Here is a 57381-nt window from a genome sequence, read left to right on the forward strand (position 1 = left end):
TTCTGGAAGGCACGCTGCCAACCGAGACCAATCGATCTGTACTGCGATCGATATTGCGGGTTCCCTGGCAACTGCTCCTGCGTTGCCAGGATTCCCGCCATCCATGGCGGTTACGCGATGCCCGGGCGGCTGGAGTAATTTCTAGGAAAGTGCCATTGCATCGCTAGACCCACCCTCCACTGCGATCGATATGATGGGTCCACGATGCCCGGGCCGCGAGGCCAGCGATGCAACCCGTGCCATGACATCGCTTGACCCATCCTACATGCCGATTGTTTGCCACAGGCTGTTTTGCTATCCTGTAGCCCCATCTCGAGTTCGATTTTTCCCGCTCCATTTCAACTTCGACCTACAGGTTCTGCATGACGCGTTACATCTTCGTCACCGGCGGTGTTGTGTCCTCTTTGGGCAAAGGCATCGCCTCCGCTTCCCTGGCTGCAATTCTTGAGGCCCGCGGGCTTAAAGTCACGATGCTCAAGCTGGACCCGTACATCAACGTGGACCCGGGCACCATGAGCCCATTCCAGCATGGTGAGGTCTTCGTGACCGAAGATGGCGCCGAAACCGACCTCGACCTGGGTCATTACGAGCGCTTCATCCGCACCACCATGACGCGCCGCAACAACTTCACCACCGGCCGTGTCTACCAGCACGTGCTGCGCAAGGAGCGCCGCGGCGACTACCTCGGCGGCACTGTGCAGGTGATTCCGCACATCACCGACGAGATCAAGCGTCGCGTGATCGAGGGTGCCGGCGACGCCGATGTGGCGCTGGTGGAAATCGGCGGTACCGTCGGCGACATCGAGTCGCTGCCGTTCCTCGAGGCGGTGCGTCAGCTGAAGGCGGAGCTGGGCTTCTCGCGCGCGATGTTCATGCACCTGACACTGGTGCCCTACATCGCCACCGCCGGCGAGACCAAGACCAAGCCGTCGCAGCACTCGGTCAAGGAGTTGCGTTCCATCGGTATCCAGCCCGATATACTGGTGTGCCGTTCCGAGCAGCCGCTGCCGGCGTCGTCGCGGCGCAAGCTGTCGATGTTCACCAACGTCGAGGAACGCGCGGTCATCTCGCTGCCGGACGCCGACACCATCTACAACATCCCGCGCATGCTCGAGGAGCAGGACTTGGACGATATCGTCGTCGAGCGCTTCCACCTCGACTGCCCGCCGGCGGACCTGACCGAGTGGGACCAGGTGGCCGATGCGCATCAGCACCCGGAAGGCGAAGTCACCATCGCCATGGTCGGCAAGTACATGGAGCTGCTCGACGCCTACAAGTCGCTGATCGAATCCATCACCCATGCCGGCATCAAGCTGCGCAAGAAGGTCAGGATCCGCTACATCGACTCCGAAACCGTCGAGACCGAGGGCGTCGGCGTGCTCGAGGGTGTCAGCGGCATTCTGGTGCCTGGCGGCTTCGGCGAGCGTGGTGTCGAAGGCAAGATCAAGGCGGTGCAGTACGCCCGCGAGAACAAGGTCCCCTACCTCGGCATCTGCCTCGGCATGCAGGTGGCGGTGATCGAGTTCGCCCGTAACGTGGCCGGCCTCGAAGGCGCCAACTCCACCGAGTTCGACAGCCGCAGCGCCCATCCGGTGGTGGGGCTGATCACAGAATGGACCACCGCCGAAGGCGAGGTCGAAACCCGTGACGAGAGCACCGACCTTGGCGGCACCATGCGCCTTGGCGCCCAGGAGTGCCAGCTGGCCGAAGGCTCGACCGTCGCCGCCTGCTACGGTTCCACCAGTATCGTCGAGCGCCACCGTCACCGTTACGAAGTCAACAACAACTACGTGGCCCGCCTGGAAGAGGCCGGTCTTCGCATCGCCGGGCGCTCCGCCGACGGCGAGCTGGTCGAAGTGGTGGAAGCGCCGGACCATCCCTGGTTCGTGGCCTGCCAGTTCCACCCGGAATTCACATCGACCCCGCGTGACGGTCACGGCCTGTTTACCGGATTTATAAAAGCGGCCCTGGACAAACAGGGCTGATCCCGAGGAGAGCTGGACGCTCGGAGTTCTCTTCGGGCGATAGAACCCTTTTGATCTGAAAAATTTTGGAGTTTTATCCGCATGGCACAGATTGCAGATATCAAGGCGCGCGAGGTTCTGGATTCGCGTGGCAACCCGACCGTCGAAGCCGACGTCATCCTGGCTTCCGGCGTGGTTGGCAGCGCCTGCGCCCCGTCCGGCGCATCGACCGGCTCGCGCGAAGCCCTCGAGCTGCGTGATGGCGACAAGTCCCGCTACCTCGGCAAGGGCGTGCTGAAGGCGGTCGCCGCCGTCAACGGCCCGATCCGCGATGCCCTGGTGGGCATGGACGCCGCCGACCAGCGCGCACTCGACAACAAGATGCTCGAACTCGACGGCACCGAGAACAAGTCCAGCTTCGGCGCCAACGCCATTCTGGCGGTATCGCTGGCCGCCGCCAAGGCTGCCGCCACCGAGAAGGGTATCCCGCTGTACGCGCACATCGCCGAGCTGAACGGCACCCCGGGTGCGTACTCGATGCCGGTGCCGATGATGAACATCCTCAACGGCGGCGAGCACGCCGACAACAACGTCGACATCCAGGAATTCATGGTGCAGCCGGTCGGTTCACCGTCCTTCGCCGAAGCCCTGCGCTGCGGCGCCGAGATCTTCCACGCGCTGAAAGCCGTGCTCCAGGCCAAGGGTCTGAACACCGCGGTTGGCGACGAAGGCGGCTTCGCACCGAACCTGGGTTCCAATGAAGAAGCCCTGGTCGTCATCCGTGAAGCGGTCGAGAAGGCCGGTTACGCCCTCGGTAAAGACGTCACCCTGGCGCTCGACTGCGCGGCGTCCGAGTTCTACAAGGACGGCAAGTACGACCTGGCGGGCGAAGGCAAGGTCTTCGACGCCGAAGGCTTCAGCGACTTCCTGGCACAGCTCACCGAAACCTACCCGATCGTGTCCATCGAAGACGGTCTGGACGAGTCCGACTGGGCTGGCTGGGCCTACCTGACCGGCAAGATCGGCAACAAGGTACAGCTGGTCGGCGATGACCTCTTCGTCACCAACACCAAGATCCTGAGCGAAGGTATCGAGAAGGGCATCGGCAACTCCATCCTGATCAAGTTCAACCAGATCGGCTCGCTGTCCGAGACCCTGGATGCGATCAAGATGGCCAAGGATGCCGGCTACACCGCGGTGATCTCGCACCGCTCCGGCGAGACCGAAGACACCACCATCGCGGACCTGGCCGTCGGCACCGCGGCGGGCCAGATCAAGACCGGTTCCCTGTGCCGTTCCGACCGTGTCGCCAAGTACAACCGCCTGCTGCGCATCGAGCAGGAGCTGGGCGCCAAGGCCGTTTACAACGGTCTGAAAGAGATCAAGGGCCAGTAAAAAGTCCTGAGCTGCAGGCTGTACGTAGGTTGGGTGGAGGTCCGCAGGACCGAAACCCAACAACGGCAAGCGGCACTTGCCGAACTTGCGGCTCGTGGCTTTTGCTGCTGGCAGCTCCGTAGGGTGCACAGAGCGCAGCGAACTGCACCATGAAGATGGCACCTTTCGTTGGCATTTGCTCCTGCAATACCAAACTTCCCGCCATCCATGGCGGTTGCTGCGCTCAAGGCATCCTACGCATTCGGATAGCCCTCCGGGTTTGACGAATCAATCTTGGCTGGAGTCCCTCTTGTATCGCTGGATTGTTGTTTTGCTGATGCTGGCATTGATCGGACTGCAGTACCGTCTTTGGTTCGGTGAAGCCAACGTGCGAGAGATCATCGCGCTGAAAGCGTCGATCAGTGAGCAGCGGCAAGCCAACGAGAAACTGCTGGAACGCAACCGCCGGCTCGAAGCCGAGGTGCAGGATCTGAAGCAGGGGCTGGCTGCGCTCGAAGAGCGTGCCCGCAGCGAGATGGGGATGATCCGCAAGGACGAAACCTTCATCCAGCTAATCGAACCCCGGCAATGACAGACCAATCCCCCGAATTTTCCCGCCGCTTCGCCTGGCTCAACGGCGAACCCCAGATCAGCGCCACCTTCCGCAATGAGAACGCCGACTTCCAGGTTGTCGAGCAGCTCGGTTTCGAGCCCGAAGGCGAGGGCGAGCATGTCTTCCTCTACATTCGCAAGGACGGCGAGAACACCGACTGGGTGGCGCGGCAGCTGGCGGGCTTCTGCCAGGTATCGCCCCGCGAGGTGGGTTACGCCGGCAAGAAGGACCGCCACGCGATCACCGAACAGTGGTTCAGCGTGCGTCTTGGCGTGCACCGCAATCTCAACTGGCAGCTGTTCGGCGGTGACAGCATTCAGGTGCTGAAGGCCGTGCGCCATCCGCGCAAGCTTCGTCTTGGCGTGCTGCGCGGCAATCGCTTCCGCTTACGCCTGTGCGACGTCACCGACATGGACGCGCTGGAAGCGCGATTCCTGCGTCTTGGCAGCGGTGTGCCGAACTATTTCGGTGAGCAGCGTTTCGGCTTCGATTTCGGCAACCTCGACAAGGGGCTTGCCTTGATTCGCGGCGAGCTGAAGGAGCGTCAGCGCCACAAGAAGGGGCTTTACATCTCTGCGGTGCGCTCCTGGCTGTTCAACCGTCTGCTATCGGAGCGCATCGATCAGGGGCTGTGGGAACGCATACTGCCCGGCGACGTGCTGATGCTGGATGGCAGCAACAGCTGCTTCACGGCGGACGACGACCTGCACGCCTTGCAGGCGCGTCTGGCCGGCGGTGACCTTGATTTGACCGGGCCGCTGCCGGGAACTCCGGGGCGGCTGCTTGCGGGCGAGGCCCTGGAGTGGGAGAGCCGCACACTGGCGCCCTGGCAGTCGGTATCGGACGACCTCGAGAAGCTGGGACTGCGCTCCGAACGGCGTGCGTTGCGGTTGCGGCCTCGGGGACTTGCGATGGAGCGCGAATCTGATCGACAATGCTGGATTGAGTTCGAGCTTCCAGCCGGTGCTTTTGCCACCAGCGTGCTTCGGGAGTTGTGTCATCTATCTTTATCCCGCTCCGCAGGGGGCCTGAGCACTGATGATTAAAGTACTGATATCCAACGACGACGGCGTCTACGCACCGGGTCTCGCCGCACTGGCCGAGGCCATCTCGAAGGTCGCCGAAATCCAGGTCATAGCACCGGACCGCAACCGCAGCGGCGCCAGCAACTCCCTGACGCTGGATCGCCCGCTCGAAGCCCATACCCACCACAACGGCTTTATCAGCCTTAACGGCACGCCCACCGACTGCGTGCACATGGGGGTTTCGGGTATTTTCGGCATGGTGCCGGATCTGGTGGTTTCGGGTATCAATGCCGGCGCCAACCTCGGCGACGACGTCATCTACTCCGGCACCGTGGCCGCGGCGATGGAGGGGCGCTCGATGTCGTTGCCGCCGATCGCGGTATCGCTGGCCAGTTACCATCCGGAACACTATCGCACTGCGGCGCAGGTCGCGGCGATGCTGGTGCGCGATATCCAGCGCATCAACATGGCGCCGCGTACCGTGCTCAATGTCAACGTGCCGGATGTGCCGATGGACGATATTCAGGGCATTCATGTGACCCGGCTCGGCCATCGCGAGATGGCAAGCGGCCCGGTCGCGGCGGTCGATCCGCGTGGCTGCACACGTTACTGGGTGGCCGGTGCCGGCAAGGTGGCGGATCGCGATCCGGGTACCGATTTCCATGCCATCGAGCAGAAGTACGTTTCGATCACCCCGATCCAGATCGACATGACCCAGTATTCCGGCATGGACAATCTGGCAGGCTGGCTTGAGGAGCTGCAGTGAGCGACGTCAATCTGCAGGGTATCGGCATGACCTCCAGGCGCACACGCGAGCGCCTGACAGCCCGGTTGCGGGAGCAGGGCATCGGCAACGAGGCGGTCCTCGAGGCCATTCGCGACACGCCGCGGCACATTTTTATCGACGAGGCGCTGTCACACCGGGCGTATGAAGACACCTCCCTGCCGATCGGTTTCAATCAGACCATTTCCCAGCCCTTTATCGTTGCACGCATGACCGAGCTGCTGCTCGAGGACGGGCCCTGCGAGCGGGTGCTGGAAGTGGGCACCGGGTCAGGATACCAGACTGCCATTCTGGCGGCGCTGACGGGGCATGTGTACAGCCTCGAGCGTATCCGGCCGCTGCAGGAAAAGGCGCGCAAGCGCATGAGCCTGCTGAAGTTTCACAATGTGCAGATGCGTCACAGCGATGGTTTCCTGGGCTGGCCGGCGCAGGCGCCGTTCGACGGTATCCTGGTGGCTGCGGCACCGGAGTCGGTGCCGGACGATCTGCTGCAGCAGCTGGCTATCGGTGGACGGCTGGTGATTCCCGTTGGCGGCAGCCATGGTCAGGAGCTCAAGCGTATCCGCCGCCTGGGAGACGATGAGTTCGAAACCGAGGTGCTTCAAACCGTCAAATTCGTGCCGCTGGTCGGGGGCGTCGTCCGCTGAGCGTGCCGGGAACCGGAAGCCGTTTTTCTGATCTCAACAGTGCCGCCGCTCCGGGATGGGGTGGCGATGATCAAGGGAGTTCCATGAAGCAGTCGCGTAATGGGTTGCAATACCTGTTGCTGGCCGCCCGTGGCATGCTCATGGGGGCCGCCGACGCGGTCCCTGGCGTGTCCGGCGGTACTATCGCCTTTATCACCGGCATTTACGAAGAGCTGATCCATTCGCTGCGCCAGTTCGATCTCGACGCGCTCAGGCTGCTGTTGCGCAGGGGGCCGGTCGCCGCCTGGCGCCACGTCAACGGGACCTTCCTGCTGGTGCTGCTGAGCGGCATTCTGCTGAGCCTTTTGAGCCTCTCGCGCCTGGTGCTGTTTCTGCTCGACGCCTACCCCGAGCTGCTGTGGGCGTTCTTCTTCGGCCTGATCGTCGCCTCAACCTGGAGCCTGTGCCGTTCGATCCCTACCTGGCGCAGCCACGTGCTGGTTTCATTCGCGACCGGCGCGGTGCTTGCCTTCGCGGTCACCCGACTGGCGCCGTCCCCGCTGGAGGCCTCGCCGCCGGCATTTTTCTTTTCCGGCATGATTGCCATCTGCGCCATGATCCTGCCCGGGATTTCCGGCAGTTTCATTCTCCTGCTGCTGGGTATGTATGCCCCGGTGATGCTGGCCATTCAGCACCTGGAACTGGGTGTGCTGGGGCTGTTCGCCGCCGGGGCGGTCATCGGTCTGCTGGGGTTCGCCCGGGTGCTGGACTGGGCTTTCAGCCATCATCGCACCACCACCCTGGCGCTGCTGGGCGGCGTGCTGCTCGGTTCGCTGAACAAGGTCTGGCCGTGGAAATACACCACCGCCTACACCATCGGCAAGCATGGCGGCGAGATTCCTCTGGCGCAGGAAAATGTGCTGCCCGGCAGCTATCAGGGGCTGACGGGACAGGAGCCCTATGTGCTGGCGGCGTTTGGCCTGATGCTGCTGGGGGCATTCCTGGTGCTGGCGCTGGACCATTTCGGTCGCACGGGACGGGCATGAACGGGAGCGGTTGATGCGTAGCATCAGGGGATTGCTGTTGCTGGTCGCGCTGTCAGGGCTGGTAGCCTGCAGCGGCGGCTATGCGCCCGTGTCCGAACGTTCCATCAACAGCCAGCCGTTACCGGCCTCCGGTTACTACAGCGTGCGCTCCGGCGACACCCTCTACTCGATCGCCTGGCGTTACAATCTCGATTACCGGGAGCTGGCCCGTCTTAACGGCATCGATTCCCGCTACCTCATCTATCCCGGGCAGCGTTTGCGGCTGCAAAGCGCATCGGCCGCTGTCACCAAACCATCATCGACATCGGCTACTGTCGCGAAAAAAGCCCCGGCAGCGCAGCCCGTCAAAGTCACCAAACCGGAGCCGCCCAGGCCCAGGCTTGCCGACAGCGCCGGAACCCGAGGCGGGGATACGTCCTCAAAGACAGTAACGAAGCCCGTTGCACTGGAGTGGCGCTGGCCGTCCAGTGGCACGGTACTGACCCGTTTTTCGGGTAAGGGCATCGATATCGCGGGCAAGGCAGGCGATCCGGTGCTGGCGGCAGGGCCCGGGCGGGTGGTGTACGCCGGTGACGGCTTGCGTGGTTATGGAAATTTGGTGATCATCAACCATAATCAAGAGTTCCTCAGCGCATACGCGCATAACAGTCGCGTATTCGTAAAAGAAAATGATATGGTTAAAAGCGGCGAAAAAATCGCCGAAATTGGAAGCAGCGGTGCAGCCAGGGAGATGCTCCATTTCGAGATCAGGCGAGACGGGCAGCCGGTAGATCCGTTGCAATACTTACCAAAGCGCTAACAACAAAAATAACGAAAGTGCCAGAATGGCAGTGGGGTTGGGAGTATGGAAAACGTTGATAATAAGGATTATGAGGTATCAGAAGACGTCTTCGAGCGCGATTTCGACGACGATGACTCCGCAGACGATGCCGATGAAAGCACCGAAACCCGGAGCGCGTCCGACAATGACAGTGACGACGATGACGAGGAACCGGAGTTCCTGAACAGCGGGCGGGGGCGTGGCAGCCTGGCCCACAAGGATCTGATGAATGCCAAGTCGCTGGATGCGACGCAACTGTATCTGAACGAGATCGGTTTTTCGCCGTTGCTGACGGCCGAAGAAGAGGTCTACTATTCCCGCCTGGCACTCAAGGGTTGTGAAGCGTCGCGCAAGCGCATGATCGAAAGCAACCTGCGGCTGGTGGTCAAGATTGCTCGCCGTTATCTCAATCGCGGTCTGTCGCTGCTCGACCTGATCGAAGAGGGCAATCTCGGTCTGATTCGTGCGGTCGAAAAGTTCGATCCCGAGCGTGGATTCCGCTTTTCTACCTACGCGACCTGGTGGATCCGTCAGACCATCGAGCGCGCCATCATGAACCAGACGCGCACCATTCGCCTGCCGATTCACGTGGTCAAGGAACTCAACGTCTACCTGCGCGTGGCGCGGGAGCTGGCGCAGAAACTGGATCACGAACCCTCGGCCGAGGAAATCGCCGCCAAGGTCGACAAACCGGTCGAGACCGTGGAGCGGATGCTGGGTCTGAACGAGCGCATCAGCTCGGTCGACATCCCGGTCGGCAAGGACTACGACAAATCTCTGCTCGATACGATTCCCGACCAGGAAACCTCGGATCCGGCCAGCCTGCTGCAAAGCACCAACATCAGCGGCAACCTCGAGAAATGGCTGAATGCGCTGCCGGACAAGCATGCCGAGGTGCTGTCGCGCCGTTTCGGACTGCGCGGTTACGAAATGAGCACCCTGGAGGAGGTCGGCAGCGAAATCGGCCTGACCCGTGAGCGGGTGCGTCAGATTCAGGTCGAGGCGCTGCGCAAGCTGCGCGAGATCGTCGAGAAGAACGGTCTGACCGGCGAGGATCTGCTTAAATAGCTTTTCGTAGGTTGGGTGGAGTGACGGAGGAACGAAACCCAACAAAGGATGTTTCGGGAGGGTGCCTTGCCACCCGAAGCCAATCGATCTGCACTGCGATCGATATGGCGGGTTAGGTGTAGGTTGGGTCTAGCGGCGAAGCCGCGTAACCCAACAGTGTAGGTTTCGGGGCGGCACAATGCCGGCCGATATCAATCGACCTGAAACGCGATCGATATGATGGGGCCGCGATGCCCGAACGACGAAGCAGCGGTGCGCCTGTACCGATGCATCGCTTGTCCCATCCTACCTGCGATCGATATGGCGGGTCACGGCGCGGTCGACATCGGCTCGAAGCGGAAAGCCGGCGGGTTCGCGCCTTCACCCACCCTCCGGTTCGTGCCTTCGATATTCCCCGTAGCTACGTTTGACCGTCATCGCTCCAGATACTTCAGCTTATCCTCCTTGCCGTTCCAGTCCTCGGCATCGTCCAGCGGTGCTTTGCGCTCGGTGATGTTGGGCCAGACCTCGGCCAGCTCCGCATTGAGCTCTACATAGGGCTGCTGGGCATCGCTGAGGTCGTCCTCGTGCAGGATCGCATCCGCCGGGCATTCAGGCTCGCAGAGTCCGCAGTCGATGCACTCGTCCGGGTGTATCACCAGAAAGTTCGGTCCCTCGTAGAAGCAGTCGACCGGGCAGACCTCGACACAATCCGTGTATTTGCAACGAATGCAGTTCTCTGTAACGACATATGTCATGGCGCGCGGCTCCCGTGGCTGGCGGACTTTGGCTGCAGTATAGACGCAGGCGCCGGGTAGCCAAACTTGCAGGCATTTCCACGCGAGGAATCGGACTGGCATCCTGTTGGATTGATTCGCGGCGGGGCGCCGTTCCCACGGGAACCGGTTATTAGGCACCATCCGTAGGAGGCGCGCCCTCGCGGCGAAGCTTTTGATGTTGCTCCGGCTGTTCGCGGCGGAGCGCCGTTCCTGCCTGTGCACGAGCCTTTGCTGAGTTGCCTGGGGCGTACCGAGCGAAGCGACCGCCATGGACGGTGGATGTAGGAGCGAATGCCGTCGAACTGCGCCTTGAAGCGGCACGTTTCGCTATCGCTCAAGGCGCCCTACACCTTGCTGAGCTGTTTCAGCTCGTACAGCAGTTCCAGCGCCTGGCGCGGCGTCAGGTCGTCGGGGTCAACGTCGCCGAGACGGACCAGTGCCGGGTCCGGTTCCGCCGGCTGGGCGAACAGGTCGCTTTGCACCGGTGCCGACTGACCCTTGAGCATCTGGCTCGATTCCTGCTCGAGACCGATCAGCTTGGTCCGCGCCTGCTGGATCACGGGTTTGGGAATGCCGGCCAGCTGCGCGACCTGCAGGCCGTAACTCTGACTCGCCGGGCCTTCGCGCACTTCGTGCATGAAGACGATATGGTCGTTGTGCTCGACTGCGGTCAGGTGCACGTTGAACACGCCCGGCGACTGCTCCGGCAGGCTGGTAAGCTCGAAGTAGTGCGTCGCGAACAGTGTCAGGGCACCGACTTCGTCGGCCAGGTGGCGGGCGCAGGACCACGCCAGCGAGAGACCGTCGAAGGTGCTGGTGCCGCGTCCGACCTCGTCCATCAGCACCAGACTCCGGTGGCTGGCGTTGTGCAGGATGTTGGCCGTTTCGGTCATCTCGACCATGAAGGTCGAGCGGCCGCCCGCCAGGTCGTCGGAGGAACCCATGCGGGTGAAGATGCGGTCGACGATGCCGATGGTCGCCTCGCTGGCGGGCACGAAGCTGCCGATATGGGCCAATAGCGTGATCAGCGCGGCCTGGCGCATATAGGTGGACTTACCGCCCATGTTCGGGCCGGTGATGATCAGCATGCGGCGCTCGGGATCGAGCTGCAGGTCATTGGCGACGAAAGGCTCCTCCATCACCGCCTCGACCACCGGGTGGCGGCCACCGCTGATCTGCAGGCCCGGCTCCTCGGTCAGCGCCGGTGCGGTGAAGTTGAGACTCAGCGCGCGTTCGGCGAGGTTGTTCAGCACATCGAGCTCGGCGATGGCGGCGGCGCTGTCCTGCAGTGGCGCCAGTTGCGCGGCCACTGTCTCGACCAGCTCCTCGTACAGCGCCTTTTCCCTTGCCAGCGCGCGGCTTTTGGCGCTCAGGGCCTTGTCTTCGAACTCCTTCAGCTCCGGCGTGATGAAGCGTTCGGCGTTTTTCAGTGTCTGGCGGCGGATATAGTCCGCGGGCACGTCCTTGGCCTGGGCCTTGGAAACCTCGATGTAGTATCCGTGTACCCGGTTGTAGCCGACCTTGAGCGTGCTCATGCCGGTTTCCTCACGCTCGCGGGTCTCGATCTGCACCAGGTAGTCACCGGCGTTCTCGCTGATCGAGCGCAGCTCGTCGAGCTCTCCGTCGAAGCCCTCGGCGATAACGCCGCCGTCACGGATCACCACCGGCGGGTTGTCGATCACCGCGCGGGCGAGCAGGTCGGCCAGTTGCGGGAATTCGGCGATCTGGGTCGCGAGTTCCGCGACATGGGGGCAGTCGCTTTCGGCGGTCAGTCGCTGCAACTCCGGCAGCACCCTGAGGGCGTTTTTCAGCCGCTCCAGATCCCGGGGCCGCGCCGAGCGCAGCGCCACGCGTGAGAGGATGCGCTCGACATCGCCGATCTGCTTGAGCAGGGGCGCGATATCCTCGAAGCGGTAGTCCAGCTGCAACCAGTGAATCGACTGCTGTCGCGCCAGCAGCGTATTGCGGCAACGCAGCGGGCGGTTGAGCCAGCGCCGCAGCAGCCGACTGCCCATCGCGGTGCGGGCCCTGTCGAGGACCGCGGCCAGGGTATTCTCCCGACCGCCCGCCAGGTTCAGATCGATTTCCAGATTGCGCCGGGTTGAGGCGTCGAGCAACACGCTGTCGTTCTGCTGCTCGACCTGGATGCGGCGGATATGCGGCAGCGCGCTGCGCTGGGTGTCGCGGGCGTACTGCAACAGGCAGCCGGCCGCCGCCAGCGCCACCGGCAGGTGGTCGCAGCCGAAACCGGACAGATCGTGGGTGTTGAACTGCTGACACAGCAGCCGCTCGGCGGTATCGAACTCGAAATGCCAGGGCGCCTGCGGGCGCTGGCCCTTGCGACCGTCGAGCAGAGGCGCCATCGGGCTGTCCTCGTTGTACAGAATCTCGGCGGGCTTCAGGCGCTCGAGTTCGGCCCGCAAGCCTTCGCCGCCTTCGACCTGCATCAGGCTGAAGCGGCCGGCGCTGAGGTCGAGAATCGCGATGCCGATGGCGTCTCCGTGCTGATCCAGCGCCACCAGAAGGTTGTCGCGATGCTCGTCGAGCAGGGATTCGTCGGTCAGGGTGCCCGGCGTGACGATCCGCATCACCTTGCGCTCCACCGGGCCCTTGCTGGTCGCCGGATCGCCGATCTGCTCGCAGATCGCCACCGACTCACCGGCGCGCACGATCTTGGCGATATAGCCGTCGGCGGAATGGTAAGGGATCCCCGCCATCGGAATCGGGTTGCCACCGGACTTGCCGCGGGCTGTCAGCGAGATATCGAGCAGCTCCGCGGCCTTTTTGGCGTCATCGTAGAACAGCTCGTAGAAATCGCCCATGCGATAGAACAGCAACTGATCCGGATGCTGCGATTTGAGACGCAGGTACTGCTGCATCATGGGGGTGTGTTGCTCGAAATTGCTGGGCAGGCTGCTCATCGGGATCTTTAGGTCTTGGACGGACGCCGCGACGCGGCGACCGGGTTTGGGAAATGAAACGAGGTCGGCATTTTACGTGATTCGGGATTCGAATCGAAGAGTGGTGGTTCGGCCGATGCCGATGCCGATGCGATGCCACGCCACGCGTCCGCTTTCCCGGCTACCCGGAACAGACGGGCTTCCAGCGCCTCGCGGATAGCGGCGAGAAAGCCGTCGGGCAGCATGGCAGCCGGAGCCGCCCGGGTTCAGAGATGTATGAACATCCTTTCCCTTGGCCAGCGCACCTTTGTCATGCCGGCCTGGCGGTCGGATCCGGTGTCGCGGTATCCCAGCGCGAGCAGGACCACCGAGCGCAGCCCCTGTTCGCGAAGGCTCAGCAGGTCGTCGAGGCCTGCGGCGTCGAAGCCCTCCATCGGCGAGGCGTCGACCTGTTCGGTTGCGGCGGCGGTGAGGGCCGTTCCCAGTGAAATGTAGGCCTGCCTGGCGGCCCAGTGGAGTTGCTCGTCGCTGCTGGCAAAGCCGTTCACGGTGCCGTTGATCGCCTGCCGGTAGCCTTCCAGCTCGGTCAGCTTCAGCCCGCGTGCAGCGGCGGTCATCCTGATAAAGTCGTCGACATGGGTTTCGTTGATGTTTTCCCAGGCGGCGAAGACCAGCAGATGCGAGGATTCGGTGATCTGGGGCTGGTCATAGGCCAGCACACGTATCTTTTCGCGCAGCGCGGGATCCTCTATCACCAGGATCGAATAGGTCTGCAGACCGTAGGAGGATGGCGCCAGGCGTGCGGCTTCGAGAATACGCTCGACCTTCTCGTGCGGTACCTTGCGTCCGTTCATGCGCTTGGCGGCGTAACGCCAGTTGAGTGCTTCGACGATGTTCATGACTGATGTCTCCTTTATTGAAGTGGCGGCAGTCCGGCCTCAGTCGGAGGCTGTTCTGCTGTCGCCGTGGGCGGTGGCGGCACCGCGTTGGAAGAAAAAAGTGCCCAGAGCGACCAGGGTGACGACCAGCCCGAGGTGGGGAGGAGGCGCTTCACCCAGCAGCAGTACGGCAACGAGGGTGCCGACCACCGCCGCGACGGTACCGATCTGACTCAGGTAGACCGGTCCCGCGAGCTTCTGCAGCACGAAGTAAAAGATGTACAGCACCGCAAAGACGGCGGTTTCGGCCAGCAGCCACCCGAGCATCCGGCCGTCGGCGGTATCAGGCATAGCCTCGAGGGTCAGCGCGAACGGGGAAAGGGCAAGGGCCCCGCCGAGCATCATCAGTGCGGCCAGCAGCACCGCTGAGGTCCCTGCGGGCCAGCGCAGGGTGCGGTAGATGTTCCCGGCCGCGACGACCAGCGGAATAAGCGCAATCAGGGCGACCCAGTAGCCGTCTTCACTCATGCCGGCGGCCTTGGCGACGGCCAGCACCAGACCGCCCGACAGGCCCAGCAGGACGCCGGTAAGTCGCGACAGCCTCAGTGTTTCCATCCTCAGCAGCAACGCCAGCACCCAGGTGACGAGCACCGGAAAGGCGAAGGCGATGGCGACGAAGCCCGTGCCGACATGACGGATGGCCAGGAAGCCGAGGGCATTCGGGAGAGCGAAGAGCACTCCCGACAGCAGGGCATACTCGAGACGGCGACGGGTCAACCTGACGTCGTGACCCTGGAGCCGGTTGAGGATCAGTAACAGAAACCCGGCACCGGCGATCGAGAGCGTCAGAAAGCCGAGCCGGGGGGCTCCGGCCTCGTCGGCGAATTTTGCAATGATCAGCGAAAGGGCCAGCAGGCTGCCGACGATCAGCAGGCAGACGAAGGCCTGCAGTGCGGTCCGGTCTGGCGAGATTGACTGCTGCCGCTTGCGCGGGGCTGAGGCGTTGGCCATTATCGTTCTCCTGCTCCGGTATTGGTGTCTCGGTCTAAAGTATCTTAGTGTCGAGATAAAATTATCTTACTATCAAGACAGTTTGGTGACAATGACTAAAGTAGAACTGGCTATCGACCAGTGGCGTCGAGAGATGCCGGATCTGGATTTGCTGCCGATGGAGGTGATCGGTCGCCTGGGCAAGGCCACGCGCCTGATTTCCCGCGGCCACCTGGATCCGTTCTTTCAGCAGCAGGGACTGCATCAGGGGGAGTTCGACGTACTGGCGACGCTGCGCCGGGCCGGTGCGCCCTACGCGCTGGCACCGACTCAGCTGTTCGAGGCCTTGCTGATTTCCTCTGGAGGCATGACCAATCGTCTGGACCGGTTGGAGAAGGCGGGTCTGATCTCGCGTGCACCGAATCCCGAGGACAGACGCGGCACTCTGGTAAGTCTGACCGACGAGGGGCGGGCGCTGACCGACCGGGTGGTACCCTTGCATGTCGAGAACGAGGCGCGGGTACTGTCGCCGCTGAGCAGGAAGGAGCAGGAAAACCTGAGCGCGCTGCTCGGCAAGCTGCTCGAGGGCCTCGACGAAAGCCTGTCGTGAGGCGGCATTCCAAGGTTCAACAATCGCTGGAGGTAACGATGCAGCAGCTGGTAGAACAGATAGCGGAGACAATGCAGGCGCGGGGCTGGATGCTGGCGACGGCGGAGTCCTGTACCGGTGGTTGGGTGGCGCGGGAGCTTACCGCGCTGGCGGGCAGTTCCAACTGGTTCGACTGCGGCTTCGTGACCTATTCCAATGCCGCCAAGACACGCATGTTGGGCGTGCCGGCAGCGCTGATCGAGTGCGAGGGCGCGGTCAGCGAAGCGGTGGTCATCGCGATGGCCGAGGGCGCGGTGCGCAACAGCGATGCCCGGGTAGCGGTGTCGATCAGCGGTGTGGCGGGCCCGGGCGGCGGCAGCGCGGACAAGCCGGTCGGCACGGTCTGGTTCGGCTGGGCCTGCGAGGGTATGGCGACCCGGGCCGAGCGCCATCTGCTGGACGGGGATCGGGAAGCGGTCAGACGCCAGGCGGTGGAGGTTGCACTGCGCGGCGTGCTCGCCTGTCTCGATGAGGCCGTATAAAAATCATTCAAAGAGGTTGCATTCCGGAAGCGATCTGGAATAATACTGTCCAAACATACAGTATTTGATCCGGCGGAAGGGTTGAAAATGGACGCTAACAGAAAAAAGGCGCTGGACGCAGCGCTCGGTCAGATTGAACGCCAGTTCGGCAAAGGCGCCGTGATGCGCATGGGCGATCAGCCGCGCGAGGCGATTCCCTCCGTTTCCACCGGTTCCCTGGGTCTGGACATCGCGCTTGGCATCGGCGGTCTGCCGTACAAGCCCAGCGTCAGGGCAAGACCTGCGCCTTCGTCGACGCCGAGCATGCGCTGGATCCTATCTACGCCGAGAAGCTCGGTGTCGACGTCGACGCCCTGCTGGTGTCGCAGCCGGATACCGGTGAGCAGGCGCTGGAAATCGCCGACATGCTGGTGCGTTCCGGCGCCGTCGACGTCATCGTGGTCGACTCCGTCGCGGCGCTGACGCCGAAGGCCGAGATCGAAGGCGAAATGGGCGACTCCCACGTGGGCCTGCAGGCGCGCCTGATGTCGCAGGCGCTGCGCAAGCTGACCGGTAACGTCAAGCAGACCAACTGCCTGAGGTTCGCCTGGACATTCGCCGCATCGGTGCGGTGAAGCAGGGCGACGAGGTCATCGGCAACGAAACCCGCGTCAAGGTCGTCAAGAACAAGGTATCGCCGCCGTTCCGGCAGGCGGAGTTCCAGATCCTCTACGGTCAGGGCATCTACCGCATGGGCGAGGTCATCGACCTCGGCGTGCAGCAGGGGCTGGTGGACAAGGCCGGTGCCTGGTATGCCTACAACGGCGACAAGATCGGCCAGGGCAAGGCCAACGCCGCCCGCTATCTGGAAGAGCACCCGGAGATCGCCAGCGAGATAGAAAACGCGATTCGCGACAAGCTGCTGCAGAAACCCGCTCCCAAGGCTGCCGCCGAGGACAAGGCCAGCAGCGAGAACGAAGAGCTGCAGTTCTAAACCACAGCTGATCCCTCAGGTCGCAAGCGGGAGGTTGCTCTGGCTTGCCGCTTGAAACTGAACGCTTAATGCTTTCTTTTTACCCTTCCCTCCAAAGGGGCTCTGGCCCCTTGAAAGCCCCGTGTTACGGGGCTTTCGTTTGTCTAGCCATCATCTTATTCGAAGCTGCGCGGACGTAGTGCATCGGGTTTCAGGAACGGCTTGGTGCCGGTATTGTCATGCTGCCCCAGTACCTGACCGTTGAACTCGGTGCCGTACATCGTGAACTTGTGGAAGTTGTTGAACTTCTCGCGTGTTTCCCTCGCATCACCGGTGTAGCGCGGGTCCTGCGGCCGCTCGTGGCTGTTGATAAAGAGCGCGACATCCCAGGCCTGCTGGTCGCTCAGAGAGCCGGGCTTGCCGAGCGGCATGTTGTTCTTGATGAAGGATGCGGCCGTGAAGACGCGGGTCATGCCGGCGCCCCAGTTGTAGGAGCCGTCCCCCCATAGCGGCGGAAAGACGGTCTGCTCGCTCAGTCGAACGCCCTGGCCATCCGTGCCGTGGCAACGGGCGCAATGCTCCCGGTAGACCTGCTCGCCGCCTTCATAGCTGGTCTCGGCGGGCATTTCGCGGCCGAGGTGGCTGAAGCCGCGACCACCGATGTTGGTCTCGTAGACCGGCGCCTTTTTCGCAAGCCACTGGTGATAAGCCGCCAGCGCGAGCATGTCGTCGCTGCCGTATTCCGGCGGCTTGCCGTTCATCGAGAACGAGAAGCAACCGGCTATGCGCTCTTCCAGCGAGTTGACGTGCTGATTCTTGCCGCGAAAGTCCGGCAGGGTCGTTGCCGCAGGCCACACAGGTCCGGACCAGTTCAGGCGGCCTTCGCCCATATGGCAGTTTTTGCAGTTCAGGTCGTTGAACACATACTCGTCGCGGAACTGCTGGGTGTTAATGAACATATCGCGGCCGCGCAGAATAACCTTGCGAAGCTCCGGGTTGATACTTTCATCCTGCATCAGGTCGTCGACGGTCGGCGCCTCGTGCACATACTGGCCTTCCTTGAACGCAGGCAGCTGCACAGGGACGTCCGTTTGTGCCTGAGCAATACCGGACCCAAGCAGAGTTGTCACCAGGACGGGAGTCAGTCGGCGAGGCATGTCAGAGATCTCCCTGCATCGGTTGGCGGGCGAGGTAGGTGGCTACGGCTTCGATCTGTTCGTCCGAAAGGCGGGCGGCGATGGCCAGCATCAACTGGTCCGGGTCATTGCTTCGCGCGCCGCTCTTCCAGGCCTGGAGTTGCTGTTTGATATAGCCGGCGTGCTGGCCGGCAAGGCGCGGAAAGGCCGAGCCGACACCTTCGCTGCCGGGCCCGTGGCAGGTTTCGCAGGGCACGACGTAGCTGTCCCAGTCGCCGCGAGTCGCCAGTCTCTCTCCGTGGGCCATCAGCTCCGAGTCGGCATCCGGCAGCGGGGGAACGGCGGCTGTCTGGCTGGCATACCAGGCCGCCACATCCGCGATCTGCTGGTCATCGAGGTTATCGACATTCGGCGCCATGATGGCGCTCTGGCGCGTGCCGGTGCGGTAGTCCTGCATCTGCTTTTCAAGGTATCCGGCATCGAGCCCGGCCAGGCGCGGGAAGCCGGCGGCATCGTTGCCGGCGCCGTCCAGACCGTGGCAGGCCAGGCAGGGGGCGCCGCTGCCATCGCCCTGCATTACGATGGTCTGGCCACGCTGTGCGTCGCCAGCAGCGTGCGCCATGCCGCAGAAAACGAGCGCGCCGGCCAGTAAGCAACCGAGCTTTGCATTCATCATTGGACCCCGGTGGATTGTGGTTTGTATTTATTTAGATATTTCTAAATTAGATAAGCTTATAACAAAAATGGATTTCGTTGCGCAATAGGACATTGGATAGATCTGCCGTTATCTTAGAATACGACCGTGCGACAGGGAGGCGGCCGGGCTTTCGGTGCTAGACTGCACATTCGTTTCGTTCATACCGCAGGCCAAGGAGGTGCCAGTGCTATCCATCACCCCGCCAGGGTACCTACAGCCCGGAGTTGCGAGACTCGAAACGCAGCCTCTTCCTGCGCCCCCGTTGTACCAACAGAAACCGTTCCGAGCCTGCTGAGGATCCGCCATGCCCGTCGTTCTGTATGTGCTCTTTTTCGTCTCCATTCTTCCGGTGCTGCTGGCCGGTGTCGGCAATTTCTTCCGTGCCCGGCAGTTCGGCGCCTTCGACAACCATCATCCCCGTTTGCAGCAGGCCCAGCTCGAGGGTACCGGTGCCCGCGTGCAGGCAGCCCAGGCCAATGCCTGGGAAGCGTTGATGGTGTTCGGCAGCAGCTGTTTCATTGCTTACGCCAGCGGCGTTCCTCTTGAGTCCTTGAGCCTGGTGGCCCTGGTGTTCCTGCTGTGTCGAATCCTGCACGCCATTTTCTATATCGCCGACCTCGCCATGCTGCGGTCGCTGATATTCGGCGTCGCCACGCTCTGCTGTTTCTATATCGTCTACCTCGCCGCAACCCTGTCCTGACGCAGAGATACCCTGGATGGCCGGTGCCGGGCATCAGCTGCCGGGGGATGCCTGAGCAGTCGCGGCCCTTTAGCTTATCGAGGACAAGGCATGAAGATCGGAATACTCGCCGCCGGGATCAGTCCCGAAGAACTGCGGTCCCGGCACGGTTCCTACGCCGAGATGTTCATCGCGCTGCTGGGTGCGTCCGAGCCGTCCTTCGGCTTTCGTACTTACGAAGTGCGCAACGACGACTTCCCGGATGCCGCGACCGACTGCGACGGCTGGATCATCACCGGATCCGCCTGTGGCGTTTACGACAACCTGCCCTGGATGGTACGCCTCAAGCAGCTGGTGCTCGCCATTTACCAAAGCGGCCGTCCGCTGGTCGGAATCTGCTTCGGTCATCAGATCGTCGCGTCGGCGTTTGGCGCCCGCGTCGAAAAGTTCGACGGCGGCTGGGGCGTTGGGCGTCAGTACTACCGTATCGAGGGCAGGCATGCCTTCGTCGAGCCCGATACCCGGGGCTTCACGATAAACGCCATGCACCAGGATCAGGTGCTGGAGCAGCCCGCCGGGGCAAAGATTTTTGCCACCTCCGACTTCTGTCGCTTTGCCGGTCTCGTATACGACGACCGCATCTTCACGCTCCAGGCCCACCCGGAGTTCAGCCTCGAGTTCGAGGCCGCGCTGCTGAAGCTGCGCAGCGGGGCCGTGATACCGCAAGCGGTGGCAGAAGGCGCACTGGCCACCCTGGCACCGGATGCAAGCCTGGACTCGGCGCTTGTCGCGCGGTGGATGGTCAGGTTTCTCACCGGGCTTGAGGGCCCATTAGATGGGGCGGAAGCCGCCGGTCCGAAAACAGAACGCTAAACGCAGGGCTCTCCTTTTCGGGTAGGGGTAAGGCATCGCCAAAGCGACTTGAAAGGACGGGCATTCCCCGCAGCCGCAGGGATGAGCTGGTCGAGAGGTTCGCGGCGAGGCGCCGCTCCTACGAATTTCCCGCTGATAGTCTCCGTCGGCGCCGGTGGTCCGTATTGGCTCCTGTCATACCGATCTTCCTGTCATCCTTCGCGGTCGTTGGGGCCAGGGCGCTTTGCGCTGCGGTCTCTTTCGGGCCGATACGACACCCGCTGTCGGTTTGCGACAGTTCCTGCCGGCGGGGGCGCCCGCCATTGCGCTGTCTCTGGCGCCCGCTGCTGCCCGCAGGGGACGCGAACATGCGTCTGAGCGACAGCGACGCCGACGCGTGTCGTAAATGAATATCATCAGGACGCCAGCGAACATTTCGTGACCGGGGTAGGGGGCTACTATCGGCTCCATGGGAATCAGAGCCGTTCTGTGGGGGAGCCGCCTGTCCTGAAGATGACCGTCCGGTTGTCAGCGGCCTTATTTCGGGCCGATGCCGGGGTGCGCCTGCGCATCCCCCCAGAAAATCAAAGCGAAACCCAACAAAAACTTTCCGGCTGAAAGTCTTGGCGAGGAGATCATAGATGTTTAGCAAGAACGACAACATTCAGAGTTTCGACGAGGCCCTGTGGGCGGCGATGCAGGCTGAGGCGCAGCGTCAGGAAGAGCATATCGAGCTGATTGCGTCCGAGAACTACACCAGCCCGCGCGTGATGGAAGCTCAGGGGTCGGTGCTGACCAACAAATACGCCGAGGGCTATCCCGAGAAGCGTTACTACGGTGGTTGCGAGCACGTCGACGTTGTCGAGCAGCTGGCCATCGATCGCGCCAAGGAACTATTCGGCGCCGATTGCGCCAACGTCCAGCCGCACTCCGGTTCCCAGGCCAGCGCTGCCGTTTACATGGCGCTGTGCCAGCCGGGTGACACCGTACTGGGCATGAGCCTGGCGCACGGCGGTCACCTGACCCACGGTGCGCACGTCAACTTCTCCGGCAAGATCTACAACGCCGTTCAGTACGGCCTGAACGACAAGGGCGAGATCGACTACGACCAGGTCGAAGCGCTGGCCCGCGAGCACAAGCCGAAGATGATCGTTGCCGGCTTCTCCGCCTACTCCCAGATCGTCGACTGGGCCCGTTTCCGTGAGATCGCCGATGAAGTGGGTGCCTACCTGTTCGTCGACATGGCGCACGTTGCCGGTCTTATCGCCGCTGGCCTGTACCCGAACCCGATGCCTTACGCCGACGTCGTTACCACCACCACCCACAAGACCCTGCGCGGTCCGCGCGGTGGCCTGATCCTGGCGCGCTCCAACCCGGATCTGGAAAAGAAACTGAACTCCGCCGTGTTCCCGGGCGGTCAGGGCGGCCCGCTGATGCACGTCATCGCTGCCAAGGCCGTTGCCTTCAAGGAAGCGCTGTCTCCGGAATTCAAGGATTACCAGGCGCAGGTGCTGAAAAACGCCCAGGCCATGGCCAAGGTGTTCATCGAACGCGGTTACGACGTCGTGTCCGGCGGCACCCAGAACCACCTGTTCCTGCTGAGCCTGATCAAGCAGGGTCTGACCGGCAAGGACGCGGATGCTGCCCTGGGTCGTGCCTCCATCACCGTGAACAAGAACGCGGTGCCGAACGATCCGCAGTCGCCGTTCGTGACTTCCGGTCTGCGTATCGGTTCGCCGGTCATCACCACCCGCGGTTTCAAGGAATCTCAGTGCGAAGCGCTGGCCGGCTGGATCGCCGATATCCTCGACGCCATGCAGGCCGGTGATGCCGAGCCCGTCATCGCCGAGGTGAAGGGCAAGGTTCACGCCCTCTGCGCCGACTATCCTGTTTACGGCTAAGCATCGCTAACCCCCGGGCGCACGCCCGGGGACTCGACGAATTACCGCCCGGGGATGCCGGGCTATCTGGGGGAGCTGGCACCATGCAGCATTATTCCGGTTTCGGGCTGTTGAAACACGCCCTGAGTTACCACGAGAACTGGCAGCGCGTCTGGCGCAATCCCACGCCGAAGAAGAAGTACGACGTCATCATCGTCGGCGGCGGCGGTCACGGCCTGGCGACTGCGTACTACCTGGCCAAGGAACACGGCATCACCAACGTCGCGGTGATCGAGAAGGGTTACCTCGGCGGCGGCAACACCGCCCGTAACACCACCATCGTGCGTTCCAACTACCTGTGGGACGAAGCGGCTCACCTGTACGAGCACGCGATGAAGCTGTGGGAAGGCCTGTCCCAGGACCTGAACTACAACGTCATGTTCTCCCAGCGCGGCGTACTGAACCTCGGCCACACTCTGCAGGACATGCGTGACATCCAGCGCCGCGTCAACGCCAACCGTCTCAACGGTATCGACGGCGAAGTGCTGGACACCAAGGGCGTGCAGGAAATCGTGCCGATGATGGACTGCTCCGCCAACACCCGCTACCCGGTGCTGGGCGCGTCCTGGCAGCCGCGTGCCGGCGTCGCCCGTCACGACGCCGTGGCCTGGGGCTTTGCCCGCGCCGCCGATTCCTACGGCGTGGACCTGATCCAGCAGACCGAAGTGGTCGACATGATCATCGAGGACGGCGCCATCGTCGGCGTCAAGACCAACCGTCACGGCGACATCAAGGCCGACCGTGTGGGCTGCGTCGTTGCCGGCAACTCCGGCGTGCTGGCCAACATGGCCGGCTTCGAGCTGCCGCTGGAGTCGCACCCGTTGCAGGCGCTGGTATCCGAGCCGATCAAGCCGATCCTGGACACCGTTGTCATGTCCAACCACGTGCACGGCTACGTCAGCCAGTCCGACAAGGGCGACCTGGTCATCGGCGCCGGTATCGACGGTTACAACGGCTACGGTCAGCGCGGCAGCTACCCGACCATCGAGCACACCGTCGCTGCGATCATCGAGCTGTTCCCGATCTTCAGCCGCGTGCGCATGAACCGGCAGTGGGGCGGTATCGTCGATACCTGTCCGGATGCCTGCCCGATCATCTCCGCGACGCCGGTCGAGAACCTGTTCTTCAACTGCGGCTGGGGTACCGGCGGCTTCAAGGCCACTCCGGGGTCCGGCAACGTCTTCGCCGCGACGCTGGCGAAGGGCGAAGCCCATCCGCTGGCCAAACCGTTTTCCATGTTCCGCTTCTACGACGGCTCGCTTATCGACGAGCACGGCGCAGCGGGTGTGGCGCACTAAGGGGAGTTATTTCGATGTTCTATATCTACTGCCCGCATTGCGGCGAGCACCGCGAAGAAGAAGAGTTCCACGCCAAGGGTCAGGCGCACATCGCCCGCCCGGCGGATCCGGACAGCTGCAGCGACAAGGAGTGGGGCGAGTACCTCTACTTCCGCAAGAACCCGCGCGGCCTGCACCACGAAATGTGGGTTCACGCCGCCGGCTGCCGCAAGTTCTTCAACGTGACTCGCGACACCGTCAGCTACGAAATCAAAGAAGTCTACAAGATCGGGGAGCGGCCGTCCGTGGTCGCTGCCGGCAACTAAGGGAGCGGACAATATGAGCCAGAAAAACCGTCTCGCCTCCGGCGGGCGCATCGACCGTTCCAAGCCGCTGCGCTTCAAGTACAACGGCCGCGAATACCAGGGTTATCAGGGCGATACTCTCGCTTCTGCACTGCTGGCCAACGGCGTCGACGTCATCGGCCGCAGCTTCAAGTACAGCCGTCCGCGCGGTATCGTCGCAGCCGGTGCCGAAGAGCCGAACGCCGTACTGCAGCTGGGCGCCACCGAAGCCACCCAGGTGCCGAACGTACGCGCCACCCAGCAGGAGCTGTTCGGTGGCCTGGTGAGCAGCGCCACCAACGGCTGGCCCAACGCTGACATGGACCTGATGAGCTATGTCGGCAAGGTCGGCGGCCGCATGATGCCTCCGGGCTTCTACTACAAGACCTTCATGTACCCGCAGTCGATGTGGGAGACCTACGAGAAGTTCATTCGCAAGGCTGCAGGTCTTGGCCGCTCGCCGCTGGAAAACGACCCGGATACCTACGACAAGATCAACCATCACTGCGACGTCATGATCGTCGGTGCCGGCCCCGCAGGCCTGGCTGCCGCGCTGGTCGCTGCCCGCAGCGGTGCCCGCGTGATCCTGGCCGACGAGCAGAACGAGTTCGGCGGAAGCCTCCTGCACAGCCGCGAGAAGATCAACGGCCGTCCGGCAGCCAACTGGGTCGCCGAGACCGTTGCCGAGCTCGAGAAGCATCCGGAAGTGCTGCTGCTGCCGCGTTCCACCGTCAACGGCTACCACGATCACAACTTCCTGACCATCCATCAGCGCTGCACCGATCACGTCGCTGATCAGGCGCCCAAGGGTCAGGTGCGTCAGCGCATGCACCGCGTACGCGCCAACTGGGTGGTGCTGGCGACCGGCGCCCACGAGCGTCCGCTGGTTTACGGCAACAACGACGTGCCGGGCTGCATGGTTGCGTCCGCGGTTTCGACCTACATCAACCGCTACGGTGTGGTGCCGGGCAACGAACTGGTGCTGATGACCACCAACGACTACGCCTACCAGACCGCGCTGGACTGGGCCGATGCCGGCCGCAAGGTTGTAGCCATTGTCGATACCCGTCAGAACCCGAAGGGTGCCCGAATCGAGGAAGCGCGCAAGCGCGGCCTGAACGTCATCACCGGTTCCGCGGTGATCGAGGTGCAGGGCAGCAAGCGTGTCTCCGGCGTATCGGTCGCTCCGATCGATGCTCGTGGCGACAAGGTTACCGGTTCCGTTCAGCGCCTGTCCTGCGACACCGTCGCAAGCTCCGGCGGCTGGAGCCCGGTCATCCACCTGTCCTGCCACACCGGCAGCCGTCCTGAGTGGCGTGACGACATCATCGGCTTCGTACCGGGCAAGACCGTTCAGCGTCAGCTCACCGCCGGCGGCATCAACGGTACCTACAGCCTGCGCAAGGTACTGGAGGAAGGTGCCCGCACCGGCGCTCAGGCTGCCGAGAGCGCCGGTTTTGCCGACGCCGCCAAGGGCATCGCGCTGCCGCTGTCCGAGGAAGTGCAGGAAGGTCCGGCCATGGCACTGTTCCACATTCCGCACACCAAGCCGACCGCGCGTGCGCCGAAGCAGTTCGTCGACTTCCAGAACGACGTCACCGCGTCCGGCATCGAGCTGGCGACCCGCGAGGGCTTCGAGTCGATCGAGCACGTCAAGCGCTACACCGCGATGGGCTTCGGTACCGACCAGGGCAAGCTGGGCAACATCAACGGCATGGCGATCGCCGCCAAGTCGCTGAACCAGACGATCCCGCAAACCGGCACCACCATCTTCCGGCCGAACTACACGCCGATCACCTTCGGTGCCATCGCCGGCCGTGACTGTGGCGAGCTGTTCGACGTCAAGCGCTACAGCGCCATGCACCGGTGGCATGTCGAGCACGGTGCGCTGTTCGAGGACGTCGGTAACTGGAAGCGTCCCTGGTACTTCCCGAAGGCGGGCGAGTCGATGCAGGACGCGCTGGACCGCGAGTGCAAGGCGACCCGCGAGAGCGTCGGTATCCTCGATGCCTCGACCCTGGGCAAGATCGACATCCAGGGCAAGGATGCGCGCGAGTTCCTGGCACGCGTCTACACTAACGCCTGGGCCAAGCTTGGTGTCGGCAAGTGCCGTTACGGCCTGATGTGCGGTGAAGACGGCATGGTGTTCGACGACGGCGTGACCTCGTGCCTGGCCGAGAACCACTTCCTGATGACCACCACCACCGGCGGCGCAGCGCGCGTACTGGAGTGGCTGGAGCTGTATCATCAGACCGAATGGCCGGAAATGGAGGTGTACTTCAACACCGTGACCGACCAGTGGGCGACCATGACGATCTCCGGTCCCAACAGCCGCAAGCTGCTGGCCGAGCTGACCGATATCGACCTGGACGGCGACAGCTTCAAGTTCATGGACTGGCGTCAGGGCAAGGTGGCCGGTGTACCGGCGCGGGTATTCCGCATCTCCTTCACCGGCGAGCTGTCCTACGAGATCAACGTTCAGGCCAACTACGGTCTGTATGTCTGGGAGAAGCTGTTCGAGCACGGCGCCAAGTTCAACCTGACGCCGTACGGCACCGAAACCATGCACGTTCTGCGTGCCGAGAAGGGCTTTATCATCGCCGGTCAGGACACTGACGGCTCGGTAACCCCGATCGACCTCGGTATGAGCTGGTGCGTGTCGAACAACAAGCCGTTCAGCTACATCGGCAAGCGCGGCATGGCACGGGAAGACTGCAACCGTCCCAACCGCAAGCAGCTGGTGGGCCTGAAGGCGAAGGACCCGAAAAAGGTCATTCCGGAAGGTTCTCAGGCGGTCGACGATCCGAAGCAGCCGCTGCCGATGAAGATGCTGGGTCACGTGACGTCCAGCTACTACAGCGCCAACCTCGGTCACTCCATCGCCATGGGGATGATCCGTGACGGCCACAACCGGATGGGTGAAACCGTCTATTACCCGCAGGCTGACGGCAGCGTGATCGAAGCCGAAATCTGCAGCCCGATCTTCCTGGATCCGAAAGGGGAGCGTCAAAATGTCTGAGATGATTGCACCGGAAAAAGTCGCCGCCAACAAGCCTGAAGCCGTTCAGGAAGTGGCGCGGATGAACCAGCTGGCGGGTCCCGCCCAGCGGGCAGAGTCGCCGCTGCATCATGCGGATCTTGGCACCATCGCCCAGAAGGGCCCGAAGAATGGTGGCGTCACGCTGCAGGAGCACAAGCTGCTGGGTCACCTGGTGATCCGCGGCAGCCAGGACAACCAGGCGTTCCTGGCCGGCGCCCGCGAAGCGCTCGGTTTCGACCTGCCGACCGCGCCGCTGAGCTCGGTTCAGCAGGGCGATCGCTCCGTGCGCTGGATTTCGCCGGACGAATGGCTGCTGATCGTGCCGGGTGAGGAGGCGTTCGACGTCGAAGAGCAGCTGCGTGCGGCGATGGGCGGTCACTTCGCCATCGTCAACGTCAGCGGCGGTCAGACCGTGCTGGAACTGTCCGGCCCCGAGGCCCGCAGTGTGCTGAAGAAGTCGACCCCGTACGACGTGCACGACCGCAATTTCCCGGTTGGCAAGGTGGTCACTTCGGTGTTCGCCAAGACCCAGGCGGTGATCCGCCGCACCGGTGAGCAGAGCTGGGAGCTGGTTATCCGTCGTAGCTTCGCTGACTATGCCTGGCTCTGGCTGCAGGACGCCAGCGCCGAGTATGGACTGGTCGTCAAGGCCTGATCGAAGCGCACGGTCAGCGCCGGTCCGGGGTCGCAGCTTCGCGCTTTTGCCTGGACCGGTGCCTGGCTGTGGCTACTAAAGGACGCCAGCGCCGAGTATGGACTGGCCGTCAAGGCCTGACCCGCTTGGGTGATAGGACGGGGCTGAAGCCTTCAGCCCCTTACTGGCACAACGGCAGCCGCTGCTGGCGGCTGCCGTTACAGACAACACGCGAGGATGAGCGATGACAACGAAACCCCAACCCTGGATCTTAACCGCCAGCTGCCCGAGCCGGCTCGGGACCGTGGACGTGGTCACGCGCTTTCTGGCGGAAACCCGCAATTACGTGCTTGAAATACAGTCATTCGACGATCGCGCACTGGATCGTTTCTGCATCCGCGTCGAGTTTCGTCCCGAGCGGGACGGCTTCAGCGCCGATGACTTCAACGAAGCCTTCGCCGAGCGCGCCGCCGAATTCGATATGAGCTGGGAGCTTACGGCGCCGGATCACAGGCCCAGGGTCGCCATCCTGGTGTCGAAGTACGATCACTGCCTCAATGATCTGCTGTACCGCTACCGTACCGGCCAGCTGAACATCGAGATCCCGGTCATCATTTCCAACCACCCCGACCTCGAGTCGCTGGCGCAGTGGCACGGCATCCCGTACTACCACCTGCCGATCACTGCGGACACCAAGCCGCAGCAGGAAGCGGAGGTCTGGAAACTGATAAACCAGTACGAGGCCGAGCTGGTGGTGCTGGCCCGCTACATGCAGGTGCTGTCGCCGGATCTGTGCAGCAAGCTGGACGGCTGGGCGATCAATATTCACCACTCACTGCTGCCGGGCTTCAAGGGCGCCAAGCCCTATCATCAGGCCTGGGAGAAAGGTGTCAAGCTGGTGGGCGCGACGGCGCACTACGTCAACAACGACCTCGACGAGGGGCCGATCATCACCCAGGGGATTCAGTCGGTCAATCATGTCCACTACCCAGAGGATCTGATCGAAAAAGGCCAGGACATCGAGCGCGTCACGCTGTCCAAGGCAATCCGCTATCACATCGAGAAACGGGTGTTCCTGCACGGCCAGCGCACCGTGGTTTTCGCCGACTGACGGCGCCAACAGACTTTCCGAATCGGGACGCCCCGCAATGCGGGCCGTCCGACCTCAAACCCCGGGCCTGGTTTACGCTCTTAGAGCTCCCCCAAATCCCAACCAGGTCTCGGGGCTCCTTTCGAGGGGAGCTCCAAGAGCTCCCCGCTTTTCATCAAAGAACGCCAACCAGGTCTCGGGGCTCCTTTTTACGTAGGGCGCACTGACCGCCATGGATGGCGGAAATACTAGAAACGCAGGAGCTGTTTATAGTAGAGCGAAGCGAACTGCGCCGTATGTGTGGCACGTTTCGTTTCACTCAAGGTGCCCTACGTTGCCCCGCTTTGCGCAACGAATGCCAATCAGGTCTCGGAGTCTATATCTCGCCTGTAGGAGCCCACTCCGTGGCGAAGCTTCGGCCGGGAGCGAGGCGGTTCGCCCGGAGACCGGGCTCCTACAGAAGCTTACCGCCGTCCCCGGCGGCCGCTGCGCTCAAGGTGCCCTGCGTTGCCCCGCTTTGCGCAACGAATGCCAATCTGGTCTCGGAGTCTATATCCCGCCTGTAGGAGCCCACTCCGTGGGCGAAGCGTCGGCCGGGAGCGATGCGGTTCGCCCGGAGACCGGGCTCCTAAAGAAGCTCACCGCCGTCCCCGGCGGCCGCTGCGCTCAAGGTGCCCTGCGTTGCCCCGCTTTGCGCAACGAATGCCAATCAGGTCTCGGAGTCTATATCTCGCCTGTAGGAGCCCACTCCGTGGGCGAAGCCTCGGCAGGGGCTGATGCGGTTCGCCCGGAGACCGGGCTTCTGCAGGAGCTCAGCGGCGGTCGTTGTGCTAAAGGCCCGGAGCACCGCTGGGCGCAGTGATTGTGGGAGCCGCGCCCCGCGGCGAATGAATCCGGCACCGGAAGGTCTGGCCTGCGCTTAGCCCCGGCGGTTCTGTCGCGCCTGGGTCGGCGAGACGCCGAAGTAATCGCGGTAACAGTGGCTGAAGTGGGTGGTGCTGACGAAACCGCAGGCCACGGCGATGGCGGCGATGGATTCGCTGGTCTGAAGCAACAGCCTGCGCGCGCGGGTAATGCGCAGCTCCAGGTAGTACTTCGACGGGGTGCTGTCGACATGTCGCTGGAAAAGACGCTCGATCTGGCGTCGCGACAGGTTCACCAGGGCGGCAATTTCTTCCATGCCCAGCGGCTCTTCGATATTGGCTTCCATCAGCTCCAGCACCGCCCGCAACGCATCGGGCAGTGTCGGGTCGCTGGCCACCGTCGGCATGGGGCGGTCGGGTTGCTCGCCGATCCGGTCGCAGCTGAGGATCTCCTCGATCCCGCGCACCACTTCCTGGCCGTAGTGCTGCCGGATCACGGCCAGCATCATGTCCAGGGCGCTGCTGGCGCCGGCGCAGGAGACGCGGTCGCGATCGATAACATAGGGCTGCCGGGACAGCCGTACCTTGGGGCAGGTTTCCTCCAGGCCGTCGCGGTTCTCCGGGTGCAGGGTGCAGTCATAGCCATCCATCAGCCCGGCCCATGCCAGCAGCAGACTGCCGTTCCAGAGTCCGCCTAGGGTCAGTCCGCGGCGGCCGGCTTCCTGCAGTTTCTCGGTGAGCTGGCGATTGGCCAGCAGCGGCGTGCGGTAGCCGCCGCATACGAACAGCAGGTCGAGTTCGCCGACATCGAGGTCGTATAGCGCGCCGCTCACCGAGATGTCGATGCCGAGGTCGCTGCGTGCCTCGCTGCCGTCCAGGCTCAGAGTACGAAAGCTATAGAGCGGATCGCAGCTGAGCAGGTTCGCCGTGACCAGTGCATCGACCGCGCCGGTGAAGGCCATCATCGAGAAGTGCTCGAGCAGTACGAAGCCGATGCGTATCGTCGCCGGGCGTGCGTCTCCCTGTTGTTTCAGGTAGGCCTGATTGCTGCGGCGAAAATGGCTGTCGAAGGTACGCGGACGGTTGGTCGGTGACATGGTGATCGCTGATCTGGTTCTACTAATGGCTTATTGTAACCCATTTCGCCTGCCGGACTTCGCGCAGCGGAAGGACTTTGACCGAAGTCCTGGCGAAGATGAAAAAAAGCCCCGGCGCGTGGCCGGGGCTTGTTATCGTGGCGTTAACCGTTGCGACTGGGGCGCAACGGTTCGTCCTGCCTTATCAGGCCGCGACGGTGCTGTGCGGGTCGATAACGAATTTCTTCGCCGCACCACCGTCGAAGTCGGCGTAGCCCTTCGGGGCCTCGTCGAGGCTGATGACCTGGACGTTGACGGCGTCGGCGATCTTCACCTTCTCGAACAGGATCGCCTGCATCAGCGGGCGGTGGTACTTCATCACCGGGCACTGGCCGGTGTGGAAGCTGTGGGACTTGGCCCAGCCGAGACCGAAGCGCATGCTCAGGGCACCGTGCTTGGCGGCGTCGTCGACCGCACCCGGGTCTTCGGTCACGTACAGGCCCGGAATACCGATCTGGCCGCCGGCGCGGGTCAGGGACATCGCCGAGTTCAGTACGGTGGCCGGTGCTTCCTTGCCGTGGTTGCAGCCGCAGGCATGGGCTTCGAAACCGACGCAGTCGACGAAGGCGTCGACTTCGCGCTCGCCGAGGATCGCCTCGAGCTTGTCGGCCATGTCGCCGTCCTGGGTCAGGTCGATGGTTTCACAGCCGAAGCTGCGCGCCTGGGCCAGGCGGTCTTCGATCATGTCGCCGACGATGACGCAGGCGGCGCCGAGCAGCTGGGCGGACACGGCCGCCGCGAGGCCGACGGGGCCGGCACCGGCGATGTAGACGGTGGAGCCCGGGCCGACACCGGCGGTGACGCAGCCGTGGAAGCCGGTCGGGAAGATGTCGGACAGCAGCGTCAGGTCCTTGATCTTCTCCATCGCCTGATCGGCGTCGGGGAACTTCAGCAGGTTGAAGTCGGCGTAGGGCACCATGACGTATTCGGTCTGGCCGCCGACCCAGCCGCCCATGTCGACGTAGCCGTAGGCGGCACCCGGACGCGCCGGGTTGACGTTCAGGCAGATGCCGGTCTTGCCTTCCTTGCAGTTGCGGCAGCGGCCGCAGGCAATGTTGAAGGGCACCGATACCAGGTCGCCGGGCTTGATGAACTCGACGTCACGGCCGGCTTCGATGACCAGACCAGTGATCTCGTGGCCCAGCACCAGGCCGGAGGGCGCGGTGGTGCGGCCGCGGACCATGTGCTGGTCGCTGCCGCAGATGTTGGTGGTGACGACTTTCAGGATGACACCGTGGTCGCATTTGCGATTGCCGAGCTCGAGCTTGGGATAGGGGATGGACTCGACGGCGACTTCACCCGGACCCTTGTACACGACACCGCGGTTGGCTTGACTGGTCATGCGCCAGCTCTCCTTCTGATTATTGTATTGAATGGCCGGTATGGGGCGTTGCGCGGCTGGATGCATCGAAGTGAAGCGCCGCGTATCGCCTCAGATGCCTACACTAGTTTTTCGCCGGTATGACGACCTGTCTGATTAAGGCGTTCACTTATCTATTTGAGACATCGGCCGCGCAGCGGTCGGATTCAGCATGGTGACAGGTCGCTGCCTGACAAGTCGGTTTTCCGCCTTGGCTCGATAATCGCCGCAGATGCTGCCTCCCCGTGTTCCAGGGCGAGCGGATATGGGAGTGCAGGGCGGCAGCATCGCTCAACGATAACTTATAACGAAACGCGAGCTGCACAGCGGGGCGGAGGTGATATGGGCATCAGTGTATTTGACCTGTTCAAGATCGGTGTGGGGCCATCCAGCTCCCATACCGTAGGACCGATGCGTGCGGCGGCGGATTTCGGCGCCCACCTGGAAAAGCTGGCGTTGCTGTCGGATGTGTCGGGCCTGCGGGTCGAGCTGTACGGATCCCTCAGTGCAACCGGTGTCGGCCACGGTACCGACAAGGCGGTGATCGTCGGTCTGATGGGGCATCGTCCGGACATGATCGATCCGGATGTGATCGAGCCCTCGGTTGAAGAGCTCAAGAACAGCGGCGTGCTGAACCTCATGGGGTCGCGCGAAGTCCCCTTCGTCTGGGCGCGTGACATGCAGCTGCTCGAAGAGTGCCTGCCGTATCACCCCAACGCGATGCGCCTGAGCGCCTACAGCGACGAGCAGCTGCTGTACAGCAATACCTACTATTCCATCGGCGGCGGCTTCGTTATCGATGAGGCCGAGGCGGTTGCCGGTGCCTCCCTGGTGCCCCAGGTGGAGCTGCCCTACGACTTCAACAGCGCGGCGGAACTGCTGCGGCTTTGCAAGACCCACAATCTTCGCATCAGCGAGCTGATGATGGAGAACGAGAAGGTGTGGCGCTCCGAGCAGGAAGTTCGCGAAGGCCTGATGGCGATCTGGCAGGCGATGCAGGCCTGTGTCGATCGCGGTCTCAGCCGCGAGGGTATCCTGCCGGGCGGGCTCAAGGTGCGACGTCGCGCCGCCAGCCTGCATCGTTCACTGACTCAGGCCAGCTCGCAGAACGTGATCAGCTCGACGCTGAGCGCGATGGACTGGGTCAACCTCTACGCGCTGGCGGTGAACGAGGAGAACGCAGCGGGCGGACGCATGGTGACGGCGCCCACCAACGGTGCGGCCGGCATCATTCCGGCGGTGCTGATGTACTACATGCGCTTCAAGGACCAGGCCCGCGACGAGGACGTCGTCGACTTTATGCTGGCGGCGGCGGCGGTTGGCGCGCTGTGCAAGAAAAACGCTTCGATCTCCGGCGCCGAAGTCGGCTGCCAGGGTGAGGTCGGCTCGGCCTGCGCCATGGCGGCGGCGGGTCTGACCGAGGTGCTCGGCGGTACGCCGGAGCAGGTAGAGAATGCCGCCGAAATCGGCCTCGAGCACAACCTCGGCCTGACCTGCGACCCGGTGGGCGGCCTGGTGCAGGTGCCCTGCATCGAGCGCAACGCCATCGCGGCGATGAAGGCGATCAACGCCACCCAGATGGCCCTGCGCGGCGACGGCGAGCACTTCATCTCCCTCGACAAGGTCATCAGGACCATGCGCGACACCGGTCGCGATATGCAGGACAAGTACAAGGAAACGTCCCGCGGCGGTCTTGCGGTCAACGCTATCGAGTGTTGATGCTCGTAGGAGCGGCGCCTCGCCGCGAATGTCGATGACGGTGCAGCCGTTTGGATATTCGCGGCGGGGCGCCGCTCCCACCATTACGCGTAACGCGTAACCCTTCAATACTTCCGCCAGTCCGGATTTTCGAAGGCCTCGACCAGAAAGTCGATGCACTGTCGTACCTTGGGCGACAGGTGCCGACTCTTGGGGTAGACGGCCCAGACCGCGGCGTCGTGGCAGCGGTAGTGGTCCAGCACGCTTACCAGGCTGCCGGATTCGATGTGCGGCTCGACGATATAGTCGGGAAGGCAGGCCACGCCCAGACCCTGCAGCGCCGCGTATAATACCAGCACGCCGGAGTTGCCCCGCCAGTTGCCTTCGACTCTCAGTTCCTTGCGCTGGCCGTTTTCACAGAACCACCAGTGCGAGGCAGATCCCTTCAGACAGTTGTGGCGCTGCAGGTCCTGCGGCGTCTGCGGCTCTCCGTGTACGGCAAAATATCCCGGTGTGGCAACGAAGTACTCGTTGCGGTCCGCCAGCCGGCGTGCCACCAGGTTGGAATCTTTCAGTGTTCCGAGCCGGATCGCCAGGTCATAGCCTTCATTGACCAGGTCCACCGAGCGGTTGGTCAGGCTGAGGTCGAGGCTCAGGCGCGGGTGCTGTTGCGCGAAGCGGGTCAGCATCGGGCCCAGATAGCGCTCGCCGAAGGTCGAGCCGCAGCTGACCCGCAGCAGCCCGTGGGGCTCGTTGCTGAAGCTGGTGATCTGCTGTTCGGCGTGGCTGAAACCGTCGGCCAGGTGCTGGCACTGTTCGTAGAACCACTGGCCGGATTCGGTAAGGGTGACGCGGCGTGTGGTGCGCACCAGCAGTTGCGTATTGAGGCGATGCTCCAGATGGCTCAGCAACCGGCTGATATGGGAGTTGGATACGCGAAGCTGGGTGGCTGCCGCTGACAGGCTGCCCAGGCGGGCGACTTCGATAAAGGCTTCGATACTTTCCCATCGATGCATGGGCTGACTCTGCTCTGTCCGGGGGCGCTGTGGTACTCTTTTGGTGCGCCGGGCGCCGTAGGGCGTTTGGGGCAACTGCCTAAAATATAACAGGTTTCTCGGGTTGTTGCCGGACTGCAATAATCATTTGCTGTATTGGTTATTTCACCCCCTTTTACTGAGTCGAAAAACGACTAAAGTGTGCCCATCCCCGACGCAGGACGCCGTCAACCGGTTTTCAGAGCCGCCGGTCAGAGGGTCAGACCCCGCCAAATGCGCCCATGTGGTGCAATCGGACGGGGAGCAGGCTTTTCCAGCTACTGTCCCGTAGCGGTATGTGCCTGAATTATTACTATAAGAATGAGACTGGCATAGCGATTGCTTTGCTGGTCATCAGCAATCAACCGGATTGTTGAAGGAGTTTAGAACGATGCACGAATCCCTCTCTGGTACCCGCACCTCCGCCGAAGTCAAAAGCCGTAACATCGGTTTTCTGCTGTTGAACAACTTCACCATGATTTCGCTGGCCTCGGCCATCGAGCCGCTGCGCATGGCGAATCAGCTCAGCGGCAAAGAGCTCTACAACTGGTACACCCTGACGGAAGACGGCGCGCCTGTGCAGGCCAGTGACGGTATCCGCATCACCCCCGACGCGGCCATGACCGATGCGCTGGAGCTCGATACCATTATCGTTGCCGGCGGCGTCAACATCACCCGCAGCTACAGCAAGCGCGAGCTGTCCTGGCTGCAGGCCATGGCGCGCAAGGGGCGCAAGCTCGGCGGTATCTGCACCGGCGCTTACGCGCTGGCGGAAGCCGGTCTGCTCAACGGCTATGAGTGCAGCGCCCACTGGGAGTGCATTGCCTCGCTGCAGGAAGCCTACCCGAAGGTCAACTGCACCAACCGCCTGTTCTCGGTCGATCGCGACCGCATCACCAGCAGCGGCGGCACCGTGCCGCTGGACATGATGCTGAACCTGATCAAGCAGGAACATGGCTACCAGCTGTCGGCGGCGATCTCCGAGATGTTCATCTGCGATCGCATCCGCAACGAAACCGATCATCAGCGCATCCCGCTGCGGCACGTGCTCGGCACCACCCAGCCCAAGCTGGTGGAAGTGGTGGCGCTGATGGAAGCCAACCTCGAGGAAGCCATCGAGCTTGACGAGCTGGCGAGCTATGTCGGCCTTTCGCGTCGCCAGCTCGAGCGACTGTTTCAGAAGTACCTGCAGTGCTCGCCGTCGCGCTACTACCTGAAGCTGCGCCTGACCCGTGCGCGTCAGCTGCTGAAGCAGACGTCGATGTCGATTATCGAGGTGGCCTCCGCCTGCGGCTTCGTTTCGACGCCGCACTTCAGCAAGTGCTACCGCGAGCACATTGGCATTCCGCCGCGGGAAGAGCGCATGGGTATGCGCAGCAACCGCCCGGTACCGGGCGCGATGCTGGTCGACAACGTATCGCCGCAGCTTGGGCTTTACGACCGCATGCCGGAGATCATGCCCTCGACCACCGCTCTCGCTGCGCTGACCGAGGCCCAGTCCGAGCCGAGCTACGGTTCGGTTACGCTGCAGTAAAAGGTGACGGCTGACGCGTCGTAACGCGTTGCCTGAATAACCTCCGCGGACCGGTAAAATGTAGGATGGGTTAGCGGCGTATGAAGGGAGTTTCACCGTCTGGCAATGGGTTCGCGCGCCGCGTAACCCGTCATAGGCGCCGAAGGCGCCTTGGTGTCCGATGGCAGGGAGGTTGAAGCGACCTTCGAGATGCATCGGTTTCCGGATCGCGCTATGCCAGCCGAAACCAATCGGTCTGTACAACGATCGATATGATGGGTTCGCCGCCGTGAGCCAGGCGCAGCTTTGAACGCGCGTGCCGATGGCGGCTTAACCCATCCTACATCCAGTGGGGCAGGGTGCCCAAATCTGCCGGCACTTCCTCGCCGTGACTGGTCTGGTACCTGGTGCGGAAGCTTCACCGCGAGGGAAGTGCCCTTCGGGTGCGCACCTCCCGGGATAGTCGCCACACCCGTCACCCGTCACCCGTCACCTGTCACCCGTCACCCGTCACCTATCACCCGTCACCCGTCACCTATTCAAGACCCCGACTCCGTGTCGGGCTTTGTCGTTTTAAGAACAGCCGCCTACGCTTTCGAGGCCCTGCGTTTTTCAGGGTTTATCCGCTGCAGCCCCCGTAATTACTGGGTTTTCGATAAATGCATCGCGCCTGACGCTTTTGACAATCAGCAGGTCGTTTTTAGTGACTTACCCCTGCGGGTGAAGGAATAGACTGGCCTCATCGCTGCTGCCACTGGATCTTTTTTGTGCAGTGGCGGCGAGCAACCGCATCTGGCCGTGATTCGGCCCGGTATCCGAACTTGGGGGAGACGAATGAACGCTGCTGAACTGCACCAGGATGCCATCGTTATCGATGGTCTGATTATCGCGAAGTGGAATCGCGAACTGTTCGAGGACATGCAGAAGGGTGGCCTGACCGCTGCCAACTGCACCGTCTCGGTCTGGGAAGGTTTCCAGAACACCGTCAACAATATCGTAGAAGTGAACCAGTTGATGCAGGCCAGCAGCGATCTGGTGCGCCCGGTTCACAGCGTTCGCGATATCCGCCGCGCCAAGGAAGAGGGCAAGACCGGCATCATCCTGGGCTTCCAGAACGCTCACGCCTATGAAGACCAGATCGGTTACGTCGAGATCTTCAAGAAGCTCGGCGTTGGCATCGTGCAGATGTGCTACAACACCCAGAACCTGGTCGGCACCGGCTGCTACGAGCGCGACGGCGGTCTGTCCGGTTTCGGTCGTGAGATCGTCGCCGAGATGAACCGTGTCGGCGTCATGTGCGACCTGTCCCACGTCGGCTCCAAGACGTCCGAAGAGGTCATCCTCGAGTCGAAGAAGCCGGTCTGCTACTCCCACTGCCTGCCGTCCGGACTCAAGGAGCACCCGCGCAACAAGTCCGACGAGGAGCTGAAGTTCATCGCCGACCGCGGCGGCTTCATCGGCGTCACCATGTTCGCCCCCTTCCTGAAGAAAGGTATCGAGTCGACCATCGAGGACTACGTTGAGGCGATCGAGTATGTCGTCAATATCGCCGGCATCGACCAGGTCGGTATCGGTACCGACTTTACCCAGGGCCACGACAAGCAGTTCTTCGAGTACCTGACGCATGACAAGGGCTATGCCCGTCGTCTGACCAACTTCGGCAAGATCATCAACCCGGAAGGCATCCGCACCATCGGTGAATTCCCGAACCTGACCGAGGCGCTGCTCAAGCGCGGTTTCGGCGAGTCCGAAGTGCGCAAGATCATGGGCGAAAACTGGGTCCGCATCCTCGGCGAAGTCTGGGGCGAATAAACCTAGGGCGCCTTCGTAGGGCACCTTGAGCGCAGCAACCGCCACGGATGGTGGGAAGGCTGGCATCGCAGGAGCATATGCCAGCGAAACGTGCCTACTCTGGCGGTGCAGCTCGCTTCGCTCGGTGCACCCTGCGCTCAAGGTGCCCTGCCAACTTAACGAATTATGTTTGGAGATTTAACGATGGGTGTACACGCTCCCGAAATGCCGATCCAGGTTGACGACGAAACCGGCGTCTGGACCACCGATGCGCTGCCGATGCTCTACGTGCCTCGCCACTTCTTCGTCAACAACCATATGGCGATCGAAGAGGAGCTGGGTCCGGAACGCTATGCCGAGATCCTGTACAAGGCCGGCTACAAATCCGCCTACTACTGGTGCGAGAAGGAAGCCGAAGCGCACGGCATCTCCGGTGCCGACGTTTTCGAGCACTACATGAAGCGACTGTCGCAGCGTGGCTGGGGTTTCTTCATCACCGAGGCGCTGGATCTGGAAAAGGGCACTGCCCGCGTTCGCCTGGAAAACTCGGCGTTCGTCTACCAGTATGGCAAGGTCAACCGCAAGGTCGACTACATGTTCACCGGCTGGTTCGCCGGCGCCATGGACCAGATCGCCCAGAGCCTGGGTTACGACGTCAAGACCCGCGCCGTGCAGACCCAGAGTGCCGCCGAAGAAGGTTGTGACTACGGCATCTTCGAAGTATCGCCGATCTAATTTGCGCCGGCCGTCGGCCAGCCGCAAGCCATAACTACAGCGCCGGGCCCTGAGCCCGGCGACCGATAAGAGTTCTACGGGGTGTCGCCATGTCCCAGTTCGATGTGCTGTTCCAGCCGCTGAAAATCAACAACCTGACCATCCGCAACCGTATCGTCAGCACCGCCCATGCCGAGGTCTACGCGACCGATGGCGGCATGACCACTGACCGTTACGTCAAGTATTACGAAGAGAAGGCCAAGGGTGGCTGCGGTCTTTGCATCTGCGGCGGCTCCAGCGTCGTCTCCATCGACAGCCCGCAGAGCTGGTGGAGCTCGGTGAACCTGTCCACCGATCGCATCATCCCGCACTTCCAGAATCTGGCCGATGCCGTGCACAAGCATGGCGGCAAGATCATGATCCAGATTACCCACATGGGCCGCCGTTCGCGTTGGGACGGTGAGAACTGGGTCAACCTGATGTCGCCCTCCGGCATCCGTGAGCCGGTACACCGCGCGACCTGCAAGACCATCGAAGAGGAAGAGATCTGGCGCGTGATCGGCGACTTCGCCAAGGCCGCCGTGCGTGCCAAGGAAGGTGGCCTCGACGGTGTCGAGCTGTCCGCCGTGCACCAGCACATGATCGACCAGTTCTGGTCGCCGCGCGTCAACAAGCGTACCGACCAGTGGGGCGGCACCTTCGAAAACCGCATGCGCTTCGGTCTGGAAGTCGCCAAAGCGGTGCGTGAAGCCGTGGGCCCGGACTTCGTGGTCGGCATGCGCATCACCGGTGACGAGTTCCATCCGGACGGTCTGAACCATGACGACATGAAGCAGATCGCCAAATACTACGACGAGACTGGCCTGATCGACTACTTCGGCGTCGTCGGCTCCGGTTGCGACACCCACAACACCCTGGCCAACGTCATTCCGAACATGAGCTATCCGCCGGAGCCTTTCCTGCACCTGGCGGCCGGCATCAAGGAAGTGGTCAGCGTTCCGGTGATCCACGCCCAGAACATCAAGGATCCGAACCAGGCCAAGCGTATCCTGGAAGCCGGTTACGTCGACTTCGTCGGCATGACCCGTGCGCACATCGCCGACCCGCACCTGATCGCCAAGATCAAGATGGATCAGGTCGACCAGATCCGCCAGTGCGTCGGCGCCAACTACTGCATCGACCGCCAGTACATGGGTCTGGACGTGCTCTGCATCCAGAACGCCGCGACCTCCCGCGAATACATGGGGATGCCGCACACCATCGAGAAGACCGAAGGCCCGGTCCGCAAGGTCGTCGTCATCGGCGGTGGCCCCGGTGGCATGGAAGCGGCACGCGTCGCGGCCGAGCGCGGTCACAACGTGACCCTGGTCGAGAAGGCCGAAGAGCTGGGCGGTCAGATCACCATCGCGGCCAAGGCGCCGCAGCGTGACCAGATGGCCGGTATCACCCGCTGGCTGGCAATGGAACTGGACCGTCTTGGCGTCGATGTGCGCCTGGGCACCGCAGCCAACGCTGACATGATCCGCGACCTCAAGCCGGACGTCTGCATCCTGGCGACCGGCGGTCGTCCGTTCCTGGAGCAGAACCCGCACTGGGGCGCCGAAGAGGGCCTGGTGGTATCTAGCTGGGATATCCTCAACGGCACCGTGGAGCCTGGCAAGAACGTGCTGATCTACGACACCATCTGCGAGTTCTCGGGCATGTCCGCGGCCGACTACCTGTCGTCCAAGGGCTCGATGGTCGAGCTGGTCACCGACGATATCAAGCCGGGTGTCGGCATCGGCGGTACCACCTTCCCGACCTACTACCGCAGCCTGTACGAGAAGGAGGTGATCATGTCCTCCGACCTGTTGCTGGAAAAAGTCTATCGCGAAGGCGACAAGCTGGTGGCGGTGCTGGAGAACGAGTACACCGGTCAGCAGGAGGAGCGCGTGGTCGACCAGATCGTGGTCGAGAACGGCACCCGTCCGAACGAGGAGCTTTACTACGAGCTCAAGGGCGAGTCCCGCAACAAGGGGCAGATCGACAACGAGACGCTGTTCGCCTCCCAGCCTCAGCCGATCTTGAGCGAGCCGGGTGAGGGCATGATCCTGTGGCGCTTGGGCGACTGCGTATCGCAGCGCAACACCCACGCCGCGATCTACGACGCCCTGCGGCTGTGCAAGGATCTGTAAGGCATAAAGCTGCCTGAGTGCGGAACCGAACCGGCTGCGACAGCGCCTTTACGACTTCGTAATCGTTGCTTCGCGGCCGGTTTTCGCTCCGGATCCGGCCGGCACAGTGCGGTATCCCAGCGGATACTGTCGACTGTCAACTAGCTACTTAGAGGGCTCACAATGATCCTCGACTGGTTACTTCCCGTTCTGCTTCTGTCCGTGCTGGCACTGGCGCTGATCGGTGCTATCCGCCGCATCAGTCTCTGGCGTGCCGGGCAGCCGTCGCCGGTGGACTTCTTCGGTGGTCTGAAGGCAATGCCGCGTCGCTACCTGGTGGATCTGCACCACGTGGTCGAGCGCGACAAATACATGTCAAACACCCACGTGGCCACCGCGGGCGGCTTCGTGCTGTCGCTGGTGCTGATTATTCTGGTGCACCTGTTCGGTATCGAGAGCAAGTGGCTGGCCTGGCCGCTGCTGGCGTCGTCGGTACTGATGTTCGTCGGTGCCACCTTCGTCTACAAGCGGCGCAAGAACCCGCCGTCGCGCCTGTCCAAGGGACCCTGGATGCGTCTGCCAAAGAGCCTGCTGGTGTTCTCGGTGACCTTTTTCCTGGTGACCCTGCCGGCTGCCGGCGTGCTGCCACAGGGATTTGGCGGCTGGGTGCTGGCGCTGATCCTGGCGGCCGGTGTCGTCTGGGGCCTCGGCGAAATGGTCTTCGGCATGACCTGGGGCGGTCCGATGAAGCACGCCTTCGCCGGCGCGCTGCACCTGGCGTTCCATCGTCGTCCCGAGCGTTTCGGCGGCGGCCGCTCCACCGGTCTCAAGCCGGTCGATCTGGACGCGCCGGTCCTGGGCGTGCAGAAGCCGAGCGACTTCAAGTGGAACCAGCTGCTCGGTTTCGATGCCTGCGTCCAGTGCGGCAAGTGCGAAGCCATGTGCCCGGCCTTCGCCGCCGGTCAGCCGCTGAACCCGAAAAAGCTGATTCAGGATATGGTCATCGGCCTGGCCGGTGGTACCGACGCCAAGTTCGCCGGCAGCCCCTATCCCGGCATCGAGCTGGGTAACGCCAAGGGCGGTCCCGATTCGACCATCACCGAAGGGCTGGTGAATCCGGACACCCTCTGGTCCTGCACCACCTGTCGCGCCTGCGTCGAGGAGTGCCCGATGATGATCGAGCACGTCGATGCGATCGTCGACATGCGTCGCTTCCTGACGCTGGAGAAGGGCAACACCCCGGGCAAGGGCGCCGAGACGCTGGACAACCTGATCGCCACCGACAACCCCAACGGCTACGAGCCGGGCAGCCGCATGAACTGGGCCGCCGACCAGAATCTCAGGGTGATGTCCGAGGTGAAAGAGGCGGATGTGCTGTTCTGGGTCTCCGACGGTGCCTTCGACATGCGTAGCCAGCGTATCCTGCGCTCCTTCGTCAAACTGCTGAAGGCGGCCAATGTCGACTTCGCCGTACTGGGTGACGAGGAACGCGACTCCGGTGACGTGGCCCGCCGCCTCGGCGACGATGCCACCTTCCAGAGCCTGGCCAAGCGCAACATCGCGGTGATGAACAAGTATCGCTTCAAGCGTATCGTCACCACCGATCCGCACGCCTTCCACGTACTCAAGAACGAGTACAAGGATTTTGGCGGCGACTACGAGGTGCTGCATCACACCACTTTCATCAACGAACTGGTGAAGGACGGCCGCATCAAGCTCGGCGGACACAAGGGCGGGACCGTGACCTATCACGACCCCTGCTACCTGGGGCGCTACAATGGTGAGTACGATTCGCCGCGCGAGCTGCTGTCCGCGATGGGCATTCAGCTGGCCGAGATGGAACGTTCCGGCTTCCGCTCCCGCTGCTGCGGTGGTGGCGGTGGTGCGCCGATCACCGATATTCCGGGCGAGCGTCGTATTGCCGACATGCGTATCGAAGATGCCCGTGCCACCGGCGCGGAACTGGTCGCCGTGGGCTGTCAGCAGTGTACCGCGATGCTCGAGGGTGTCGTCGAACCGCGTCCCGAAATCAAGGATATCGCGGAGCTGGCGGCCGATGCCCTGGTCGAGGCCGACGATAGCCAGCCGGCCCGCACCCGTCGCGATGAACTGGCCGTGGAGGTTGCCTGATGAGCGATATTATCCGCAGAGATCCGCGTGCCGAGTGGATTGCGCGTAACCGCCTGCATCCGCTGCACGCCGAAATGGCGGCTCCGGCTGCCGAAACCCGCGGTCCGTCCGGGCTGATTCGCAAGAACCCCCACGCGGTCGGCTTTATCGGCCCGAACGGCATCAAGCGTATCGACCGCAGCGGCGGAAGCGGCGCCGCGGTTGGCATCCGTCGCGGTGCCAGGAGTGCGCAGCAGGTCGAACTGCCGCTGCATACGGTCGAGAACCCCGACTACTACGTGGTCGCGGTGCTCGACATGGTCGGTGGCCGCCTGACGTCGCACGACAAGGACGTGCTGGGGCAGGCTCACAAGCTGATCCGCGGCGGCGATGGCAGCGGCGCCGTACTGGCGGTGGTATTCGGCGAGCACAAGGAAGAGGCCTTCGACAAGGCCGGCGTCGACCGTCTGCTGCACCTCACCGGCAGCGAGTTCGATGGTTACTGCCCGGAGCAGAAGGTCGCTTGTCTGGCCGAGGTCGAGAAACAGTACCAGCCGCGCTACTGGCTGTTCCCGGACAGCATCAACGGCGGCAACGAACTGGGCTGCCGCCTGGCGGCGCGTCTGGGCGAGCGCCCGGCGACCCAGGCCTGGCAAGTCGATCGCGATACCAGCGTCTGCCGTGGCGGCGGTGGCCTGAGCGATATTACCCGAGACACCCCGCGCCTGTTGCTGCTGGCCGAGGAATGCGCCGATCCGATCGACGAAACCCGGCACCAGGTGCTGGCGCTGGAACTCGACCGGAAGCCGCGCATTATCAACCGGCTGCAGGACTGCGGCCAGGTGGCGGTGGATCCGAACTCGGTATCGCTGGCCGAAGCCGAGTTCATTCTCTCGGCCGGCAACGGTATCCACGACTGGGATCAGTTCCACCAGGCCGCCGAAGCGCTTGGCGCCACCGAAGGCGCCAGCCGCGTGGCCGTGGACGATGGCTTCATGCCGCGTTTTCGCCAGGTCGGTGCCACCGGTACCTGGGTCACGGCCCGGGTCTATGTCGCCGTCGGTATCTCCGGTGCGGTCCAGCACATGCAGGGTATCGGGCAGTGCGACAAGGTGGTGGCGATCAACACCGACGCCGGTTGCGACATGGTCAAACGCGCCGATCTGAGCATCATCGGCGACAGCCAGAAGGTGCTGGCGCAGCTGATCGAGCTGGCCCGCGATTACCGAGAGGGAGGTGCCGAGAATGCAGCCTGATATCCACAGCCAGCGGTGTCCGGGGCGTCTTGCATACAGGTCCAGTCGGGTATGGGGGGAGTGCTGAGAATGGCGAATGCAGAACATCTAAAAATAGTGGCGCTGGTTTCTGTCGGCCAGCATCCGAAATCCGGCCGTGCCCGTCGTGCCGAGCAGGATGCCCGTGCCGTCGAACTGGGCCTGAACCTGTGCGGCGAGAAAGTGCAGGTGCTGCATGCCGGCGATGTCGCGGAGGAATCGCTGCGCAGCTACGCCGGTATGGGTCTGAAGCAGCTGCGGGTACTGCAGCAGGCGGCCGGCGCCGATGCGTCGGTGGCGCTCGGCGACTACCTCAGCGAGCATCTGCCCGACATCGTGCTGACCGGAGTGCGTGCCGAAAGCGGCGAGTCCTCCGGCATGACGCCCTATCTGCTGGCCGAGAAGCTGGGCTGGCCGCTTGTCACCCGAATCGCCGATATCGCCAGGATCGAGAACGGTGAAGCCGAGATCCTGCAGGCGCTGCCGCGCGGTCAGCGCCGCGCCATCAGGGTGCGGCTGCCGTTCGTCGCCAGCGTCGACAACGCCGCCGCAGCGCCTCGCCAGAGCGCCTACGGGCCGGGTCGTCGCGCCGAGCTGGAAAACCTGCCCTGGGTCGAGACCGCGGACGAGGTTCGAGCAGCCTTCGAGGAAGCGCCGGCGCGCAAGCGTCCCAAGCGCCTCAAGATGGTCAAGGCCAAGACCGCTGCCGAGCGTTTCAAGGCCGCCACGGCCAAGTCGCAGGGCGGCGGCGGTCGGGTGATCAAGGATCAGCCGCCGCACGAGCAGGCCCAGGCGATCTTCGATCTGCTGCTCGAGGAAGGGGTATTGCGGTAAAGTGGCGCGTTACGAGAGAAAAGAGCCGGGGTTAGCACCTCGGCTCTTTTTTTATGTGTAGTCAGCTGGTGCGGTGCGATTCGCTTACCAGCACCCTGCATTGCAGGAAAGTGCTGCTGTGCTGGTGCCGTACGCTCAGAGCATGGCGCCGGTGGCGAGCAGGTCGTTGCCTGGTTGAGGACGCTCGATGAATGGGAGGCACCGTCGGGCAGCGGTGTGGAGCAGTCCGGAATGACGGACGACCTGTCTGTGCTGACGTGCAGCGCTCAAGGCATGGGGATTATTATTTTAATCTAAATGCAAATCATTAACGTTAGTTTTATAATACCGGCGAACTTCTAGCAGAACAGAGGACGGTTATGCGACTGCAAAGTCTAGTGGCATTGCTGGCGGGAGCTCTTGCAGTGTTGCCTGCAGCGGTAGCACAGAACCTGACGGATGATCGCGGAACCCGCATCGAGGCGGGGGCTCCGGCCAAGGTTGCGACGATTTCCACCTTCGCCGCCGATACCCTGGTGGCTCTCGGCGTCACGCCGGTGGGGGCCTCGACCTTCGGCAAGCGCCCGGTACCGGACTTTCTCGGATCGGCCATGACGGACGTACCGAGTTTGGGGCAGCGGGCCAGCACGAACCTGGAGTTGCTTTCCGAGCTGCAGCCGGACCTGATTCTGGCCATTCGTCGCTACACCGAGCCCCACTCCAGACAGTTCGAGACCATCGCACCTTACTACGCTTTCGACGTGGTCAGCTACGACGACAGCCTGCGGGCGGTCGCCGGCATCTCGACGGCGCTGGGCAAGGCCGACGAGGGGCGGGCGCTGAACGCGTCCTTCGACGCTAGGGTCGCCGAGTACGGCAACCGCGCACCCGGGGGAATCAGCGCGGTGCTGCTGGCCGGCAGCGGCGAAGCGCCCTTTGCCTACTACGACCACTTCCTCAGCGCCGACCTGCTGGGCCGGCTCAAGGCGACCAACGCCACAGGCCCGTCGCCGACACCGGAGCAGTCCATCCCGTTCGGCTACCAGATCGGTCTGGAGCAGCTGCTGGCACTGAATCCCGAAGTTATCTTCCTGTTCGCGTCCAGCACCCGTCATGCCTATGCCGACAATCCCATCTGGCCCCACCTCAAGGCGGTGCGGAATGGTCGGGTCTACGAGGTCGGCCTGCACTGGAAGGAAGGCGGTGGCCCCATCGCGCGCAACCTGATCCTCGAGGAGATGGCCTGGCGTCTCTATCCGGAGCACTTCGAGCAACCCGAGGTGCCGGCGGGCATCGCCAGCCATTCCTTTGACTAAGGCGGTCCAATGTACATTCGTAACTACCTGGCCGCCGGCTGGACCTGGTGTCTGCTAGGCCTGCTGGTGGCGCTGGCCGCAACCGCCTGGGCGGCATTGTCGGCCGGCACCGTGCCTGTCGCGGTCGATGAGGTGCTGGCGGTGCTCGGGGGTGTTCGGGAGGGCATGGCGGCGATACTAGTCTGGGAGCTGCGCCTGCCGCGCTTCATCGCCGGCGCCCTGGTGGGCGCCAGCCTCGCCGTCGCCGGACAGCTGATGCAGACGGTGACCCGCAACCCGCTGGCGTCGCCGGGGATCACCGGGGTCGTGGCCGGTTCATCAATGGCCGTGGTGCTGGTGCAGGTCTGTTTCAGCGTCGATGCGGCCTGGCTTCCCGGGTTCGGCGTACTCGGCGGCACCGCGGCGGCGCTGCTGACCTTCGTGCTGGCGGCCCAGGGCGGTTTCACGCCGCTGCGGCTGGCACTGGCCGGCGTCGCGGTCACCGCCCTGGCGACCGCGCTGACGACCGCCTTCCTGCTGTTTTCCGGGGCACACGCCCAGCAGCTTTATCTCTGGCTGGCCGGCGGCCTGCTCGGCCGCGGCTGGAGCCATGTGGCACTGATCCTGCCCTGGACCCTCGCGGGTCTGGCGCTGGCACTGCTCGGTGTTCGCTACCTCAACCTGCTACAGCTCGAGGATGAGGTGGCCCGAGCGCTCGGCGGCCGGGTACAGCTTTGGCGCCTGGGATTCGTCGCCGTCGCGGTGGCGCTTACCGCCGCTGCGGTGGCGGTGGCGGGGCCGGTCGGCTTTATCGGTCTGGTGGCGCCTCACCTGGTGCGGCTGTTGCTGGGCGGGGACCAGCGCAGAACCCTGCCGGTGGTCGCCCTCGTCGGCGCCGTGCTGGTGACGCTGAGCGATCTGCTGGCTCGATCGCTGATGGCGCCGGCGGAGCTGCCGCTCGGTCTCTTTACCGCCCTGCTGGGTGGGCCGGTTTTCATTGTCCTGCTACGCGGAAGGGCGCTCTGATGCGAACGTCGCTAATGCCGGCACAGGCGTCGACACCGCCCGACAGCGGGGCGACTCCGTCGCGGCGGCTGTTCTGGCTGGCCGGCGGGCTGCTATTGCTGACGCTCGCCGCCGTGCTCTCGAACCTGCTGTTTGGCGCTGCCAACCTGTCGCCGCAGCGTGTCTGGCTGGCCCTCAACAGGGCCGGGGACGGGGTTGCCCAGGATATTCTCTGGAACCTGCGCCTGCCGCGGCTGCTGACCGGGGCACTGGTGGGGCTGCACTTCGCCATCGCCGGTTCGCTTCTGCAGGCGGTGATGCGCAATCCTCTGGCCGACGCCGGTATTCTGGGTATCAACAGTGGCGCCAGCCTGGCCGCGGTGCTGGCATTTGCCGCGGCCGAGCGTTTGGGCGGCGACGGCAACCCCTACTTCAGCGGCGCGCTCGATCTGCACTGGCTGCCACTGGTGGCCAGCGGTGGCGGTATAACCGCGGCGGCGGTGGTTTATCGTCTTAGCTGGAGCTGGGGCGTGACGCCGGTGCGGCTGGTGCTCTGCGGCATCGCCGTGACGAGCATCCTCAATGCGCTGGTGATCGGTGTGCTCGCCGGCTGGGCGCAGGTCAATACCGAAACAGTGCTGGTCTGGCTCGCCGGCAGCCTGTTCGGCCGAGACTGGGAGCACCTGCTGACATTATTACCCTGGACTCTGGCGGCGCTGGCGCTTCTGCCCCTGCTGCTGGCGGGGGGCAACCTGCTTCAGCTCGGCGACGAAGTGGCGGCGAGCCTTGGCCTGCGGGTCGAACTGTGGCGCTTCGGCCTGCTTCTGATCGCGGTGCTGTTCGCCGCCAGCGCGGTCGGCGTGGTCGGCCCGGTCGGCTTCGTCGGACTGATCGTCGCCCATATCGCCCGGATGACGGCGGGGCCCGATCTGCGCCGGCAACTGCTGCTGAGTCCGCTGTACGGCATCCTGCTGGTGACGGCCTCGGATCTGCTCGGCCGGCTACTGCTGATGCCGGCGGAGATTCCGATTGGCGTCGTCACCTCGTTGCTCGGCGTTCCCTTCTTTATCTACCTGCTGGCGCGCAAGCGCTGAGGCCTGTTACAGGAGAGACTATGTTATCGGCACAGGAGCTGAGACTTGGCTACGGCGACAAGGCCATAGTGCCGCAGCTGAGCCTGGATCTCGAGGCTTCCCGCATTCACTGCCTTATCGGCCCCAACGGCTGCGGCAAGAGCACCCTGCTGCGCGCACTCTCGGGGCTGTTGCGGCCGCAACAGGGAAGGGTGCTGCTCGAAGGGCGCGAGCTGAATCGCTGGGGACGACGCGAGCTGGCGCAACGCCTGGCGATGCTGCCGCAGCATCCAAGCGCGCCCGAAGGACTGACGGTCGAACAGCTGGTGCGCTACGGCCGCTTTCCGCATCAGCGGCTGTTCGGTCAGCTGGGCGAGCAGGACCGAAAGGTGGTGCGCTGGGCAATCCGGGTAACGGGGCTGGCCGGCTACGAAGCCCGGCCGCTGGCGGCGCTTTCGGGCGGCGAACGCCAGCGTGCCTGGATCGCTCTGTCGCTGGCCCAGCAGGCGGCGGTGCTGGTCCTCGATGAACCCACCACCTACCTCGATCTCGGGCACCAGCTGGAAGTACTGGAACTGCTCGAAGAACTCAATCGGCAGCAGGGTCTGACCGTGATCATGTCGCTGCATGACCTCAATCAGGCAGCGCGCTACGGCCATCAGCTGATTGCCATGCGTTCCGGACGACTGGAGCGGGCGGGCAATCCGGGCGAGGTACTGAGCGAGTCGTTGCTGGCCGAGGTATTCCGGGTGCGCGCCCGTGTATCGGCCGATACGGGCAGTGGCAAGCCGCAGTTCGTCCCGCTGTCGTCGCTGGCCGGGCCTGTTTTATAAATATTCTTGTAATAGTAATGATAAGCTAGATACAATTGCGAACGGTTATCATTAGGCTTAACGTGGCTCGCAATTGGAGAATTCAATGTCCTGCTCGTCGTTGGGATGGGCGCACGCCTGCGCCCTGCCATTCCGTAACAAACTCGCCATCGCCGTCAGCCTCGCCACGGCCTCGCTCAGTCCGCTCGCCGTGGCACAGCAGACCGCTGAACTCGAAGTCCTTCAGGTCGAGGGTGACTGGATCGGCAATCCGACCGACGAGGAGGTCAGGGTATACCCGGGCTCCCGTACCGTCATCGAGCCGGAACAGCTGCAGGAAAGCGGGGCGCTGAACCTCGAGGGCGCGATTCGTTCGGCGCCCGGCGTGCAGGTCCTCGACGAAACCGGCACCGGCATCCTGCCGAATATCGGCCTCCGGGGCCTCAATCCACTGCGCAGCGAACGGCTGCAGATGCTGGTGGACGGCTATCCGATAGCCATCGGTCCCTACAGCAACGTCGGTGTCTCGCTGTTCCCGGTAACGCTGCCGGGCGTCGATACGGTCGATATCGTACGCGGCGGTGCGGCGGTCCACTACGGTCCCAACAACGTCGGCGGTGTGATGAACATCCTCAGCAAGCCGATTCCGGGGCAGACCGAACAGACGCTGCAGCAGCGACTGACGATCGCCGAGGAAACCGGCAACGTCTTCAGCGACACCTACTACCGCATCGGCGGCTTCGTCAACGACGACCTGGCGCTGCAGTTCCAGGCCAATGTCCAGCGCGGAGACGGCTTCCGCGACCACTCCGATACCGACGTCGACAACTTCATCGTCGATGCCGAGTACTTCATCGACGATCGCAACGAACTCGCTGCCAGCCTGCAGTACTACGATGTCGAAGCCGAGCTGCCGGGGGCGCTGAGCCCGGAGGCGTACGAAGAGGACCGGACCCACTCGCAGCGTCCGCACGATGCCTACGACGCCGATATGGTACGCGCTACACTGGGCTGGACCTTCCGTCCCCGCGACGATATCGAGTTCGAGTGGCGCAATTTCGCCCATCGCGCTGACCGAACTTTCTTCTTCGGGCAGGATCTCGTCAGTGGTGGCAACTGGGCTGATCCGGAAGCCGATGCCAGTCATGTCGCCGACTCGCCGCGTATTTTTAACGTCTGGGGTTCCGAGCCGCGTCTGACGGTGCGCGAAGGGCTTCATACCGTTACGCTGGGGGCGCGCTATGTCAGCGAAGAGGTTGATTTCGACGTCAACCGCGAGGAGCTGGCCAGTGGCAGTTACTCCGAAGTCCGGAGGTGGGACTCGGAAACAGATGCGGTAGCACTGTACGCCAGCGATACCCTGAGCCTGCTCGATGGCCGACTTAAAATCACTCCGGGGATCCGTTTCGAGGATGTCGAGATGAACTTCCGTGACGCCCGTTCCGGCGCCCGGACGTCCAACAGCCCCGACAAGTGGTTGCCAGGGCTAACCGCCGGCTTGAAGGCCTCTGACGAAGTGTATCTTTTCGCCAATGCCCAGAAATCGCTGGTCCCGGTGCAAATCGCCCAGGTCGCCCGCGGCGAAGACGTAGGCAACGAAACCGCATGGAACTACGAGCTGGGTGCCCGCTGGCAGGCAATGCCTACGCTGGCGACCACGGCGACCCTTTACCAGATCGATTACAAGGACCAGATCCAGTTCAACAAGGCCGCCGGCCGATTCGAGAACCTGGGCGATACCCGGCACGAGGGTATCGAACTCGAAGCCGACTGGCAGGCGACTCCGCAGCTTAATCTGGGATTGGGTTATACCTACCTGGATACCGAGCAACGCAGCGGTGACAACGAAGGCAATGAGCTACCCAACGCGCCGCATCACCACTTCAGCGCTGAAGCCCGCTACCAGCTGCAGCAGTGGACGGCCAACGTCAACGTCAACTACGTCAGCGACAGCTTCAGCGACGCCGACAACACCGATGACGAAACCCCCAATGGCGATGCCGGCGAACTGCCGTCCTATACCCTGGTCAATGCTCGTCTAGGCCGCGATATCGCCGTCGGCGGCGGCAACAACCTGAACCTGGGACTGGCGGCAACCAACCTGCTGGATGAGGATTACTACTTCCGTGGCGCGGATGTCAGCCCCGTCGGTCGCGTTCCGGCTCCGGGTCGAGCTTTGCTTCTCGAAGGCCGGCTGGACTTCTGACAGCGCCGGCACAGCCGCCCTGCTGTCGTAAAAAGGCCACCGGACGACGAAACCAGGCAACCCGCCAATCGGGCCCGGGGGTATTCTAGCCCTGCATTCGACGAGAGGGTTGTCCAGCCGGAATTCAGCACCGATTTCCGCAATCACCCATAACGTCGATGTCTGCCTCCCTTGCGGGTAGCGTACGGCGGCTCAACCAGCCTTGGCGGGCGGTGGCCGATAAATCGCGAACCGGCAGTCTTGTCTTGCGGTTTCGGTCTACAGGCGGATCGAATCCTATCCATCACGGCTTCTTACCGGGCTTTATGCCCGGTTTTTTTTTTATAAAAGGTGACGCGTTACAAGTGACGCGTGACGCGTCTAAAGCCATCATCGAGTAACCCGTAACCCGTAACCCGTAACCCGTAACCCGTAACCCGTAACCCGTCACGCCTCACGCCTCACGCTAAAAATACAGCTTCAGCACCGAGTCGGCGACGCAGACGACCCGGCCCGAGCCTTCGACCTCGACCTCGATCCGGTTGACCATTTCGACGCTGCGCTTGGCCGGCGTGAGCGATTTCAGTGTGGTGCGTGCGCGGATCCGGCTGCTGGCCTTGACCGGGTGCGGAAAGCGTACCTGGTCGAGGCCGCAGTTGACCACCATACGGGCCTCGGGGTAGGGCGGTCGTTCCGGGTTGACGGTGTCGGTGAGTTCCGGCAACAGCGACAGGATCAGGAAGCCATGGGCGATGGTACCGCCAAAGGGTGACTCGTTTCGGGCCCGCTCCGGGTCGGTGTGAATCCACTGCCGGTCGCCGGTGACGTCGGCGAAACGGTCGATGCGGGACTGGTCGACCAGCATCCAGTCACCGAGAAAGACTTCCTGGCCGATCCTGGTCTGCCAGTCGCGATAGAAGTCCAGGACCTTGGGGTTCTTGACGCTTTGCACATCCGGGTCGCTGCCCGGCTCGAAGAACAGGTGGATTCGCGACACCCAGGAATTGTTGAGCGTGTTGTTCAGCGAGTGGCTGATGAAGTAGGACAGCTGACGCAAGTGGGCATCGGACGCGTTCTTGAGATCGAGGCTGTTGATACGGGACCTGAGCGAACGCTCTTTCTCTTTGATGTACTCGAAAACGTCCATTATCTGTTCCTGTATGCCGGGGACGGCATGGGCGCCCCGGTATATGCTTTGTCACTGAATATTACAGCCGGGCGACCGATGCATGTTTGCAGGCTGACCCTGGAAGCGGCGCCTGTTTTCAATATGCCGTATTTCTGTGGTTTTCACTACCGGGGCCGGCGTTGCAGCGGCTTTAGAAAGAGCCCGCCGCTGCCCTCCAGCAAGGCTGTTTTTCAGTACGGGAAGGGTGGCCCGGGATGGCGCGTATGGCGTGTCTGGTATGTCGTTTTCAGGATTCCAATGTCGCCAGCGCGTCGTTTGGGAAAAGTTGATGTCGTTGTCAGAACACTGGCTCGGGGGTGGCTTTGTAAGATTGTACCCCTGCCCTCGAGAGTGGAGGGCGGGGCTTACCATTGCGCTGAACTTTTTCTGTTTGCCGGGTGTATGGCTGCGATCGGCAGCATTACCCGGGCGCAGAAATACCTTCGCGGACGATAACAATAACGAAAGGGTACCCCGGAAAACCTACTGCGCGACTCACAGGCTGCGTTGCGCGGTGCTCGGAATCCTCATGTATAAACTTATACACTGCGGTTCCTGCGCGCCGTGCGCCTTGCCTGCAAGCCGCTCGTAACGGTTCCTCGAGGTACCTGCGAATCGGACGATTAACCCGATACGGGTGAGGAGTGCTGCATGAACGCTGGTGTTAAAGCCGCCACGGCGACCGCCAAAACAGTCACCAAAAACGAGTACGATACCGATTACGAGCTGGGTCAGGACAATGTGCAGATTATGGGGATGGATATCCATAACCCTGTATTCGGCGTCAGCGCCGGCCTGATACTGCTCTTTATCATTGGAACCCTGCTTTTCCCTGCCGAAGCCAAGGTCGCTCTGACCAGTGCACGCAGCTGGTCAATCGAAAACTTCGACTGGCTCTTCATGATCGGCTGCAATGTTTTCGTAATATTCTGTCTTGCCCTGATCGTCCTGCCGGTCGGTCGGGTTCGCCTCGGCGGTACCGCCGCCCGTCCCGAGTTTTCCACCTTTTCCTGGTTCTCGATGCTGTTCGCCGCAGGCATGGGCATCGGTCTGATGTTCTGGAGCGTGGCGGAGCCTGTTGCCTACTACACCGACTGGTACGGTACGCCGCTGAATGCTGCGGCCAAGACCCCGGAAGGTGCGTCGATGGCACTGGGCGCCACCATGTTCCACTGGGGCCTGCATCCCTGGGCAATCTACGGCGTAGTCGCGCTGGCGCTGGCGTTTTTCTGCTACAACAAGGGCCTGCCGATGACGGTGCGGTCAGCCTTCTACCCGCTGATCGGTGAGCGCTGCTGGGGGCCGATCGGTAACGTCATCGACATCTTGGCGGTACTGGCGACCATCTTCGGTCTGGCCACCTCTCTTGGTCTCGGCGCACAGCAGGCGGCCAGCGGTCTGAACTACCTGTTCGGCATCGAGAACAACCTCAGCACCCAGATCGCCGTTATCGTCGGTGTGACCTGTGTTGCGCTGCTGTCCGTGGCCCGGGGACTGGATGGTGGCGTCAAGCTTCTAAGCAACATCAACATGGTGATTGCGGCTGCGTTGGTGGCGTTGGTGATCGTGCTGGGCCCGACTCTGAAAATCTTCGGCTCCATCGGTACCATCTTCGGCTCCTATGTCGAGAACATCGTTCCGCTGAGCAACTGGGTCGGTCGTGAAGACGGTACCTGGTACCACGGTTGGACCGTGTTCTACTGGGCCTGGTGGGTTTCCTGGTCGCCGTTCGTTGGCATGTTCATTGCCCGCGTATCCAAAGGGCGTACCGTGCGCGAGTTCATGACCGCTGTGCTGCTGGTACCGACACTGGTTACCGTGGTCTGGATGGGCGTGTTCGGCGGTACCGCTCTGGACCAGGCGGCCAATGGTGTCGGCGAACTCGCCAACGGCATCTCCGATGTTTCCCTGGCGATGTTCCAGATGTTCGATAACCTGCCGCTGACCTCGATCATGTCCTTCGTCGCGGTCATGCTGGTACTGGTGTTCTTCATCACCTCGGCCGACTCCGGTTCCCTGGTGATCGACAGCATCACCTCCGGCGGCAAGACCGACGCGCCGATGCTGCAGCGCCTGTTCTGGGCCACTCTGGTGGGTATCATCGCTGGCGTGCTGCTGATCGGTGGCGGTTCCGAAGCGCTGACCGCGCTGCAGGCCGGGGCCATCACCACCGGACTGCCGTTCACCGTCGTGCTGACGCTGATGTGCCTGAGCCTTTACAAGGGCCTCAGGACCGAGATTTACTGAGGGCGTGAAGCGCAGTTTTGTAGGAGCCCGCTCTGCGAGCGAGCAGCCGACGCGGTCTCTTGAAGCAATCGCCCACGGAGTGGGCTCCTACAAAGAGCGGGTGCCGACTTCGGTCGGTGCCCATTTATACTTTTCAGGTACAAGCGCGAGGATTCAATCATGATGTACGCCGATCTGATCGATCAGGAAGACTTTCGCGAACGGCTGGTTCAGATGGGAGTGCCGGTCGCCGGAGGCGCCGACGCCGAAAGCAGCTGCCGGCAGCTGCTCAACTGGCTGGGTCAGCCGCAGGGCGCGTCCAGCAGGGCGCAGGCGAAAGCGCTGGTGCAGCAGTTGAGGTCGCAGCGGGAACTGCTGCTGCCGGACGTGGCGCGTGCCGTCGATCAGTACCTGGTGCCGGCGCTGGGCTAGCAGGTCGCTCAGCGGTACAGTTCTGATGTTACCCGCTGAACGGAAAGCCGCATGAAACATCTGGGACCTGCCGCAAGTGCAACCGAGACGGACGAATCCGCCGCGCTGCTGATCGAGGTGCGGGAGTTCATTGCATCCCGCAGCACGCTCAATCTCGCCACCCTGACCCCGGATGGCAAACCCCATGCCAGCACGGCGCCGTTTCTCGCCTTCGACGGTTGCTTCTTCCTGTTGCTGAGTGGCCTGTCTGCGCATGCAGTCAATCTCAGGACCCACCCGCAGGCGTCGATCCTGCTGCAGGCGGACGAGTGCGAGTCGCACCAGCCCTTTGCGCGCTTGCGCCTGGGGTTCGAGGTGCAGGCACTGCCGGTCGGTCGCGACGAGGCCCGTTGGCGGTTCTGTACTGAAAAAATGCGCCAGCGTTTCGGGGCGATTATCGACCAGTTGACACAGCTGCCGGACTTCACGCTGTTCGAGCTGAGGCCCGCGGCGGGTCGCTACGTCAAGGGATTCGGGCGCGCTTACGAGCTGGATGCCGCGGAAACGCGGCAGGTGGTCGGCCAGGACTGACCGGCCCCTGCCGGTACGGGTTGCGATACCCCGCCGGCGTAAGGGGCGGCGGTCAGCTCATCTGCGACTGCAGGTAGTTTTTCAGGCCGACCTTGTCGATCAGTCCGAGCTGCTTTTCCAGCCAGTAGGCGTGGTCTTCCTCGGTATCGGCCAGCAGCTTTTCCAGGATCTCGCGTGACTGGTAATCCTGGTGGTTCTCGCACAGCTCGATCGCGTCTTTCAGCGCCTTGTCGACTTCGTACTCCAGCTTGAGGTCGTTCGCGAGCATCTCCGGCACGTCCTTGCCGATGCGAATGGCGTCGCGCTTGGTCATGTCCGGCGTGCCTTCGAGGAACAGAATACGCTCGATCAGCAGTGCCGCGTGTCCCTTTTCGTCGTCGAACTCGTGGTCGATACGCTCGTACAGCTTGTCGAAGCCCCAGTCCTGGTACATCCGCGAATGGATGAAGTACTGATCCATTGCCGCAAGTTCGCTCGCCAGCAGCGTATTGAGACTGTCGATGACCTTCTTGTTGCCTTTCATTGACCGACCTCCGGTTTACATCTGCGACTGCAGATAGTTTTCGATGCCGACGTCCTTGACCAGCGACTGCTGGGTTTCGAGCCAGTCAAGATACTCCTCTTCGTCTTCCAGGATGTCCTCGAGCAGTTCGCGGCTGACGTAGTCGCTCTGCTGCTCGCAGTAGGCGATGGCCTGGCGCAGCAACGCCAGTTGCTCCATTTCCAGGTCCAGGTCGGCCTGCAGCATCTCTTCGGTATGTTCGCCGATCCGCAGCGCATTGAGCTTCTGCAGGTTGGGCAGGCCTTCCAGAAACAGTACCCGCTCGATGAGTGCGTCTGCCTGTTTCATGTCCTTGATCGACTTCTTGTATTCCTTCTCGTCGAGTTTCGACAGGCCCCAGTTCTTGAACATGCGTGCATGGAGGAAGTACTGGTTGATCGACGTGAGCTCCACTGTCAGTACCTGGTTCAGGTAGCTGATCACTTTTTTATCGCCCTGCATGGTTGAGCCTCCGGCGGCAAGGGATGCTTTTGAATTCAGTGCGGCTTGGGTTATTCAATACTAGGAGGCCGCCCGTGAATACTCAACCTGCGGCGAAGCTCGCGGAATCTGGCGCACCCACAAAAAAGCCCGCAAAAATGCGGGCTTTCCGGCGGGAGTCAAGCGTTTACTTCTTGCGCTCGAGGTTCTTCTGAACGGTATCGCTGTACCAGTCCAGGAAGTTGATTACGCCGAACTCGTAGGTTTCTGAGTACGGGCCCGGCTGGTAGGCCAGGGAGTTGATGCCGCGCTGGTTTTCTTCACCCAGCTGACGGTCCTGGTCGTTGGTGGCGTCCCAGACCTGGCGCAGCTTGGCGGGATCGTAGTCGACGCCTTCGACCGCGTCCTTGTGCACGAACCACTTGGTGGTGACCAGGGATTCCTGGGCCGAGATCGGCAGCACGCGGAAGACGATGAAGTGATCGCTCTGCATGTGGTTCCAGGAGTTCGGCAGGTGCAGGATGCGCATCGAGCCGAGCTGGCGGTTCTTGATGCGG

50 protein-coding genes and 1 pseudogene (1 of these 51 only partly in view) are annotated in these 57381 nt (G+C 62.8%); 37 read left to right on the forward strand and 14 right to left on the reverse strand.

The annotated features are described in order from the left end of the window. Positions 1-362: 362 nt before the first annotated feature. The 9 genes from pyrG to rpoS all read left to right on the forward strand — a co-directional run bounded on the left by pyrG (position 363) and on the right by rpoS (position 9320). On the forward strand, positions 363-1985 hold the full coding sequence (gene pyrG, locus IEX85_RS15485; protein WP_188861526.1) for a CTP synthase: 1623 nt from the start codon (positions 363-365) through the stop codon (positions 1983-1985). Between the two features lie 81 nt (positions 1986-2066). Further along, entirely contained in the window at positions 2067-3359 is a 1293-nt protein-coding gene (eno, locus tag IEX85_RS15490) for a phosphopyruvate hydratase (RefSeq protein ID WP_188861527.1), read from the forward strand. A gap of 289 nt (positions 3360-3648) precedes the next feature. Continuing rightward, entirely contained in the window at positions 3649-3930 is a 282-nt protein-coding gene (ftsB, locus tag IEX85_RS15495; RefSeq protein ID WP_188861528.1) for a cell division protein FtsB, read from the forward strand. Beyond that, a complete protein-coding gene (gene truD / locus IEX85_RS15500; protein ID WP_188861529.1) occupies positions 3927-4997 on the forward strand; it encodes a tRNA pseudouridine(13) synthase TruD in 1071 nt (356 codons plus the stop codon). The genes ftsB and truD overlap by 4 nt, the downstream gene beginning before the upstream one ends. Then, on the forward strand, positions 4990-5742 hold the full coding sequence (gene surE / locus IEX85_RS15505; RefSeq protein ID WP_188861530.1) for a 5'/3'-nucleotidase SurE: 753 nt from the start codon (positions 4990-4992) through the stop codon (positions 5740-5742). The genes truD and surE overlap by 8 nt, the downstream gene beginning before the upstream one ends. Before the next feature lie 26 nt (positions 5743-5768). Next, complete coding sequence (locus IEX85_RS15510; protein WP_229721974.1) at positions 5769-6407, forward strand: protein-L-isoaspartate(D-aspartate) O-methyltransferase; 639 nt, start codon at positions 5769-5771, stop codon at positions 6405-6407. An 83-nt stretch (positions 6408-6490) separates the two neighbouring features. After that, positions 6491-7432, forward strand: coding sequence for a DUF368 domain-containing protein (locus IEX85_RS15515; protein WP_229721958.1), 942 nt, complete (start codon positions 6491-6493; stop codon positions 7430-7432). Between the two features lie 13 nt (positions 7433-7445). After that, positions 7446-8231 (forward strand): peptidoglycan DD-metalloendopeptidase family protein, encoded by a 786-nt coding sequence (locus IEX85_RS15520; RefSeq protein ID WP_188861532.1) that lies wholly within the window; start codon positions 7446-7448, stop codon positions 8229-8231. 45 nt (positions 8232-8276) lie between these two features. After that, positions 8277-9320, forward strand: coding sequence for an RNA polymerase sigma factor RpoS (gene rpoS / locus IEX85_RS15525; RefSeq protein ID WP_188861533.1), 1044 nt, complete (start codon positions 8277-8279; stop codon positions 9318-9320). 413 nt (positions 9321-9733) lie between these two features. Here the strand turns inward: rpoS and fdxA are convergent, their stop codons facing one another. The 5 genes from fdxA to IEX85_RS15550 form a co-directional block, all read right to left on the reverse strand. After that, positions 9734-10057, reverse strand: a complete 324-nt coding sequence (gene fdxA / locus IEX85_RS15530) for a ferredoxin FdxA (RefSeq protein ID WP_188861534.1) — start codon at positions 10055-10057, stop codon at positions 9734-9736. A 365-nt stretch (positions 10058-10422) separates the two neighbouring features. Further along, on the reverse strand, positions 10423-12999 hold the full coding sequence (gene mutS / locus IEX85_RS15535) for a DNA mismatch repair protein MutS (protein WP_188861535.1): 2577 nt from the start codon (positions 12997-12999) through the stop codon (positions 10423-10425). An 8-nt stretch (positions 13000-13007) separates the two neighbouring features. Then, a complete protein-coding gene (locus IEX85_RS15540) occupies positions 13008-13223 on the reverse strand; it encodes a hypothetical protein (protein WP_188861536.1) in 216 nt (71 codons plus the stop codon). A gap of 21 nt (positions 13224-13244) precedes the next feature. Then, positions 13245-13877, reverse strand: coding sequence for an NAD(P)H-dependent oxidoreductase (locus tag IEX85_RS15545; RefSeq protein ID WP_188861537.1), 633 nt, complete (start codon positions 13875-13877; stop codon positions 13245-13247). 39 nt (positions 13878-13916) lie between these two features. After that, on the reverse strand, positions 13917-14867 hold the full coding sequence (locus IEX85_RS15550; protein ID WP_188861538.1) for a DMT family transporter: 951 nt from the start codon (positions 14865-14867) through the stop codon (positions 13917-13919). Between the two features lie 91 nt (positions 14868-14958). Here IEX85_RS15550 and IEX85_RS15555 point away from each other — a divergent pair, with 91 nt between their 5' ends. The 4 genes and pseudogenes from IEX85_RS15555 to IEX85_RS24250 all read left to right on the forward strand — a co-directional run bounded on the left by IEX85_RS15555 (position 14959) and on the right by IEX85_RS24250 (position 16950). Next, positions 14959-15456 (forward strand): MarR family winged helix-turn-helix transcriptional regulator, encoded by a 498-nt coding sequence (locus IEX85_RS15555; protein WP_188861539.1) that lies wholly within the window; start codon positions 14959-14961, stop codon positions 15454-15456. A gap of 38 nt (positions 15457-15494) precedes the next feature. Beyond that, complete coding sequence (locus tag IEX85_RS15560; RefSeq protein ID WP_188861540.1) at positions 15495-15977, forward strand: CinA family protein; 483 nt, start codon at positions 15495-15497, stop codon at positions 15975-15977. 162 nt (positions 15978-16139) lie between these two features. Further along, positions 16140-16641, forward strand: a pseudogene (locus IEX85_RS24245) (recombinase RecA family protein); the annotation flags it as partial. A 66-nt stretch (positions 16642-16707) separates the two neighbouring features. Beyond that, positions 16708-16950 (forward strand): recombinase RecA family protein, encoded by a 243-nt coding sequence (locus IEX85_RS24250; protein ID WP_373290927.1) that lies wholly within the window; start codon positions 16708-16710, stop codon positions 16948-16950. Between the two features lie 155 nt (positions 16951-17105). Here the strand turns inward: IEX85_RS24250 and IEX85_RS15570 are convergent, their stop codons facing one another. Together IEX85_RS15570 and IEX85_RS15575 are read right to left on the reverse strand one after the other, a co-directional pair. After that, a complete protein-coding gene (locus IEX85_RS15570; RefSeq protein WP_229721959.1) occupies positions 17106-18008 on the reverse strand; it encodes a c-type cytochrome in 903 nt (300 codons plus the stop codon). A gap of 79 nt (positions 18009-18087) precedes the next feature. Further along, a complete protein-coding gene (locus IEX85_RS15575) occupies positions 18088-18738 on the reverse strand; it encodes a c-type cytochrome (RefSeq protein ID WP_229721960.1) in 651 nt (216 codons plus the stop codon). Between the two features lie 328 nt (positions 18739-19066). Between IEX85_RS15575 and IEX85_RS15580 the strand changes: the two genes are divergently transcribed. The 8 genes from IEX85_RS15580 to purU all read left to right on the forward strand — a co-directional run bounded on the left by IEX85_RS15580 (position 19067) and on the right by purU (position 28639). After that, positions 19067-19462, forward strand: coding sequence for an MAPEG family protein (locus IEX85_RS15580; RefSeq protein WP_188861543.1), 396 nt, complete (start codon positions 19067-19069; stop codon positions 19460-19462). Between the two features lie 90 nt (positions 19463-19552). Beyond that, entirely contained in the window at positions 19553-20314 is a 762-nt protein-coding gene (locus IEX85_RS15585; RefSeq protein WP_188861544.1) for a glutamine amidotransferase-related protein, read from the forward strand. A gap of 620 nt (positions 20315-20934) precedes the next feature. Continuing rightward, positions 20935-22194: a serine hydroxymethyltransferase gene (gene glyA, locus IEX85_RS15590; protein WP_188861545.1), complete on the forward strand. Its 1260-nt coding sequence runs from the start codon at positions 20935-20937 to the stop codon at positions 22192-22194. 83 nt (positions 22195-22277) lie between these two features. After that, positions 22278-23531 carry a sarcosine oxidase subunit beta family protein gene (locus IEX85_RS15595; RefSeq protein WP_188861546.1) on the forward strand — a complete coding sequence of 418 codons (1254 nt, stop codon included), beginning with the start codon at positions 22278-22280 and terminating at the stop codon, positions 23529-23531. A gap of 14 nt (positions 23532-23545) precedes the next feature. After that, positions 23546-23836 carry a sarcosine oxidase subunit delta gene (locus IEX85_RS15600; RefSeq protein ID WP_188861547.1) on the forward strand — a complete coding sequence of 97 codons (291 nt, stop codon included), beginning with the start codon at positions 23546-23548 and terminating at the stop codon, positions 23834-23836. Between the two features lie 13 nt (positions 23837-23849). Beyond that, the gene (locus IEX85_RS15605) at positions 23850-26873 is read left to right on the forward strand and encodes a sarcosine oxidase subunit alpha (protein WP_188861548.1); all 3024 of its coding nucleotides are present in this window, start codon (positions 23850-23852) and stop codon (positions 26871-26873) included. After that, on the forward strand, positions 26866-27549 hold the full coding sequence (locus tag IEX85_RS15610) for a sarcosine oxidase subunit gamma (RefSeq protein WP_188861549.1): 684 nt from the start codon (positions 26866-26868) through the stop codon (positions 27547-27549). Before IEX85_RS15605 ends, IEX85_RS15610 begins: the two co-directional genes overlap by 8 nt. 223 nt (positions 27550-27772) lie before the next feature. After that, on the forward strand, positions 27773-28639 hold the full coding sequence (gene purU, locus IEX85_RS15615) for a formyltetrahydrofolate deformylase (protein ID WP_188861550.1): 867 nt from the start codon (positions 27773-27775) through the stop codon (positions 28637-28639). 898 nt (positions 28640-29537) lie between these two features. Here the strand turns inward: purU and IEX85_RS15620 are convergent. Next, complete coding sequence (locus IEX85_RS15620) at positions 29538-30578, reverse strand: GlxA family transcriptional regulator (protein ID WP_188861551.1); 1041 nt, start codon at positions 30576-30578, stop codon at positions 29538-29540. Positions 30579-30762: 184 nt separating this feature from the next. Beyond that, positions 30763-31959 (reverse strand): formaldehyde dehydrogenase, glutathione-independent, encoded by a 1197-nt coding sequence (fdhA, locus tag IEX85_RS15625; protein ID WP_188861552.1) that lies wholly within the window; start codon positions 31957-31959, stop codon positions 30763-30765. A 360-nt stretch (positions 31960-32319) separates the two neighbouring features. Between fdhA and IEX85_RS15630 the strand changes: the two genes are divergently transcribed. Then, the gene (locus IEX85_RS15630) at positions 32320-33696 is read left to right on the forward strand and encodes an L-serine ammonia-lyase (RefSeq protein ID WP_188861553.1); all 1377 of its coding nucleotides are present in this window, start codon (positions 32320-32322) and stop codon (positions 33694-33696) included. A 104-nt stretch (positions 33697-33800) separates the two neighbouring features. Here IEX85_RS15630 and IEX85_RS15635 read toward each other — a convergent pair whose 3' ends face one another. After that, positions 33801-34691, reverse strand: a complete 891-nt coding sequence (locus tag IEX85_RS15635) for a LysR family transcriptional regulator (protein WP_188861554.1) — start codon at positions 34689-34691, stop codon at positions 33801-33803. Between the two features lie 409 nt (positions 34692-35100). Here IEX85_RS15635 and gbdR point away from each other — a divergent pair, with 409 nt between their 5' ends. The 12 genes from gbdR (at position 35101) to IEX85_RS15695 (ending at position 51467) form a co-directional block, all read left to right on the forward strand. Further along, positions 35101-36243 (forward strand): choline metabolism transcriptional regulator GbdR, encoded by a 1143-nt coding sequence (gbdR, locus tag IEX85_RS15640; RefSeq protein ID WP_188861555.1) that lies wholly within the window; start codon positions 35101-35103, stop codon positions 36241-36243. Between the two features lie 813 nt (positions 36244-37056). Further along, on the forward strand, positions 37057-38034 hold the full coding sequence (locus IEX85_RS15645; protein ID WP_188861556.1) for a dipeptidase: 978 nt from the start codon (positions 37057-37059) through the stop codon (positions 38032-38034). A gap of 183 nt (positions 38035-38217) precedes the next feature. Next, the gene (locus IEX85_RS15650) at positions 38218-38748 is read left to right on the forward strand and encodes a 4-vinyl reductase (RefSeq protein ID WP_188861557.1); all 531 of its coding nucleotides are present in this window, start codon (positions 38218-38220) and stop codon (positions 38746-38748) included. Between the two features lie 89 nt (positions 38749-38837). After that, entirely contained in the window at positions 38838-40901 is a 2064-nt protein-coding gene (gene dgcA, locus IEX85_RS15655) for a dimethylglycine demethylation protein DgcA (RefSeq protein ID WP_188861558.1), read from the forward strand. Between the two features lie 165 nt (positions 40902-41066). Then, complete coding sequence (locus IEX85_RS15660) at positions 41067-43010, forward strand: (Fe-S)-binding protein (protein WP_188861734.1); 1944 nt, start codon at positions 41067-41069, stop codon at positions 43008-43010. Beyond that, on the forward strand, positions 43010-44245 hold the full coding sequence (etfA, locus tag IEX85_RS15665) for an electron transfer flavoprotein subunit alpha (RefSeq protein ID WP_188861559.1): 1236 nt from the start codon (positions 43010-43012) through the stop codon (positions 44243-44245). The genes IEX85_RS15660 and etfA overlap by 1 nt, the downstream gene beginning before the upstream one ends. 69 nt (positions 44246-44314) lie before the next feature. Next, a complete protein-coding gene (gene etfB, locus IEX85_RS15670) occupies positions 44315-45097 on the forward strand; it encodes an electron transfer flavoprotein subunit beta (RefSeq protein ID WP_188861560.1) in 783 nt (260 codons plus the stop codon). Between the two features lie 359 nt (positions 45098-45456). Beyond that, positions 45457-46392 carry an ABC transporter substrate-binding protein gene (locus tag IEX85_RS15675; RefSeq protein WP_188861561.1) on the forward strand — a complete coding sequence of 312 codons (936 nt, stop codon included), beginning with the start codon at positions 45457-45459 and terminating at the stop codon, positions 46390-46392. A gap of 9 nt (positions 46393-46401) precedes the next feature. Next, positions 46402-47397, forward strand: coding sequence for a FecCD family ABC transporter permease (locus IEX85_RS15680; RefSeq protein WP_188861562.1), 996 nt, complete (start codon positions 46402-46404; stop codon positions 47395-47397). Further along, positions 47397-48470 (forward strand): FecCD family ABC transporter permease, encoded by a 1074-nt coding sequence (locus IEX85_RS15685; protein ID WP_188861563.1) that lies wholly within the window; start codon positions 47397-47399, stop codon positions 48468-48470. The genes IEX85_RS15680 and IEX85_RS15685 overlap by 1 nt, the downstream gene beginning before the upstream one ends. Positions 48471-48490: 20 nt before the next feature. Then, the gene (locus tag IEX85_RS15690; RefSeq protein ID WP_188861564.1) at positions 48491-49282 is read left to right on the forward strand and encodes an ABC transporter ATP-binding protein; all 792 of its coding nucleotides are present in this window, start codon (positions 48491-48493) and stop codon (positions 49280-49282) included. A gap of 85 nt (positions 49283-49367) precedes the next feature. After that, positions 49368-51467 (forward strand): TonB-dependent receptor family protein, encoded by a 2100-nt coding sequence (locus IEX85_RS15695; RefSeq protein ID WP_188861565.1) that lies wholly within the window; start codon positions 49368-49370, stop codon positions 51465-51467. Positions 51468-51912: 445 nt separating this feature from the next. Here the strand turns inward: IEX85_RS15695 and IEX85_RS15700 are convergent, their stop codons facing one another. Beyond that, positions 51913-52593: a MaoC family dehydratase gene (locus IEX85_RS15700; protein ID WP_188861566.1), complete on the reverse strand. Its 681-nt coding sequence runs from the start codon at positions 52591-52593 to the stop codon at positions 51913-51915. 672 nt (positions 52594-53265) lie between these two features. Between IEX85_RS15700 and IEX85_RS15705 the strand changes: the two genes are divergently transcribed. From IEX85_RS15705 to IEX85_RS15715, 3 genes are all read left to right on the forward strand, one after another. Next, on the forward strand, positions 53266-54861 hold the full coding sequence (locus tag IEX85_RS15705) for a BCCT family transporter (RefSeq protein WP_188861567.1): 1596 nt from the start codon (positions 53266-53268) through the stop codon (positions 54859-54861). A gap of 159 nt (positions 54862-55020) precedes the next feature. Beyond that, a complete protein-coding gene (locus tag IEX85_RS15710) occupies positions 55021-55272 on the forward strand; it encodes a hypothetical protein (protein ID WP_188861568.1) in 252 nt (83 codons plus the stop codon). A gap of 51 nt (positions 55273-55323) precedes the next feature. Further along, entirely contained in the window at positions 55324-55842 is a 519-nt protein-coding gene (locus IEX85_RS15715; RefSeq protein WP_188861569.1) for a pyridoxamine 5'-phosphate oxidase family protein, read from the forward strand. A gap of 52 nt (positions 55843-55894) precedes the next feature. On the opposite strand, the gene bfr (IEX85_RS15720) is transcribed toward IEX85_RS15715, so the two are convergent. The 3 genes from bfr (IEX85_RS15720) to gbca form a co-directional block, all read right to left on the reverse strand. Then, positions 55895-56365, reverse strand: a complete 471-nt coding sequence (gene bfr / locus IEX85_RS15720; RefSeq protein WP_188861570.1) for a bacterioferritin — start codon at positions 56363-56365, stop codon at positions 55895-55897. Positions 56366-56380: 15 nt separating this feature from the next. After that, positions 56381-56845 (reverse strand): bacterioferritin, encoded by a 465-nt coding sequence (gene bfr, locus IEX85_RS15725; protein ID WP_188861571.1) that lies wholly within the window; start codon positions 56843-56845, stop codon positions 56381-56383. A 166-nt stretch (positions 56846-57011) separates the two neighbouring features. After that, positions 57012-57381: the 3' portion of a glycine betaine monooxygenase oxygenase subunit gene (gene gbca, locus IEX85_RS15730; RefSeq protein WP_188861572.1), read on the reverse strand. It continues 902 nt past the right edge of the window; only the last 370 of its 1272 coding nucleotides appear in the window; its start codon lies off the right edge, out of view; its stop codon occupies positions 57012-57014.

Source organism: Marinobacterium nitratireducens, assembly GCF_014645375.1.
In the GTDB taxonomy this organism is placed as follows: Bacteria; Pseudomonadota; Gammaproteobacteria; order Pseudomonadales; family Balneatricaceae; genus Marinobacterium_A; species Marinobacterium_A nitratireducens.

Bases quoted from the DNA above. Each gene is read 5' to 3' on its own strand.
- IEX85_RS15710 (WP_188861568.1), top strand. From the start codon at position 55,021: ATGATGTACGCCGATCTGATCGATCAGGAAGACTTTCGCGAACGGCTG.
- etfA (WP_188861559.1), top strand. From the start codon at position 43,010: ATGAGCGATATTATCCGCAGAGATCCGCGTGCCGAGTGGATTGCGCGT.
- IEX85_RS15650 (WP_188861557.1), top strand. From the start codon at position 38,218: ATGGGTGTACACGCTCCCGAAATGCCGATCCAGGTTGACGACGAAACC.
- IEX85_RS15560 (WP_188861540.1), top strand. From the start codon at position 15,495: ATGCAGCAGCTGGTAGAACAGATAGCGGAGACAATGCAGGCGCGGGGC.
- IEX85_RS15585 (WP_188861544.1), top strand. From the start codon at position 19,553: ATGAAGATCGGAATACTCGCCGCCGGGATCAGTCCCGAAGAACTGCGG.
- dgcA (WP_188861558.1), top strand. From the start codon at position 38,838: ATGTCCCAGTTCGATGTGCTGTTCCAGCCGCTGAAAATCAACAACCTG.
- pyrG (WP_188861526.1), top strand. From the start codon at position 363: ATGACGCGTTACATCTTCGTCACCGGCGGTGTTGTGTCCTCTTTGGGC.
- IEX85_RS15690 (WP_188861564.1), top strand. From the start codon at position 48,491: ATGTTATCGGCACAGGAGCTGAGACTTGGCTACGGCGACAAGGCCATA.
- gbdR (WP_188861555.1), top strand. From the start codon at position 35,101: ATGCACGAATCCCTCTCTGGTACCCGCACCTCCGCCGAAGTCAAAAGC.
- IEX85_RS15540 (WP_188861536.1), bottom strand. From the start codon at position 13,223: ATGCTGCCCGACGGCTTTCTCGCCGCTATCCGCGAGGCGCTGGAAGCC.
- bfr (WP_188861571.1), bottom strand. From the start codon at position 56,845: ATGCAGGGCGATAAAAAAGTGATCAGCTACCTGAACCAGGTACTGACA.
- IEX85_RS15645 (WP_188861556.1), top strand. From the start codon at position 37,057: ATGAACGCTGCTGAACTGCACCAGGATGCCATCGTTATCGATGGTCTG.
- etfB (WP_188861560.1), top strand. From the start codon at position 44,315: ATGGCGAATGCAGAACATCTAAAAATAGTGGCGCTGGTTTCTGTCGGC.
- bfr (WP_188861570.1), bottom strand. From the start codon at position 56,365: ATGAAAGGCAACAAGAAGGTCATCGACAGTCTCAATACGCTGCTGGCG.
- IEX85_RS15520 (WP_188861532.1), top strand. From the start codon at position 7,446: ATGCGTAGCATCAGGGGATTGCTGTTGCTGGTCGCGCTGTCAGGGCTG.
- fdxA (WP_188861534.1), bottom strand. From the start codon at position 10,057: ATGACATATGTCGTTACAGAGAACTGCATTCGTTGCAAATACACGGAT.
- IEX85_RS15685 (WP_188861563.1), top strand. From the start codon at position 47,397: ATGCGAACGTCGCTAATGCCGGCACAGGCGTCGACACCGCCCGACAGC.
- IEX85_RS15695 (WP_188861565.1), top strand. From the start codon at position 49,368: ATGTCCTGCTCGTCGTTGGGATGGGCGCACGCCTGCGCCCTGCCATTC.
- IEX85_RS15715 (WP_188861569.1), top strand. From the start codon at position 55,324: ATGAAACATCTGGGACCTGCCGCAAGTGCAACCGAGACGGACGAATCC.
- IEX85_RS15700 (WP_188861566.1), bottom strand. From the start codon at position 52,593: ATGGACGTTTTCGAGTACATCAAAGAGAAAGAGCGTTCGCTCAGGTCC.
- glyA (WP_188861545.1), top strand. From the start codon at position 20,935: ATGTTTAGCAAGAACGACAACATTCAGAGTTTCGACGAGGCCCTGTGG.
- IEX85_RS15550 (WP_188861538.1), bottom strand. From the start codon at position 14,867: ATGGCCAACGCCTCAGCCCCGCGCAAGCGGCAGCAGTCAATCTCGCCA.
- fdhA (WP_188861552.1), bottom strand. From the start codon at position 31,959: ATGACCAGTCAAGCCAACCGCGGTGTCGTGTACAAGGGTCCGGGTGAA.
- IEX85_RS15675 (WP_188861561.1), top strand. From the start codon at position 45,457: ATGCGACTGCAAAGTCTAGTGGCATTGCTGGCGGGAGCTCTTGCAGTG.
- IEX85_RS15545 (WP_188861537.1), bottom strand. From the start codon at position 13,877: ATGAACATCGTCGAAGCACTCAACTGGCGTTACGCCGCCAAGCGCATG.
- IEX85_RS15620 (WP_188861551.1), bottom strand. From the start codon at position 30,578: ATGTCACCGACCAACCGTCCGCGTACCTTCGACAGCCATTTTCGCCGC.
- IEX85_RS15680 (WP_188861562.1), top strand. From the start codon at position 46,402: ATGTACATTCGTAACTACCTGGCCGCCGGCTGGACCTGGTGTCTGCTA.
- eno (WP_188861527.1), top strand. From the start codon at position 2,067: ATGGCACAGATTGCAGATATCAAGGCGCGCGAGGTTCTGGATTCGCGT.
- IEX85_RS24250 (WP_373290927.1), top strand. From the start codon at position 16,708: ATGGGCGAGGTCATCGACCTCGGCGTGCAGCAGGGGCTGGTGGACAAG.
- IEX85_RS15600 (WP_188861547.1), top strand. From the start codon at position 23,546: ATGTTCTATATCTACTGCCCGCATTGCGGCGAGCACCGCGAAGAAGAA.
- IEX85_RS15580 (WP_188861543.1), top strand. From the start codon at position 19,067: ATGCCCGTCGTTCTGTATGTGCTCTTTTTCGTCTCCATTCTTCCGGTG.
- IEX85_RS15510 (WP_229721974.1), top strand. From the start codon at position 5,769: ATGACCTCCAGGCGCACACGCGAGCGCCTGACAGCCCGGTTGCGGGAG.
- IEX85_RS15705 (WP_188861567.1), top strand. From the start codon at position 53,266: ATGAACGCTGGTGTTAAAGCCGCCACGGCGACCGCCAAAACAGTCACC.
- truD (WP_188861529.1), top strand. From the start codon at position 3,927: ATGACAGACCAATCCCCCGAATTTTCCCGCCGCTTCGCCTGGCTCAAC.
- IEX85_RS15610 (WP_188861549.1), top strand. From the start codon at position 26,866: ATGTCTGAGATGATTGCACCGGAAAAAGTCGCCGCCAACAAGCCTGAA.
- IEX85_RS15555 (WP_188861539.1), top strand. From the start codon at position 14,959: ATGACTAAAGTAGAACTGGCTATCGACCAGTGGCGTCGAGAGATGCCG.
- IEX85_RS15515 (WP_229721958.1), top strand. From the start codon at position 6,491: ATGAAGCAGTCGCGTAATGGGTTGCAATACCTGTTGCTGGCCGCCCGT.
- mutS (WP_188861535.1), bottom strand. From the start codon at position 12,999: ATGAGCAGCCTGCCCAGCAATTTCGAGCAACACACCCCCATGATGCAG.
- IEX85_RS15635 (WP_188861554.1), bottom strand. From the start codon at position 34,691: ATGCATCGATGGGAAAGTATCGAAGCCTTTATCGAAGTCGCCCGCCTG.
- IEX85_RS15630 (WP_188861553.1), top strand. From the start codon at position 32,320: ATGGGCATCAGTGTATTTGACCTGTTCAAGATCGGTGTGGGGCCATCC.
- IEX85_RS15595 (WP_188861546.1), top strand. From the start codon at position 22,278: ATGCAGCATTATTCCGGTTTCGGGCTGTTGAAACACGCCCTGAGTTAC.
- IEX85_RS15605 (WP_188861548.1), top strand. From the start codon at position 23,850: ATGAGCCAGAAAAACCGTCTCGCCTCCGGCGGGCGCATCGACCGTTCC.
- purU (WP_188861550.1), top strand. From the start codon at position 27,773: ATGACAACGAAACCCCAACCCTGGATCTTAACCGCCAGCTGCCCGAGC.
- rpoS (WP_188861533.1), top strand. From the start codon at position 8,277: ATGGAAAACGTTGATAATAAGGATTATGAGGTATCAGAAGACGTCTTC.
- surE (WP_188861530.1), top strand. From the start codon at position 4,990: ATGATTAAAGTACTGATATCCAACGACGACGGCGTCTACGCACCGGGT.
- IEX85_RS15575 (WP_229721960.1), bottom strand. From the start codon at position 18,738: ATGAATGCAAAGCTCGGTTGCTTACTGGCCGGCGCGCTCGTTTTCTGC.